The organism is Uliginosibacterium sp. H1, assembly GCF_036017065.1.
In the GTDB taxonomy this organism is placed as follows: domain Bacteria; phylum Pseudomonadota; class Gammaproteobacteria; order Burkholderiales; family Rhodocyclaceae; genus Uliginosibacterium.
Map to the genome: position 1 here is coordinate 784,341 of NZ_JAYXHR010000002.1, position 57,671 is coordinate 842,011.

At 66.3% G+C, this 57,671-nt stretch carries 44 protein-coding genes (1 of these 44 only partly in view); 28 read left to right on the plus strand and 16 right to left on the minus strand.

Features of this window, described 5'->3' with window-relative positions; translation table 11 throughout:
• Together VVD47_RS13245 and VVD47_RS13250 are read right to left on the minus strand one after the other, a co-directional pair.
• Positions 1–502 carry the 5' portion of an energy transducer TonB family protein gene (locus tag VVD47_RS13245; RefSeq protein WP_327603947.1) on the minus strand. The gene continues 419 nt to the left of window position 1, outside the view, so the window shows 502 of its 921 coding nt (coding positions 1–502); the start codon lies at positions 500–502; its stop codon lies beyond the left edge, outside the window.
• Positions 503–555: 53 nt separating this feature from the next.
• The gene (locus VVD47_RS13250) at positions 556–2,586 is read right to left on the minus strand and encodes a ribonuclease catalytic domain-containing protein (protein WP_327603948.1); all 2,031 of its coding nucleotides are present in this window, start codon (positions 2,584–2,586) and stop codon (positions 556–558) included.
• A gap of 155 nt (positions 2,587–2,741) precedes the next feature.
• Between VVD47_RS13250 and trxC the strand changes: the two genes are divergently transcribed.
• Positions 2,742–3,164: a thioredoxin TrxC gene (gene trxC, locus VVD47_RS13255; RefSeq protein ID WP_327603949.1), complete on the plus strand. Its 423-nt coding sequence runs from the start codon at positions 2,742–2,744 to the stop codon at positions 3,162–3,164.
• Between the two features lie 52 nt (positions 3,165–3,216).
• Here the strand turns inward: trxC and VVD47_RS13260 are convergent, their stop codons facing one another.
• Complete coding sequence (locus VVD47_RS13260; RefSeq protein WP_327603950.1) at positions 3,217–4,224, minus strand: LacI family DNA-binding transcriptional regulator; 1,008 nt, start codon at positions 4,222–4,224, stop codon at positions 3,217–3,219.
• 485 nt (positions 4,225–4,709) lie between these two features.
• Here VVD47_RS13260 and VVD47_RS13265 point away from each other — a divergent pair, with 485 nt between their 5' ends.
• The 13 genes from VVD47_RS13265 (at position 4,710) to VVD47_RS13325 (ending at position 26,248) form a co-directional block, all read left to right on the plus strand.
• Positions 4,710–5,681, plus strand: coding sequence for a TRAP transporter substrate-binding protein (locus VVD47_RS13265; RefSeq protein ID WP_327603951.1), 972 nt, complete (start codon positions 4,710–4,712; stop codon positions 5,679–5,681).
• An 88-nt stretch (positions 5,682–5,769) separates the two neighbouring features.
• A complete protein-coding gene (locus VVD47_RS13270; protein WP_327603952.1) occupies positions 5,770–6,264 on the plus strand; it encodes a TRAP transporter small permease in 495 nt (164 codons plus the stop codon).
• Positions 6,255–7,607: a TRAP transporter large permease gene (locus VVD47_RS13275; protein WP_327603953.1), complete on the plus strand. Its 1,353-nt coding sequence runs from the start codon at positions 6,255–6,257 to the stop codon at positions 7,605–7,607. The genes VVD47_RS13270 and VVD47_RS13275 overlap by 10 nt, the downstream gene beginning before the upstream one ends.
• A gap of 81 nt (positions 7,608–7,688) precedes the next feature.
• Positions 7,689–8,921, plus strand: a complete 1,233-nt coding sequence (locus tag VVD47_RS13280; protein ID WP_327603954.1) for an oligogalacturonate lyase family protein — start codon at positions 7,689–7,691, stop codon at positions 8,919–8,921.
• 70 nt (positions 8,922–8,991) lie between these two features.
• On the plus strand, positions 8,992–10,473 hold the full coding sequence (locus tag VVD47_RS13285; protein WP_327603955.1) for a mannitol dehydrogenase family protein: 1,482 nt from the start codon (positions 8,992–8,994) through the stop codon (positions 10,471–10,473).
• A 57-nt stretch (positions 10,474–10,530) separates the two neighbouring features.
• Positions 10,531–11,745 carry a D-mannonate dehydratase ManD gene (gene manD / locus VVD47_RS13290; RefSeq protein ID WP_327603956.1) on the plus strand — a complete coding sequence of 405 codons (1,215 nt, stop codon included), beginning with the start codon at positions 10,531–10,533 and terminating at the stop codon, positions 11,743–11,745.
• Between the two features lie 389 nt (positions 11,746–12,134).
• Complete coding sequence (locus VVD47_RS13295; protein ID WP_327603957.1) at positions 12,135–14,066, plus strand: pectate lyase family protein; 1,932 nt, start codon at positions 12,135–12,137, stop codon at positions 14,064–14,066.
• 278 nt (positions 14,067–14,344) lie between these two features.
• Positions 14,345–14,857 (plus strand): PEP-CTERM sorting domain-containing protein, encoded by a 513-nt coding sequence (locus tag VVD47_RS13300; RefSeq protein ID WP_327603958.1) that lies wholly within the window; start codon positions 14,345–14,347, stop codon positions 14,855–14,857.
• 78 nt (positions 14,858–14,935) lie between these two features.
• A complete protein-coding gene (locus VVD47_RS13305) occupies positions 14,936–18,931 on the plus strand; it encodes a pectate lyase family protein (protein WP_327603959.1) in 3,996 nt (1,331 codons plus the stop codon).
• A gap of 263 nt (positions 18,932–19,194) precedes the next feature.
• Positions 19,195–19,707 (plus strand): PEP-CTERM sorting domain-containing protein, encoded by a 513-nt coding sequence (locus VVD47_RS13310; RefSeq protein ID WP_327603960.1) that lies wholly within the window; start codon positions 19,195–19,197, stop codon positions 19,705–19,707.
• 78 nt (positions 19,708–19,785) lie between these two features.
• Positions 19,786–22,815: a pectinesterase family protein gene (locus VVD47_RS13315; protein WP_327603961.1), complete on the plus strand. Its 3,030-nt coding sequence runs from the start codon at positions 19,786–19,788 to the stop codon at positions 22,813–22,815.
• 237 nt (positions 22,816–23,052) lie between these two features.
• A complete protein-coding gene (locus tag VVD47_RS13320) occupies positions 23,053–24,684 on the plus strand; it encodes a methyl-accepting chemotaxis protein (protein ID WP_327603962.1) in 1,632 nt (543 codons plus the stop codon).
• A gap of 400 nt (positions 24,685–25,084) precedes the next feature.
• The gene (locus tag VVD47_RS13325; protein ID WP_327603963.1) at positions 25,085–26,248 is read left to right on the plus strand and encodes a PQQ-dependent sugar dehydrogenase; all 1,164 of its coding nucleotides are present in this window, start codon (positions 25,085–25,087) and stop codon (positions 26,246–26,248) included.
• 134 nt (positions 26,249–26,382) lie between these two features.
• Here the strand turns inward: VVD47_RS13325 and VVD47_RS13330 are convergent, their stop codons facing one another.
• Entirely contained in the window at positions 26,383–27,306 is a 924-nt protein-coding gene (locus VVD47_RS13330) for a LysR family transcriptional regulator (RefSeq protein WP_327603964.1), read from the minus strand.
• 194 nt (positions 27,307–27,500) lie between these two features.
• Between VVD47_RS13330 and VVD47_RS13335 the strand changes: the two genes are divergently transcribed.
• The 9 genes from VVD47_RS13335 to VVD47_RS13375 all read left to right on the plus strand — a co-directional run bounded on the left by VVD47_RS13335 (position 27,501) and on the right by VVD47_RS13375 (position 36,927).
• Positions 27,501–28,547 carry an ABC transporter substrate-binding protein gene (locus VVD47_RS13335; RefSeq protein WP_327603965.1) on the plus strand — a complete coding sequence of 349 codons (1,047 nt, stop codon included), beginning with the start codon at positions 27,501–27,503 and terminating at the stop codon, positions 28,545–28,547.
• A 101-nt stretch (positions 28,548–28,648) separates the two neighbouring features.
• A complete protein-coding gene (locus VVD47_RS13340; RefSeq protein WP_327603966.1) occupies positions 28,649–29,125 on the plus strand; it encodes a nucleoside deaminase in 477 nt (158 codons plus the stop codon).
• A gap of 36 nt (positions 29,126–29,161) precedes the next feature.
• The gene (locus VVD47_RS13345) at positions 29,162–29,662 is read left to right on the plus strand and encodes a thiamine pyrophosphate-binding protein (RefSeq protein WP_327603967.1); all 501 of its coding nucleotides are present in this window, start codon (positions 29,162–29,164) and stop codon (positions 29,660–29,662) included.
• Complete coding sequence (locus tag VVD47_RS13350; protein ID WP_327603968.1) at positions 29,659–30,267, plus strand: thiamine pyrophosphate-dependent enzyme; 609 nt, start codon at positions 29,659–29,661, stop codon at positions 30,265–30,267. The genes VVD47_RS13345 and VVD47_RS13350 overlap by 4 nt, the downstream gene beginning before the upstream one ends.
• A gap of 136 nt (positions 30,268–30,403) precedes the next feature.
• Positions 30,404–31,123: a hypothetical protein gene (locus VVD47_RS13355; protein ID WP_327603969.1), complete on the plus strand. Its 720-nt coding sequence runs from the start codon at positions 30,404–30,406 to the stop codon at positions 31,121–31,123.
• 87 nt (positions 31,124–31,210) lie between these two features.
• Positions 31,211–33,187: a DUF4914 family protein gene (locus VVD47_RS13360; RefSeq protein WP_327603970.1), complete on the plus strand. Its 1,977-nt coding sequence runs from the start codon at positions 31,211–31,213 to the stop codon at positions 33,185–33,187.
• Between the two features lie 232 nt (positions 33,188–33,419).
• Entirely contained in the window at positions 33,420–35,132 is a 1,713-nt protein-coding gene (locus tag VVD47_RS13365) for a diphosphate--fructose-6-phosphate 1-phosphotransferase (protein ID WP_327603971.1), read from the plus strand.
• A 106-nt stretch (positions 35,133–35,238) separates the two neighbouring features.
• On the plus strand, positions 35,239–35,895 hold the full coding sequence (locus VVD47_RS13370) for an FKBP-type peptidyl-prolyl cis-trans isomerase (RefSeq protein ID WP_327603972.1): 657 nt from the start codon (positions 35,239–35,241) through the stop codon (positions 35,893–35,895).
• A gap of 201 nt (positions 35,896–36,096) precedes the next feature.
• A complete protein-coding gene (locus tag VVD47_RS13375) occupies positions 36,097–36,927 on the plus strand; it encodes a hypothetical protein (protein WP_327603973.1) in 831 nt (276 codons plus the stop codon).
• Between the two features lie 82 nt (positions 36,928–37,009).
• Here VVD47_RS13375 and VVD47_RS13380 read toward each other — a convergent pair whose 3' ends face one another.
• The 8 genes from VVD47_RS13380 to VVD47_RS13415 all read right to left on the minus strand — a co-directional run bounded on the left by VVD47_RS13380 (position 37,010) and on the right by VVD47_RS13415 (position 44,960).
• Positions 37,010–37,300, minus strand: coding sequence for a DUF971 domain-containing protein (locus VVD47_RS13380; protein ID WP_327603974.1), 291 nt, complete (start codon positions 37,298–37,300; stop codon positions 37,010–37,012).
• 22 nt (positions 37,301–37,322) lie between these two features.
• A complete protein-coding gene (locus tag VVD47_RS13385; protein WP_327603975.1) occupies positions 37,323–38,195 on the minus strand; it encodes an ABC transporter ATP-binding protein in 873 nt (290 codons plus the stop codon).
• The gene (locus tag VVD47_RS13390; protein ID WP_327603976.1) at positions 38,192–39,178 is read right to left on the minus strand and encodes an ABC transporter permease; all 987 of its coding nucleotides are present in this window, start codon (positions 39,176–39,178) and stop codon (positions 38,192–38,194) included. Before VVD47_RS13390 ends, VVD47_RS13385 begins: the two co-directional genes overlap by 4 nt.
• Positions 39,179–39,192: 14 nt before the next feature.
• Complete coding sequence (locus VVD47_RS13395; protein ID WP_327603977.1) at positions 39,193–40,638, minus strand: ABC transporter substrate-binding protein; 1,446 nt, start codon at positions 40,636–40,638, stop codon at positions 39,193–39,195.
• 285 nt (positions 40,639–40,923) lie between these two features.
• Positions 40,924–41,871: a HEAT repeat domain-containing protein gene (locus VVD47_RS13400; protein WP_327603978.1), complete on the minus strand. Its 948-nt coding sequence runs from the start codon at positions 41,869–41,871 to the stop codon at positions 40,924–40,926.
• Between the two features lie 301 nt (positions 41,872–42,172).
• Positions 42,173–42,406, minus strand: coding sequence for a 4Fe-4S dicluster domain-containing protein (locus VVD47_RS13405; protein ID WP_327603979.1), 234 nt, complete (start codon positions 42,404–42,406; stop codon positions 42,173–42,175).
• 27 nt (positions 42,407–42,433) lie between these two features.
• Positions 42,434–44,155 (minus strand): fumarate reductase/succinate dehydrogenase flavoprotein subunit, encoded by a 1,722-nt coding sequence (locus tag VVD47_RS13410; RefSeq protein ID WP_327603980.1) that lies wholly within the window; start codon positions 44,153–44,155, stop codon positions 42,434–42,436.
• A gap of 43 nt (positions 44,156–44,198) precedes the next feature.
• Positions 44,199–44,960: a GntR family transcriptional regulator gene (locus VVD47_RS13415; RefSeq protein ID WP_327603981.1), complete on the minus strand. Its 762-nt coding sequence runs from the start codon at positions 44,958–44,960 to the stop codon at positions 44,199–44,201.
• Positions 44,961–45,340: 380 nt separating this feature from the next.
• On the opposite strand from VVD47_RS13415, the gene VVD47_RS13420 reads away from it, so the two are divergent.
• Positions 45,341–46,219 (plus strand): LysR substrate-binding domain-containing protein, encoded by an 879-nt coding sequence (locus VVD47_RS13420; RefSeq protein ID WP_327603982.1) that lies wholly within the window; start codon positions 45,341–45,343, stop codon positions 46,217–46,219.
• A gap of 131 nt (positions 46,220–46,350) precedes the next feature.
• The gene (locus VVD47_RS13425; RefSeq protein ID WP_327603983.1) at positions 46,351–46,944 is read left to right on the plus strand and encodes an NPCBM/NEW2 domain-containing protein; all 594 of its coding nucleotides are present in this window, start codon (positions 46,351–46,353) and stop codon (positions 46,942–46,944) included.
• Between the two features lie 36 nt (positions 46,945–46,980).
• Here VVD47_RS13425 and VVD47_RS13430 read toward each other — a convergent pair whose 3' ends face one another.
• The 4 genes from VVD47_RS13430 to VVD47_RS13445 form a co-directional block, all read right to left on the minus strand.
• Complete coding sequence (locus tag VVD47_RS13430; protein WP_327603984.1) at positions 46,981–49,179, minus strand: diguanylate cyclase domain-containing protein; 2,199 nt, start codon at positions 49,177–49,179, stop codon at positions 46,981–46,983.
• 30 nt (positions 49,180–49,209) lie between these two features.
• Positions 49,210–51,009 carry a GGDEF domain-containing protein gene (locus VVD47_RS13435; RefSeq protein ID WP_327603985.1) on the minus strand — a complete coding sequence of 600 codons (1,800 nt, stop codon included), beginning with the start codon at positions 51,007–51,009 and terminating at the stop codon, positions 49,210–49,212.
• Between the two features lie 247 nt (positions 51,010–51,256).
• Positions 51,257–53,071, minus strand: coding sequence for a PHA/PHB synthase family protein (locus VVD47_RS13440; RefSeq protein ID WP_327603986.1), 1,815 nt, complete (start codon positions 53,069–53,071; stop codon positions 51,257–51,259).
• Between the two features lie 88 nt (positions 53,072–53,159).
• On the minus strand, positions 53,160–54,200 hold the full coding sequence (locus VVD47_RS13445) for an MBL fold metallo-hydrolase (protein WP_327603987.1): 1,041 nt from the start codon (positions 54,198–54,200) through the stop codon (positions 53,160–53,162).
• A 207-nt stretch (positions 54,201–54,407) separates the two neighbouring features.
• On the opposite strand from VVD47_RS13445, the gene ugpB reads away from it, so the two are divergent.
• From ugpB to ugpE, 3 genes are all read left to right on the plus strand, one after another.
• Positions 54,408–55,730 (plus strand): sn-glycerol-3-phosphate ABC transporter substrate-binding protein UgpB, encoded by a 1,323-nt coding sequence (gene ugpB / locus VVD47_RS13450; protein ID WP_327603988.1) that lies wholly within the window; start codon positions 54,408–54,410, stop codon positions 55,728–55,730.
• A 169-nt stretch (positions 55,731–55,899) separates the two neighbouring features.
• Complete coding sequence (ugpA, locus tag VVD47_RS13455) at positions 55,900–56,781, plus strand: sn-glycerol-3-phosphate ABC transporter permease UgpA (RefSeq protein ID WP_327603989.1); 882 nt, start codon at positions 55,900–55,902, stop codon at positions 56,779–56,781.
• Positions 56,782–56,791: 10 nt separating this feature from the next.
• Entirely contained in the window at positions 56,792–57,640 is an 849-nt protein-coding gene (ugpE, locus tag VVD47_RS13460) for a sn-glycerol-3-phosphate ABC transporter permease UgpE (protein WP_327603990.1), read from the plus strand.
• Positions 57,641–57,671: the final 31 nt, after the last annotated feature.

Genomic DNA, 57,671 nt, shown 5'->3' on the forward strand with positions numbered 1-57,671 from the left:
CGCGCAGGTCCAGCGCGCTGGGCGCGGGCGTCTCGGCCGGTGGCGTTTCGGCCGGCGTGTTGCGGTCGACATTCACCTTGGCGCTGGCGAGCGCCTTGGTCATCAGCTCGCGTTGCGCGCGTTCCAGTTGCTGGACGCGGCGCTGGGTCTCGACCAGCGAGTCGCCTTCGCGGTTGGCGTTCTCCGGCGGCAGGGGCGAGGTGGGCATCGCCTTCTGGTCGACATTGCCGCCGCCATCGAGGTTGGCCTGGGCCAGCGCCTGGGCGTTCTTCGGCTTCTGGGCGTGCTTGGCGTTCACCAGCACGATTTCCAGCCCGCGGTCCTGCTGCTTCGAGAGCTTCAGCTCCGGCACCGTGAAGTTCAGGGCGCTGAGCACGGCGTGCACCGCCACCGAGCTGCAGATGCCGATGACCAGCGCGTTGACCAGCATCCACGGGCGCGCGGCGCGCGGTACGTGGTACTTGCGCCGCGCCTGCCTGTCAGGGGCGGGCGCAGCGGGCACCTTGGCTTTTGGGGGCTTTGCGGATGGCTGCCGGGGAGACATGCGGCGGAATTCTACGCGGGCGAGGCGGCGCCTTCCTGGCCGCCCGTCTCCTCGGCGGCGGGGGCGGCCCCGGCAGTTGCGGCGTTGTCCACGGGCGCATCGACGACGTCGCCGATGGCGTCCAGCTCGGCCTCGTCGACCGTCTCCGGCTCGGCGCTGCCATCCGGACCACCCAATGGAGGCAGGCTGGCGAGGTACTTGGCGCGCAGGTCGATGTCGAGCAGGTCGAAGCCGTCCAGCGACACCTGCACGCGGGTGCCGGGATGCACGTTGCCGGGCACGCCGCCCAGCTTGAACACGAAGGGCACTTCCTCCAGCCGCACGATGTTCTCGCGCAGCACGCGGGCGCTGGTCTCGCTGAGGCCGTGCTGGCGCAGCCAGCGCAGACACCAGTAGCGCTCCATGCCGCGCTGGAAGTCGTTGTAGGCGTTGTAGGTGGTGTCGAAGTCGTTCATCGCCGCCGCGAGCTGGGCCGAGCCAGGGGGGAAATGAGGCGTCTGACCGCGCAGGTGGGCGATGAGTTGCCACTGGTTGCAGAGGTCGACGTAGCGGCGCAGCGGGCTGGTGGACCAGGCGTAGCAACTGACGCCCAGGCCTTCGTGCGGCGCGGCGGCGGTGGTCATGCGCACGCGGCCCTGGCTCTGCGCGCGATAGATGGCGGGAATGCCGACGTCGGCCAGCACTTTGCCCCAGGTGGAGTTGGCCAGGATCATCAGCTCGGCCACCAGCTTGTCCAGCGGCGAGCCGCGCTTGCGGCGCTCGATGCTGACGGCGCCGGGGCCGTCTTGCGTCTGCGCGTCCCAGTCGACGTTGTAGTTGTAGTCGAGCAGGTTCTGGTTGGCGCTGGGCTTGCCGCGGCCGGCTTCCAGCACGGTGGCGAATTCCCACAGCACGGTCAGCTCGCGCTTGTACGGGAAGTCCGGGCCGCCGTCGGCCAGCGTCTCTTCGTTGAACACCGGCTCGATGTCGTGGTGCCGCAGGTTGGCGGCCACCGGCACGCGCTCGATGGTGGAGCGGTGGCCGAGGATGCGGTAATCGCTCGCCACGTCCACGTACAGCGACACGGCGGCGCGGGCCTGCCCTGCGCCCAGCGTGTAGTGGCCTACCGCGTCGTCCGGCAGCATGGTGATCTTGTTGCCCGGCATGTAGACCGTGGACAGGCGGTCGCGGGCGATGGCGTCCACCGCGTCGCCCGGCGCGATGCCCAGGCCCGGCGCGGCGATGTGGATGCCCACCACCCAGCCGCCGCCTTCGCGCGGCGTCAGCGACAGGGCGTCGTCGATCTCGGTGGTGCTGGCGTCGTCGATGGAGAAGGCCTGCACCTCGGCCAGCGGCAGCTCCGGCGGCGCGGCCAGCGGTGGCAGGGCCGGGAAGTCGGTGCCCTGCGGAAAGTGCTCGAACAGGAAGCGGCCGTAGTGGAAGTCGTAGGTCGAGGCCAGCGCGCCGACCTTCAACATCAGGCGGGCGGGCGACAGGCCGGTGTCCGCGCAGGCGGCTTCCAGCGCCTTGGTTTCCAGGCGGTTGCGGTCCGGCTTGTAGAGCAGTTGCGCGAGCAGCGGCTTCAGTTCGGCGGGCAGCGTGCCGGCCACCAGCTCGGCACCCATGCGCTCCACCTGTTCCTGCTGCAGGCGCTTCTTCTCCAGGCCGGCCAGGGCGGCCTGCAGGATCTCGGCCGGCGCCTTGCGGAAGCGGCCGCGGCCCTTGCGGTGGAAATACACCGGCGCCGAGAACAGCTTCACCAGCACGGCGCTGGACTCGACGGCGCTGGGCGTGTGGCCGAAATAGTCGGCGGCGAACTCGCTGAAGCCGAACTCTTCGTCGCCGCACATCTCCCACAGGAACTCGGTATCCATGCCCGCCGCCTCGGCCTCGGCACGCGCCAGCAATTCGCTGGCGGCGGGCTGGGTGTAGCGCAGCAGCACATTGGCGGATTTCAGTTTGACGCGCTTGCCGTGCGGGGTTTCAACCTGCAGGGACGTGTCGTTGTCGGTGAGGACCGTACCGGTGCGGAAGGCACCGTCCTCTTCAAACAGGACGTTCATGGAAATCCGGGGGGAAGGAACAGGGGACGCGGCGGGCCGCAGAACAGAGGCGCGATTATACCGGCGCCCCTTGTTTGTCCGACATTGCGCCCGCACATCGGGGGAATGCCTTCCGGCGCCCCACCTGCCCACCTTTTGCGACGAGGAGCTTCGCTATGCTGATTCCCTGCCCCCACTGCAGCACCCGCAACAACGTGCCGGACGAGCGCCTGGGCGACGGCCCGACCTGCGGACAGTGCAAGCAGGCCCTGCTGCCGGCCGAGCCGGTGACGCTGACCGACGCCAGTTTCGATGCCGTCGCGGGCCGCCATCCGCTGACGGTGGTGGTGGACTTCTGGGCCGACTGGTGCGGCCCCTGCAAGATGATGGCGCCGCATTTCGCGCAGGCTGCCGGCCAGCGCACCGGCAAGGTGTTGTTCGCCAAGCTGGACACCGAGGCGGCGCCGGCGATCGCCGGCCGCTACCAGATCCGCAGCATTCCCTGCCTGGTGGCGTTCCGCGATGGCCAGGAGATCGGCCGGCTGACCGGGGCGCGGCCGGCCGGGGAGATCCTGCGCTGGGTGGATGGTCTGCGCTGAGTGGTCTGGGCTGAGCGGGTCGGCCCCGAGCCCTGACCGGGCCTGCGGGGCGTCAGCGCTTCTTCGGCTGGGTGGAGCTGCGCACCAGCAGGCGCGGCTCCAGCAGTTCCACCGTGGGGCTGTGGTCACCACTCTGGATGGCGCGGTGCAGGCGCTCCATCGAGCAACCGCCAAGGTCTTCGCTGCGCATGTCCACCGTGGTCAGTGATGGCGTGACGTAGCGCGATACCGGGATGTTGTCGAAGCCGGCCAGCACCATGTCGTCCGGCACCCGCACGCCGAGCGCGCACAAGCCGTGCAGCAGGCCGATGGCGATCATGTCGTTGTAGCAGACGATGGCGTCGGTCTTGTAGTCGCCATAGACGAGGCTTGCGGCGATGGCTTCGCCGGCTTCCATGGTCTGCGTGTCGACCACCACCTCGCGCAGCTCTGCCCCGTCGGCGATGGAGCGCAGCGCGTTGATGCGATCGGCGTTCCATATGGATTTCGAGTAGCCCACGTAGGTGAGCCGGCGCCGCCCTGCGTCCAGGATGTGGCGACCGAGCAGCAGCGCCGCTTCCCAGCCGCGGATCTGGATCGACGGCGAGGGCGGTGGCGCTTTCGGTTCATGCAGCGTCTGGCCGAACAGCACTGCCGGCTTGCCCAGTTGCAGCGGCAGGTCGCGCGCGTCTTCGGGCAGGCGCAGGCTGAGGATCAGGCCGTCGACCCGGCGCGCCAGGTCGTCGATGGTCTGCCGGGCGTGCGACACGTCCTCCTTCAGGTCCACCACGATCAGGTTGTAGCCGTGTTCCTGCGCCTTGATGCTGGCGCCGTGGACGATGTTGGTGAAGTGGGGGTTGCGGATGTCCAGCACCACCAGCCCGATCGAACCGAACAGGCCGGTGGCCATGCTGCGCGCCCCCGGGTTCTGGCGGTAGTTCAGCGACAGGATGGCCTCGCGCACGCGCGCCTCCAGCTCCGGTTTGAACTGGTAGCGGCGGTTGAGGATCATCGACACCGTCGCGGTGGAGACGCCGGCGGCGGCGGCGACATCTTTCAGGGTTGCGGGTCGTTTCGACATGGGCGGATCCGGCTGGGCGGGCGGCGGGTTTCCGGATACCTGGCCGACCTGCCCCGTTCGTCATCAGTGTGCAATCGCACTTTTCCTGCAGTGTCGCATGGCGGGCTTGCCAGCCCGCGGGGTGATTGCGGCAGGCTGCGACCAGCTTCCGGCCGCACCGAAAACTTCCAAAAATTGATGCCTTTAAATTTCAAGGCAGTCTTTCCGCTCGCCGCAGGTTCGTGCGTCCTGCTTGGGGCGACAAGCCCTCGGCGTTGCTGCAAGGCAATGATTATATGTGATTTATACGCACGATCGAGGGTTGCATCTTGTATGGCAGGCAGGGGCCTCGTTGTGCTGCGCGCCAATTGATGCGCATCAAAATCACGATCTTCATACGGTAAACCCTAGGTCACGGACAAAAATTTAAGCGCTTTAATTGCGTCCGCGGTCGGCCTGGCGCGCATCGCCATCCAGGGGCGGGCCATTACCAAAGGAGAGCCAAGATGAGGGTGAAACAACTGTCCATCGTTGCCGCGCTATGCGCGACGATCTTCGCTGGCGCCGTTCAGGCGCGCGACTTCCGTTCGGCCGACGTGCACCCGCGCGACTACCCGACCGTCCAGGCGGTCGAGTACATGGGCAAGCTCATCAGCGAGAAGACCAAGGGCAAGTACGGCGTCAAGGTGTTCGTGAACAGCACGCTCGGTTCGGAGAAGGACGTCATCGAGCAGGTGAAGATCGGCACGTTGGACATGTCGCGCTTCAGCATCAGTTCCTTCCACGGCATCGTCCCGGAAACGCAGGTGCCGTCCTTCCCGTTCATCTTCCGCGACAACGCGCACTTCCAGAAGGTCATCCGCGGGCCGGTCGGCGAGGAGATCCTGGCCAGCTTCGAGAAGGCCGGTTTCGTCGGCCTGGCGCTGTACGACGCGGGGGCCCGCTCGGTCTACGCCAAGAAGCCGGTGCGGCAGCCTGCCGACATGAAGGGCCTGAAGATCCGGGTGATCTCCTCCGATCTGTTCGTCGGCATGATCCAGGCCCTGGGCGGCTCGCCGATCCCCATCCCGACTGCCGAGGTCTACACCGCCCTGCGCACCGGCCTGGTGGAAGCCGCGGAGAACAACTACCCGACCTTCGAGACCGCGCGTCACTACGAAGTCGCCACCTACTTCAGCGAGACGCAGCACACCCGCATCCCGGAAGTGGTGGTGTTCTCCAAGAAGGTGTGGGACACGCTGTCCGCCGAGGAGCAGAAGATCATCCGTGAAGCGGCGCGGGCCTCGGTGGATTACTACCAGAAGCTGTGGGACGCCAAGATGCTCGCGTCCAAGAAGATCCTCAGCGACGCCAAGGTCACCTTCGTCGAAGACGTGGATCACGACGCCTTCGTGGCGCTCGAAAAGCCCGTGTGGGACAAGTTCTCCACCACGCCCCAGGCCAGGGAACTCGTGAAGAAGATCACCGAGGTCAAGTAAGGCTTGTGACAGGACCTTCGTGGTCCGCATGACACGGGCGGCGGGTGGTGCGCAGCGATGCGCCGGCCCGTCGCCCGGGGAGAGGTAGATGAACTGGTTGACCCGCTTGAACGCCAGGCTGTCGCGAATGGCGATGTACATCGCCGTGGCAGCCTTGCTCGGCATCACCGCACTCGTCCTGTGGGGCGTGGTGATGCGATACGTGTTTCATGATGCACCCCCCTACGTGGAGCAGCTCGCGCTGATCCTCGTCATCTCCGTGGCGATGTTCGCCGCTGCCGCCGGCGTGCGCGAAGCCGGCCACATCGGCATGGATTCGCTGGTGGTGATCCTGCCGAAGAAGGCGCAATTCGCCATCGGCGTCATCGTCGGCCTGCTCAGCGTCCTGTTCGGGATCGTGCTGTTCGCCGGCAGCCTCCAGATGGCCATCGCCGTCTATCGCAACATGATTCCTACGTTGGACATCTCGGAGGCCGTGCGTTACACGCCCTGCGTCATCGCCGGCGTGCTCATCGTGCTGTTCTCGATCGAACATCTCATTGCCATGTTCACCGGCAAGGAAGTGGAGCCGTCATGGTACTAGCCGTCCTTTCGCTGAGCTTCCTGCTCTTCCTGCTGCTCGGCCTGCCGGTCGCCTTCGCGATCGCCCTGAGCTGCATCCTGGCCTTCATCGTCGAAGGCCTGCCACTGGCCACCGCCTTCCAGTCCATGGTGTCGGGCATGAACGTGTTCTCGTTCCTGGCCATTCCGTTCTTCATCTTCTCGGGTGAAATCATGCTTCACGGCGGCATCGCCGAGAAGATCGTGAACTTCGCCCGCAACATGGTCGGCCACTGGCGTGGCGGCCTGGGCATGGCCAACGTCATGGCGTGCACGCTGTTCGGCGGCGTCTCCGGCTCGCCGGGCGCCGACGTGTCGGCGATGGGCGGGGTGATGATCCCGATGATGAAGAAGGAAGGCTACAGCGCCGACTACGCCGTCAACGTGACGACGCACGCGGCACTGTGCGGCGCGCTGATGCCGACCTCGCACAACCTGATCATCTATGCCTTCGCCGCCCAGGGCGCGAGCGGCATGGTCAATGGCCAGATGGTGCGCGGCGTGTCCATCGGCGACCTCATGTTCGCCGGCCTGCTGCCGGTCATCTGCCTCATGGTGTGCATGCTGTTCGCCGCCTACTGGGTCGCCGTCAGAAACGGCTTCCCGAAGCAGGCCGACGGCACCACGGTGCTCAGCCGCTTCCCCGGCTGGGGTGCGGTGCTGATGTCCTTCGTCGCGGCGCTGCCCGGCCTGTTCGTGGTGGCCATCATCCTCGGCTGCATCATCGGCGGGGTGACCACCGCCACCGAGGCGGCCGGCATCGCGGTGTGCTACTCGCTGGCGCTGACCTTCATCGTCTACCGCACGATGAACTGGAAGAAGCTGATGATGGCTTCGGCCAAGGCCGCCAAAACCACCGGCATCGTGCTGCTGCTGATCGGGGTGTCCAACATCCTGCAATGGCAGATGGCCTATCTGGAGCTGCCCGACCTCACCGCCAAGCTGTTGCTGAGCGCGACCGACAACCCGCTCGTCATGTTCGCGCTGATCAACATCATCCTGTTCGCGCTCGGCACCTTCATGGACATGGCCGCGACCATCCTGATCTGCACGCCGCTGTTCCTGCCGCTGGCGATGCAGATGGGCATGGGCCCGGTGCAGTTCGGCATGGTGCTGCTGCTCAACTGCGCGCTGGGTCTGAACACCCCGCCAGTGGGCACGGTGCAGTTCATCGGTTGCGCCATCGGTGGCGTATCGGTGGGCCAGGTGATGCGCACCATCCTGCCCTTCTACATGGCGCTGTTCGTGGCCATGGCGGTGGTGACCTACGTCCCCGCCTTCTCCACCTGGCTGCCCAGCCTGATCACCGGCCACCAGGTGCTGTGACGCACGCCGGCCCGCGCGACGTCGCCGCGGGCCGGTCGTCCGGCATACCCGCAAGGAGTTCGTAGTCATGAGCAAACATTCATGAGCAGTCCCGACCCCGTCACGCCCGTACTCGTCACCTGCGGTGCCGAGTCCAACGACCAATTGCTGTACTTCACCAGCTCCAGCCTGTCGGCCGACGACACCTGCCTGGTGTTCATCAGTGACCGCAGCGGCCACCCCAACCTGTACCTCAAACGTTTGCCGGACGGCGAGGAGATCCAGCTCAGCGCCAACACCGAGGGCACGCTGAAGTCCTACGTCTACTTCAACGGCAATACCCGCCGCGGCTTCGGCAAGGCCAGCGTCAGCTTCGACGCGGCGAACCGCAAGCTGTACTACCTGCAGGGCGACGACATCGTCTGTTGCGACCTGGAAACCCGGCGTCGCGTGCTGGGCCGGATTCCCGCCGACCAGGTGACCGCCTTCACCCACGTCAGCGCGGACGGCAAGCGACTGTGCATTCCGACCACCGACGCACGCGCACTGGAGGCCGAGGTCTTCATCAACGACGCGCCCGGCTACAGCGTGGGCGACGGCGAGAAGAAGAACGAGGTGATCGCCGACAAGCCGGACTACGACATCGACGCCCGCGTGCAGGCCGAGAACCTCGCCTCCTACCTCAACGTGTACGACACGCAGAGCGGCGAACTGCTGAAGCGCGAACGTGTCCCGCGCGCATGGATCACCCACGTGCAGTTCAGCCCGGTCGACCCGGAGGTGATCCTCTACAACCACGAATGGCCCGGTGATTGCGGCATCCGCCGCATGTGGATCTGGAACGGGCGCGAGCACATCCGCTTGCGCAACGAGGGTGGCGACCGCTCCCGTGCCGACTGGACCTGCCACGAGATGTGGGAGGCGGATGGCAGCCACATCATCTACCACGGCAAGTACCAGGACGGCCTGGCCTACGTCGGCCGCGTCGATGCGCAGGGCCGCAATCCGGTGGAGATCGCCCTGCCGGCCGACTACCACCGCTATGGCCATTTCACCGCCGGCAACCGTCATGGCAACTGGCTGGTGTCCGACGGCTACTTCCATCCCGACGGCGTGCCGGAGAACGAGAACTGGGGCGGCGAGTGGATCTGCGTGCAGAAGGTGGACTGGGCGCGCGGCCACATCGAGTGGCTGCCGTTGTGCCAGCACAAGTCCATCTGGGACTGTCAGGACAGCCACCCGCACCCGGTCTTCAGCCACGGCGATGACGCCGTCTTCTTCACCTCGAATGCCAGCGGCCGCCGCGCCGTCTACCGCGTCCAGGTGCCCGCCTGAACACGACCGACACAACTCCCGCGCAGTCCGAAACGCAGTACGAAACGCAGTACGAAAGAGAGTCCGCATCATGAAGCGCATTACGCAGTCCGACGCCCTGCCTGCCGACGTCGTCCAGCCCCGCTACGATCGCAGCGCCCTGAAGCCGCGCATCGCACACATCGGATTCGGCGCCTTCCACCGCGCCCACCAGGCCGTGTATGCCGACGTGCTGGCGCAGGACCATGGCAGCGACTGGGGCTACTGCGAGATCAACCTCATCGGCGGTGAGCGGCAGATCGCCGACATCCGCGAGCAGGACCACCTGTTCACGGTGGCCGAGATGGCCCCCGGCCACTGGAACTGCCGTGTCGTCGGCGTGGTGCGCCAGGCCCTGCATGCGGCCGTCGATGGCATGGAAGCGGTGCTGGATGCCCTGTGCGGCCCGGACATCGCCATCGTGTCGATCACGGTGACGGAGAAGGGTTACTGCCATCAGCCGGCCAGCGGCCAGCTCGACCGCGAGCACCCGCTGATCCAGCACGACCTGGCGCATCCCGGTGTGCCGCAATCGACGCCCGGCGTCATCGTCGAGGCGCTGCGCCGACGGCGTGCGCGCGGACTGGCGCCGTTCAGCGTCATGTCCTGCGACAACATGCCGGAGAACGGCCACGTCACGCGTAACGTCGTGCTCGGCCTGGCGCGCGCGCAGGACCCGCAGCTCGCCGACTGGATCGAGGCGAAGGTGAGCTTCCCGTCCACGATGGTCGACCGCATCGTGCCGGCGGTCACGCCGGAGACGCTGGCGAAAGTGTGCGAGCTGCTCGGTGGCATCGACGATCCGGCTGCAGTGGCTGGCGAGCCTTTCCGCCAATGGGTCATCGAGGACAACTTCGTCGCTGGCCGGCCCGCCTGGGAGAAGGCCGGCGCCGAACTGGTGGCGGACGTGCTGCCCTACGAGGAGATGAAGCTGCGCATGCTCAACGGCAGCCACAGCTTCCTCGCCTACCTCGGTTACCTGGGCGGCTACGCGCACATCTGCGACTGCATGGAAGACGCCGACTACGCCACCGCCGCGCGGGCGCTGATGGTGAAGGAACAGGCCCCCACCTTGCGCGTGAGTGGCGTGGACCTGGAGACCTACGCCGACCTGTTGACCGAGCGTTACCGCAACAACGCGCTGAAGCACCGCACCTGGCAGATCGCCATGGACGGCAGCCAGAAACTGCCGCAGCGCCTGCTCGACCCGATCCGCTGGCACCTCGCGCACGGCAGCCGCTTCGACCACCTCGCGCTGGGCGTGGCGGCGTGGATGCGCTACGTGGGTGGCGTGGACGAGAAGGGTCAGACCATCGAGATCAGCGACCCGCTGCGTGACGTGATCGCGGCGCGCGTGGCGGCCAGCGCCGAGGGTGGCGAACGGGTGCATGCGCTGCTGTCGCTGGAGGCGATCTTCGGCCGCGACCTGCCGGACAACGAGCCCTTCGTGCAGGCCGTGAGCAACGCCTACAACGCCCTGCTGTCATGCGGTGCGCGCGAGGCCGTGCGCCGTCTCAACCTTCGTCACGCCTAGGGCGCGCTGCCTGCACACGCGTCATCCAGAACCCCTGCTCCGAGAGATGGAACGATCATGAAGATCAAGAAAGCCGAAGTATTCGTCAGTTGCCCGGGCCGCAATTTCGTGACCCTGAAGATCACCACCGAGAGCGGCCTCACCGGTGTGGGTGATGCCACGCTCAATGGCCGCGAACTGCCGGTGGCGTCCTACCTGCGCGACCACCTGTGTCCGCAACTGGTCGGCCGCGACGCGCACCAGATCGAGGACATCTGGCAATTCTTCTACAAGGGTGCGTACTGGCGGCGTGGCCCGGTCACCATGTCGGCGATCTCGGCCATCGACATGGCGCTGTGGGACATCAAGGGCAAGGCCGCCAACATGCCGGTCTACCAGTTGCTGGGTGGCGCATCACGCACCGGCGTCATGGTGTACTGCCACACCACCGGCCACACCATCGACGAGGTGCTGGACGACTACGCGAAGCACAAGGAGCAGGGCTTCAAGGCCATCCGCGTGCAATGCGGCGTGCCCGGCATGAAGACCACCTACGGCATGGCCAAGGGCAAGGGCCTGGCCTACGAGCCGGCCACCAAGGGTGACTGGCCCGAGGAGCAGTTCTGGTCCACCGAGAAGTACCTGGATTTCACGCCGAAGCTCTTCGACGCCGTGCGCTCGCGTTTCGGTTTCGACGAGCACCTGCTGCACGACATGCATCACCGCTGCACGCCGATCGAGGCCGCGCGCTTCGGCAAGGCGGTGGAGGACTACCGCCTGTTCTGGCTGGAGGACCCGACGCCGGCCGAGAACCAGGAGTGCTTCCGCCTGATCCGCCAGCACACGGTGACGCCGATCGCGGTGGGCGAGGTGTTCAACAGCATCTGGGACTGCAAGCAGTTGATCGAGGAGCAGCTCATCGACTACATCCGCACCACCATCACCCATGCCGGCGGCATCAGCGGCATGCGCCGCATCGCGGACTTCGCGTCGCTGTACCAGGTGCGCACCGGCTCGCACGGTCCCTCCGACCTATCGCCGGTGTGCATGGCCGCCGCGCTGCACTTCGACCTGTGGGTGCCGAACTTCGGCGTGCAGGAGTACATGGGCTACTCCGAACAGATGCTGGAAGTCTTCCCGCACAACTGGAGCTTCGACGACGGCTACATGCACCCGAGCGACAAGCCGGGCCTGGGCATCGACTTCGACGAGAAGCTGGCGGCGAAGTACCCGTACGAGCCCGCCTACCTGCCGGTCGCGCGCCTGGAGGACGGCACGCTCTGGAACTGGTGAGCGCGGCCCGTGTGGCTGCGTGCGCCCCATAGCGAGCCGGGGTTGGGCACGTCTGCTCTTGCCGGGTAGGTGCTTTCCCTATCACGAGGGTGGCGGCAGTGAAGTTGGTCACAGCGCGCAGCAGGCAGGGCCGGTAAGCCGACCCCCCGGCTTGCTGCAACCGCACGAACAGCGCCAGCCAGCATCGGCAGCGATGCTGCTCTCTGTCGGCTATATGGCTTGAAAAATGGTCGATCCAGCGGACTGTCCTACGACTAAAGGCATACGCTGCCCCGCAACAACATTGTTAGTTCGTTCGGCGTACGATCCAGCTCGCCCGACGCCGAGGTCGCCACACCGGATGCAACGAAGGCTGCTCTCCGCCGGGACATAAAAACCAGGAGACCACCATGATTCGTTACATCCTCGCGGGAGCGGTCGCGGCCGCCTTCTCGCTCGGCGCCCAGGCGGCTGCCGATTACCCGACCGGCTATACCAAGTGCGCGCAGAACACCGGCGCGACCTGCTCGTTCAGCGGCACCCGCCAGGTGGCGCTCGGCAAGTCCGGCAGCTTCGTCTACGGCACCTTCACCAACAGCGTGGCCTGTAGCGGCAGCAACTTCCCGAGCAACAGCTTCACCACCTCGGCCTGGTGCTCGTACGCCGGCACGACCAGCAGCAGCTCCAGCTCGTCCTCGTCGTCTTCCTCCAGTTCTTCGTCGAGCAGCTCGTCGTCCAGCAGCAGCTCCTCATCCAGCAGTTCGTCGTCGAGTTCGTCTTCGTCGTCCTCTTCTTCGTCCTCCTCGTCGAGCAGCTCCAGTTCCAGTTCATCGAGCAGCAGTTCGTCGAGCTCCAGTTCGTCGTCCGGTACCGGCAGCTCTTCCAGCTCGTCCGGCGGCGTGAGCAGCAGCTCCAGCTCTTCCTCCGGCGGCGGCATCGACGCCAAGACCCTGACTGGCGCCAGCACCCCGCTGCAGACCGCCCTGTACGGCGTGCGCAACTACTCCGCGCCGGTGACCGTCGACGGCCTGCACAACCCGAGCAACTACAAGGCCGCGCCCAAGCTGCCGACCTGGCAGTTCGCCACCGTCGACCCGACGGGGGGCGTGCTCACCTTCGAACGCGAGACCGCACCGGCCAACGGCTGGCACAGCTACTCGCGCAAGGGTCGCGTGGTGGTGAGCGGCGGTTCGTCCGCGACCGTCAGCCGCGTCTACACCGTGTTCAACGGCCAGCAGCTCATCTCCGCGATCAACGCCGCCGGCAACGACCCGAAGATCATCCGCATCGTCGGCCACATCGACCTGCGCTGGAGCAGCAACAACACGGTGTTCCGCGAATACACCAGCTACAGCGACCAGAAGTACGGTGGCTCCATCATGGTTCCGTCCAACACCACGCTGGTCGGCATCAACGACGCGCAAGGCCGCCCGGCCCGCATCACCGGCACCACGCTGCTGATCGGTGGCGAACTGGCGCTGGCCGCGGGTGGTGATCCGCAAGCCGACTACAAGGCCTGGGAAGCGGCCGGCAAGGATGGCGACGAGTACCCGACCTGGACCAAGAACGTGATCATCCGCAACCTGCAGATCGACACGCCCTGGGACGTGAATCCGGAAGACAGCGCCAACGCCTATGCCGACGGCGTGACCGTGTCGCGCGCGCAGAACGTGTGGTTCGACCGCATCACCATGAGCGACGGCGACACGCCGGACTCGCTGGCCAGCGACACCCGGCATGACGGTGCGCTGGACGTGGTGCGCGGCTCCGACTACGTGACCATCAGCAACAGCGTGTTCACCAAGCACCACAAGACCACGCTGATCGGCAACGGTGACAGTGGTCGCGCCTGGAGCGATGCCGGCCGCCTGCACGTCACCCTGCATGGCAACTGGTGGAACCACGCCGGTACGCGTCTGCCGCTGAACCGCTTCGGTCAGGTGCACATCTTCAACAACCTGGTGACCGGCAGCACCAACACCTCGGACAACGACCTGAAGTTCGAGGCCGGCTCCGACGCGCGCTACCAGTCCAACCAGCTCATCCAGAACAACTTCTACGGTTTCACCGGCATGAAGTTCTCGGAAGCCTGCGGCAAGGTCATCAAGGGCAAGGACTACCTGGGCTTCCGCTCCTCCGGCCACCAGTTCGTCAGCTACGACAAGGCCGACTCGTCGGCAGGCATTCCCGCCGGCACCGTCACCAACTGGGACGGCCAGTGCGGCATGTCGGCACCTACCGGTGCCAACCTCTGGACGCCGCCGTACAGCCACACGTTGCAGGCCGCCTCCGCAGTCGAGGCCTCGGTGAAGGCCAACGCCGGCGCGGGCAAGCTGCGCTGAGCGATCGCCAGCCACCTCCGGGTGGCTGCAGCAGTACTTCCTCAAAAGGCGGGCCTCCGGGCCCGCCTTTTTCATGTCATCAGGGTTTTCCCTTGTTCTCGTTCAGGCTTTGCTCAAAGGTTTGTCGGGAAACCTTACAAACTAAAAATCCCTATTTTTCATGGTCTTGTAGAAACAGGGATTTAGTTCGCCGGCAGGAAAATTGCTAGTGGACGCGCGTGGATGCCGCAGCGATCGGCATCACAGTGAAGCCACGAACAGACACAAAGGAGTGAGACATGAAACTAAGGGGCTATCTGTGCGCGCTGTGCTGCGCACTGGGATTGAGCGTTGCACAGGCGGGACCGCTGAGTGGCGCGACGGTGAGCGGGACATACTCGGACGGCGCGCTGATCCTTGCACCGAGCTCGCCGGTGGTGTGGGACGCAGAGTTCTACAGCGAGAACGGCGCCGGCGAGTTGTGGTTCGGCATCGACTTCCACGAAGACGGCACGGTTGATTTCTCCAGCCTGATGCCCGGCGTGAGCCCGGCCAACCAGATCTTCACCTTCGACTTCACCGGCATCAGCCAGGTGCTCGCAGGCGTTGCCATCGACTTCGGCACCATCACCCTGATCGACGCCGACAGCTTCTCGGTCGACCTCTCCGGGCTGCAGATGACCGATGACTTCGGCGTGTTCGCCACCGCCCAGCTGAGCTTCCGTGACCCGGCAGCGCAGGTCCCGCTGCCCGGCACCCTGCTGCTGGTGGGCGCCGGCCTCGGCCTGCTCGGCCTGCGTCGCCGCAGCTGAGCCCCCTCCCTGATTCATGACCCGTGCGCGCAGCCTGCGGCTGCCGCGCACGCCTGCCATCCTTCACCAGGACGCACCATGACCAAGATAGCCCTCAAGGGGATGCTGCTCGCAGCCCCCATGCTGTTTGCCGTGACGATCGCCCAGACCGTCACCCCCGACCCCGCCACGCAAAGCGCCCCCGCCGACGGCTGGGCCGGCCAGGACGGCGGCACCCAGGGCGGAGCCGCCGCCGCCGCCAACCGCATCTACGTCGTCAAGAGCCGCGCCCAGCTGCTCGCCGCGATTGCCGAAGGCAAGACCGACGCCAAGATCATCCGCGTACAAGGCCTCATCGACATGAGCGAAGGCACCGCCTTCGCCAACATGGACGACCAGAAACTGCGCGCCAAGATCGACCTCCCCTCCAACACCACGCTGATCGGCGAAGGCACCACCGCCGGCATCATCAACGGCTACATCAACGTCAGCAACAAGAGCCAGGTCATCGTCCGCAACCTCAAGATCGTCAATCCCTGCGACGTGAGTCCGGTGTTCGACCCCAACGACGGCCCCACCGGCAACTGGAACTCCGAGCTCGACGGCCTCACCGTGCAGAGCAACTCCCACCACGTGTGGATCGACCACGTCAGCTTCACCGACTCCCCGACCACCGACGATCTCGCGCCCATCGAGAACGGCATGCGCAAGCAATGCCACGACGGCGCGCTCGACATCAAGGGCGGCTCCAACTACGTCACCGTCTCCTACAGCGTGTTCGAGCTGCACAGCAAGAACAACCTGATCGGCTCCTCCGACAGTGCCACCAGCGACGAAGGCAAGCTCAAGGTCACCTTCAGCAACAACCTGTGGCGCGACATCGGCGAGCGCGCCCCGCGCGTACGCTTCGGCCAGGTGCACCTGTTCAACAACCTGTTCATCGGCAGCAAGAGCCACCCGGTGTACGCCCACAACTACAGCGTGGGCGCGGGCAAGGAAGCCAAGATCCTGTCCAACGCCAACGTGTTCGAAGTCGCCGGTGCAGCCAGCTGCGACGACGTGGTGAAGAACCCCGCGATCAACGGCGCGGCGGTGGGCAACTTCAAGGACAGTGGCTCGGTCCTCAACGGCAAGGCATTGGGCGCCTGCGCCGTGCCCAACGTCGTCACCTGGACCCCGCCCTACGCCTTCACGGCACGTCCGGCCAGCCTGGTGAAGATCAACGTGCTGGCCAACGCGGGTACCGGGAAACTCAAGGTCTCCACTACGCCGGAAGGCTCTTCTTCCTCGTCGTCATCCAGCTCCTCTGGTGCCGGTGCAAGCTCCAGTTCCAGCTCGTCTTCCTCGTCCTCGTCCGGTGGCAGCAACAGCGCCAACCTGTCGATCAGCGGACCGGGCGCCGGCGCCGATGGTTCGTCGAAGGGTTCCACCAGTTTCGGCAATCTGCGTGACGGCAACCTGGCCACCTTCTGGACGCCGGACGAAGGCGATACCGAGAAGCGTGCCTGCGTGAAGTGGAGCACTGCGCAGACCATCTCGCGCGTCGTGCTGCGTGAAGACGGCAGCGCCATCGGCCAGTGGATGATCTGGGACTACAACAACAGCTCCGCTCCCGTGCTGCTGATCTCCGGCAACGGAGGCGTGGGTGCCGAGCGCGTCATCGACCTGGACCCGGTGGTGAGCAGCAAGAAGCTGTGCGTGAGCATCCCGGGCTCCAGCGGCGCGAAGCTGACCGAACTGGAAACCTATGGCCTGGGCGGCAGCGCCTCGAGCTCTTCCAGTTCCTCCACCAGCTCGTCCTCGTCAGGTGGTGATACCGGCAGCAGTTCATCGACGTCTTCGGGCGGTGTGGGCAGCTCCTCCTCCTCCAGCTCCTCGGGTGGTATCAGCAGCTCGTCGAGCTCCGGTGGCGTCTCGTCCTCGTCCAGCAGTTCGGGCGGCACGAGTTCGTCCAGCTCCTCGTCGGGCAGCGGTACCGTTGTCGATGCGCAGACCCTGACCGGTGCCAGCACCCCCTTCCAGAGCGCGCTGTACGGCATCCGCAACTTCTCGGCGCCGGTGGCCATCGACGGCAAGCACTCGCCGGCCAACTACGCTGCTGCACCGGCATTGCCGGCCTGGCAGTTCGCCACGGTGGACCCCACCGGCGGCGTGCTGAGCTTCGAGCGTGAAGTGGCGCCGGCGACCGGCTGGCACGCCTTCTCGCGCAAGGGCCCGGTGGTGGTGACGGGTGGTGCCAATGCGGCAGCCAACCGCGTCTACACGGTGTTCAACGGCCAGCAACTGGTGGCCGCGATCAACCAGGCGGGCAACGAGCCGAAGATCATCCGCGTGGTGGGCCACATCGACCTGCGCTGGAACAACAACAACACGCTGTTCCAGGAATACACCAGCTACCTCGACCAGAAGTACGGTGGCTCGATCATGCTGCCGTCCAACACCACGCTGGTCGGCATCAACGACGCGCAAGGCCGTCCGGCCCGCATCACCGGCACCACGATCCTGATCGGCAGCGAGCTGGCCCTGGCCAGCGGCGGTGACCCGGAAGCGGACTTCAAGAACTGGATCGCCGCCGGCAAGGACGGTGACGACTACCCGACCTGGACGCGCAACATCATCGTGCGCAATCTGGCGATCGACACGCCCTGGGACGTGAACCCGGAGGACTCGTCGAACGCCTATGCGGACGGCATTACCGTGTCGCGCAGCCAGAACATCTGGTTCGACCGCGTCACCGTCAGCGACGGCGACACGCCGGACAGCCTGGCCGCCGGTCTCAACGGCAAGACCCGCCACGACGGTGCGCTGGACGTGGTGCGTGGTTCCGACTACGTCACCATCTCCAACAGCATCTTCCACAAGCACGGCAAGACCACGCTGGTGGGCAACGGTGATTCCGGCCGTGCCTGGAGCGATGCCGGCCGCCTGCACGTGACCATCCACGGCGTGCTGTGGAGCGGGGTGGCGTCGCGCCTGCCGCTGGTCCGCTTCGGTCAGCTGCACCTCTACAACAACATGATCGACGGCAGCACCACGACCAGCAATTCCGACCTGAAGTTCGAGGGCGGCCTGGACGTGCGTTACCAGTCGGACGTCATTTCGCAGAACAACTACTACCAATTCACCGGCCTCAAGCCGAAGGAGATCTGCGGCAAGCTGGCAGGTGGCAAGGACGCGATCAGCTTCCGCACCAGCGGCCACCGCTTCATCAGCGACAAGACCGATGACGGCAAGCCCTGGGTGGGCGCTGCCATCGACGCCGAGCTGACCGGCTGCGAAGGCCTCGCCAACACCGGCACCTGGCTGCCGCCGTATGGCTACGCGCTGAAGACCGCGGAAGAAGCGCGTGACTTCATCGCCGCCAACGCCGGTGCCGGTCGCCTCAGCCCGGTGCCATGCACCAACTGCGGCGTGCCGGGTAGCTCGTCGTCCTCGTCGTCTTCCTCCTCGTCGAGCAGCTCCTCCAGCTCGTCGTCGAGCTCGGGCGGCACGAGTTCGTCCAGCAGCTCGTCGGGTGGCGCTTCGTCCTCCAGCTCGAGCTCCAGTGGTGGTGGCTCCAGCAGTTCCTCCTCCAGCGGTGGTGGCGTGGTGCAGCACTCCGAGAACTTCGACAGTGCCACCACCACCAGCGTGTTCACCGCTGCCTATGCGGCGCTGCCGGACAACGCCGCGGTGCCGATGTACGTGAAGGCCGGCGGCTCGCCGGCCATCAACGCCGGTGTCATCACCCTGGCGGGTGCGCGCTTCACCATCGGTGCCCGTGCAACGACCACCACTACGGCCAGCAGCACGCCGGGTGGCATCTTCGACATGGTCGGCAAGAGCTGCACGCTGAGCATCACTTTTGCCGCAGCGGGGAGTGGTGCCGGCCTGTTCCAGGTGCAGGTGGACAACAACACCACCAGTGGCTCGGCCTCGCCGCACGGCAGTGCCTCGCGGGTGGTGAACGTCAGTGCTGCCGGCATTGCCGCGGGGACGGTGAACTACCCGATCAACCTGACGACGGCCGGCTTCAGCAGCGGCTCCTTCCTGATGCTGCGCACGGAGTCGTCGGCCACGGTGTCCATCGACGCGATGAGCCTGAGCTGTAGCTAAAACCGGCTGGGTCGATGCAAAGGGCGGTGGCCGCGAGGCTGCCGCCCTTTTTCTTTTACTGATGCCGTGGTCGCCCCACGGACCGGTTGGTATTGAAGGCGTCTTTTGATTTGTCGACAATCCTTACAAAATAAAAATATATATTTTTCAATGCCTTAATAAACATCCGCTTAGGCATTCGGCAAACAACTTGCTTCTGTGGCGGGGCGCCTTTCGCAGCGATCGAAGGGCCACGTTTATGCAATATCGATGAGGAGTGAGACATGAGCTGGAAGAAGTGGAGTGCGGCACTGTGCTGCGCATTGGGATTGAGCGTTGCGCAGGCGGGACCGCTGAGTGGTGCGACGGTGAGCGGGACATACTCGGACGGCGCGCTGATCCTTGCACCGAGCTCGCCGGTGGTGTGGGACGCAGAGTTCTACAGCGAGAACGGCGCCGGCGAGTTGTGGTTCGGCATCGACTTCCACGAAGACGGCACGGTTGATTTCTCCAGCCTGATGCCCGGCGTGAGCCCGGCCAACCAGATCTTCACCTTCGACTTCACCGGCATCAGCCAGGTGCTCGCAGGCGTTGCCATCGACTTCGGCACCATCACCCTGATCGACGCCGACAGCTTCTCGGTCGACCTCTCCGGGCTGCAGATGACCGATGACTTCGGCGTGTTCGCCACCGCCCAGCTGAGCTTCCGTGACCCGGCAGCGCAGGTCCCGCTGCCCGGCACCCTGCTGCTGGTGGGCGCCGGCCTCGGCCTGCTCGGCCTGCGTCGCCGCAGCTGAGCCCCCTCCCTGATTCATGACCCGTGCGCGCAGCCTGCGGCTGCCGCGCACGCCTGCCATCCTTCACCAGGACGCACCATGACCAAGATAGCCCTCAAGGGGATGCTGCTCGCAGCCCCCATGCTGTTTGCCGTGACGATCGCCCAGACCGTCACCCCCGACCCCGCCACGCAAAGCGCCCCCGCCGACGGCTGGGCCGGCCAGGACGGCGGCACCCAGGGCGGAGCCGCCGCCGCCGCCAACCGCATCTACGTCGTCAAGAGCCGCGCCCAGCTGCTCGCCGCGATTGCCGAAGGCAAGACCGACGCCAAGATCATCCGCGTACAAGGCCTCATCGACATGAGCGAAGGCACCGCCTTCGCCAACATGGACGACCAGAAACTGCGCGCCAAGATCGACCTCCCCTCCAACACCACGCTGATCGGCGAAGGCACCACCGCCGGCATCATCAACGGCTACATCAACGTCAGCAACAAGAGCCAGGTCATCGTCCGCAACCTCAAGATCGTCAATCCCTGCGACGTGAGTCCGGTGTTCGACCCCAACGACGGCCCCACCGGCAACTGGAACTCCGAGCTCGACGGCCTCACCGTGCAGAGCAACTCCCACCACGTGTGGATCGACCACGTCAGCTTCACCGACTCCCCGACCACCGACGATCTCGCGCCCATCGAGAACGGCATGCGCAAGCAATGCCACGACGGCGCGCTCGACATCAAGGGCGGCTCCAACTACGTCACCGTCTCCTACAGCGTGTTCGAGCTGCACAGCAAGAACAACCTGATCGGCTCCTCCGACAGTGCCACCAGCGACGAAGGCAAGCTCAAGGTCACCTTCAGCAACAACCTGTGGCGCGACATCGGCGAGCGCGCCCCGCGCGTACGCTTCGGCCAGGTGCACCTGTTCAACAACCTGTTCATCGGCAGCAAGAGCCACCCGGTGTACGCCCACAACTACAGCGTGGGCGCGGGCAAGGAAGCCAAGATCCTGTCCAACGCCAACGTGTTCGAAGTCGCCGGTGCAGCCAGCTGCGACGACGTGGTGAAGAACCCCGCGATCAACGGCGCGGCGGTGGGCAACTTCAAGGACAGTGGCTCGGTCCTCAACGGCAAGGCATTGGGCGCCTGCGCCGTGCCCAACGTCGTCACCTGGACCCCGCCCTACGCCTTCACGGCACGTCCGGCCAGCCTGGTGAAGATCAACGTGCTGGCTAACGCGGGCACCGGGAAACTCAAGGTCTCCACGACTCCTGAAGGGTCCAGCTCTTCCTCTTCCAGCTCCTCCGGTGCGGGCTCGACCTCGTCCAGTTCCTCCTCGGGTGCCGGCTCGACGTCGAGTTCCTCTTCCTCCGGCGGCAGCCTCAACCTTTCCGTGACCGGCCCCGGTGCGGGGGCGGATGGCTCCAGCAAGGGCACGACCAGCTTCGGCAACATCAAGGACGCGAAGATCGCCACCTTCTGGACGCCGGACGACGGTGACACCGAGAAGCGCGCCTGCGTGAAGTGGAGCACCGCGCAGACCATCGACCGCATCATCCTGCGCGAAGAGGGCACGGCCGTCGGCGAATGGCGCATCTGGGACTACAACAACACCGCTGCCCCGGCACTGCTGATCTCGGGTAACGGTGGCATCGGTGCGGAACGCATCATCGATGTCGTGCCGGCCGTCGTCAGCAAGAAGCTGTGCCTGGCGATCCCGGGCTCGCTCGGCGCGAAGATCACCGAACTGGAAACCTACGGCCCGGCGGGCAGCGGTTCGTCCAGCTCGTCGTCTTCGTCGTCGGGTGGCACCACCAGCAGTTCGTCCTCTTCGTCCGGCGCGGGCTCCTCGGGCACGGGCAGCACTTCGTCCAGCTCCTCCTCCAGCTCCAGTGGCGGCCCGGTGGCTTGCGTACCGACGCCGCTGAACATCCAGCCGATCGCCGGTGCGGCGGTCGCGGGCACGGTGAATCGTCCGCAGCTGACCGATGCCGAAGCCAGCAACGCCACCATCCTGGCGACGCTGGCCAAGGCCGGCCAGGTCGAGGCGCAGGTCACCGACAACTGGGATCCGGTCAGCAACGGCATCGGTGACGTGTGCGGCTTCACGCCGACCTACACCATCGCCGCCGATGGCTCCGGCACCCACACCACGGTGCAGGGCGCCATCGATGCCGCCACGGCGGCAGGCGGCACGGCACGCGTGTACATCAACGTGAAGCCGGGCACCTACCGCGAGCAGGTCTGCGTCAAGAACGCCCCGCCGATCACGCTGTACGGCACCAGCGCCGACGCCAGCCAGGTGGTCATCGTCAACAACAAATCCAACGGCACGCCGAAGGATGCCGCCCTGGTGCTGAACGCCTGCGAAGGCCGCGGCGGCCAGGCCACCTACGGCACCAGCGGCAGCACCACCTTCCTCGCCTACGCCGCCGGCTTCCAGGCGAAGAACATCACCATCGCCAACGACTTCGACGAGTCGACGTCCAGCAGCGGCCTGCAGGCCGTGGCGCTGACCACCTCGGCCGACAAGGTCATCCTGGAGAACGTGCGCCTGCTCGGCCACCAGGACACCTTCCAGCCGAAGTCGGGCAATACCGGTACGGTGGCACGCGTGTATGTCGCCGGCAGCTACATCGAAGGCGACGTGGACTTCGTGTTCGGCCGCGCGGTGACGGTGTTCAACGGCGTGACCTTCAAGCAGCTGGTCAACCGCCTCAACGCCAACGGCAACTACCAGAAGACCGGTTATGTCTTTGCGCCGGCCCACCCGCAGAACTACACGGCGGGCTTCCTGGTGACCAACAGCGTGTTCACAGCCGAGACCACCGCGCCCGACGGCACCGCCACCGAGAACACCCTGCAACTGGGCCGTGCCTGGGATGACAGCAGTGGCGCCTACACGGCCACCGATGCCACCTTCAACGTGCCCAACGGCCTGGCCGTGATCCGCAATTCGCTGATCGGCGTGCAGGTGCAGAAGGCCACCCCCTGGGGCCCGGCGGCCTCCACCAACCGTGCGTACAGCTCCACCACGCCGCAGACCATCACCTTCGGTGGCGTGTCGCGTACCTTCCCGGTGAACCGCCTGTACGAGTACTTCAACAGCGGCGCGGGCGCGACGCCCTGATGCTTTGAAGCGTATGGCGCCCCGGCGCCATACGCCGTGGTATGCGACCCCCGTCTCCTTGCAGAGCGGGGGTTTTTCTTTGGGCGCAACAGCGCCCCCAGCACTTTCGTTCGTAAATATTTGATTCCTGAGCCATCTGTCCGGACGGACGGCTTCAAGGCAACCCGGCGAGACCCGTTAGTGCGGCGATAGAGCGCAAAAAGCGCCGACCAACAACCCACTTGGATGACCGCCGACATGAATTTCCTGGAACACCTGCGGGTGAGCACCCGCCTGACCGTACTCGTCGTTGCCGTACTGATCGGCTTCGTCCTGATGACTGCCACGGTCGCCTTCAAGACCCGCGACGACGCCCTCACGGCGCACCGCGAGCGCCTGCACCACCTCGTCGATATCTCGGTGGGGGTCATCAACTACTACCAGGTCCTGGAAGCGGCCGGCAAGCTGCCGCGCGCCGATGCCCAGGCGCAGGCGCGCGAGACACTGCGCAAGCTGCGCTACGGCCACAACGACTACTACTACATCATCGATTTCGACGGCCGCATGGTGTTGCAGGACCCGGTCCCCGCCAACGAGGGCAAGGTCATGCTGGGCACCGCCGACGCGTCCGGCTTCCGCCTCTACGACGCCATCCTGGCGGCCGGCAAGCGCGGCGAAGGCTACGTGGACTATGTGTTCCAGCGCCCCGGCGGCACCGAACCGTCCCCCAAGCTGGCCTACATCAAGGGCATTCCGGCCTGGGGCTGGGCCGTCGGCACCGGGGTGTATGTGGACGACGTGTCGGCCGCCGTGCGCCACAGCGTGCTGATCATCTCGATCGTCTCGCTGGCGACGCTGGCCGTCGTCGTGCTGATCGGCGTCCTGATTTCCGGCAGCATCGTGCGCCAGCTCGGCGGCGAGCCGGCTGCCGTCATGCAGTACATGCGCCGGGCCGCTGCAGGAGACCTGCGCGTGCAGTTCGACGCACCCACCGGGCGCGACAGCATCCTGGGTGCGCTGCGCGACATGCTGGGCAGCCTGTCGGGCCTGGTCGGCGAGGTCAAGCGCAGTGCCCAGACGCTGACCGGCAATGCCGGCGAGCTCGCCGACAGCGCGCGGCAGATCTCCAGCGCGGCCAGCCACCAGTCGGATGCCACCTCTTCGATGGCGGCCGCCGTCGAGGAGATGACGGTGGCCATCAACCACATTGCCGACAACGCGCGCCAGACCGAAGAGCAGTCGGACGCCGCGGCGCAGATGGCGGGAGAAGGCGAGGCCCGCGCCAACGACGCGGTGGCGCAGATCGACGCCATCTCGGCGACGGTGGGCGAAGCCAGTGTCAGCGTCGGTGCCCTGGGGCAGCGCGTCGACGAGATCGGCGGGATTGCGGCGGTCATCAAGGAAATCGCCAACCAGACCAACCTGCTGGCATTGAATGCCGCCATCGAAGCCGCGCGTGCCGGCGAGCAGGGCCGTGGCTTCGCGGTGGTCGCGGACGAAGTGCGCGGCCTCGCGGAACGTACCGCCACGGCCACCGTACGCATCGAGCAGATGATCCAGACCGTGCAGCACGATACGCGGCAGGTCGTGGCGGTGATGGAAGCCGCGGTGCCGCAGGCGCAGACCGGCGTGAAGCAGGCCCGCGAGGCGGCGGCTTCGCTGGGCAGCATGCGCGAAGGCGCGCAGACCTCACGCATGCTGGTGCGCGAGGTGGCCGAGTCCACCCGCGAGCAGGGCCTGGCCAGCACCAGCATTGCGCAGCAGGTGGAGAAGGTCGCCAACATGGTGGAGGAAATGAGCGCCAGTGCCAGTAACACCAGTGGCACGGCCGACCACGTGGAGCAGGTCGCCCGCGACCTGCAGGGCATGGTGGAGAAGTTCCAGCTCTAGTCCTGCCGCAGCGTCGTGATGCAGGGGATGGTGCCGATGGAAAACGCCGGAGCGGTTACCCGGTCCGGCGTTGGCGCATCGGCGTAGCGATGCGATACGGGCCGCTCTTGCGCGGCCACTGTTGGCCCTGCATCAGGACTTCGTCACCTCCGTGTCACCCTCCAACACCTCCTGCAAGTGTCTTCGATGATTCAAGGTAGGCGCCCCGACGCGGGCGCGCCTTGAGCTGCGTCAAGTAGATCGGCGCGGTGGCCGCGTCCCCGGCCATGACCATGTGCTCGCGTGCCGGGATGGCGATTGGCGTCCGTAGCCCGCCACTGCCCGTGATGTCCCGGCTGCGCAGCGGGAACGGATGCCGCATCAGGCGCGTCTGACGCAGACGCAACCTCCGGAAGGCATCATGAACCCACGCTACCTGTCCCGGCGCCGCCTGCTCGCGGCCGCTAGCCTGCTCGTCCCCGCATTGCTCGCCTCACCGTCCGGCCACGCGCAGACCGAGCGCAAGCAACTCGCCAGCGAGCAGTTGCGCCTGCAGGTCGACACCGTCGCCAAAGGCCTGGAGAACCCCTGGGCGATAGCCTTCCTGCCGGATGGCCGCATGCTGGTGACCGAGCGCCCCGGCCGTCTGCGCGTGGTGGCCGCGGACGGCAAACTGTCGGCGCCGGTGGCCAATGTGCCGGCGGTGTCGGCGCGCGGGCAGGGTGGCTTGCTGGACGTGATCCTCGATCCCGACTTCGCCAGCAACCGCACGATCTTCCTGTCGTACTCCGAGCCGCGCGACGGTGGCAACGGCACCGCCATCGCACGGGGGCGGCTGAACGACGCAGCCACCGCGCTGGAGAACGTACAGGTCATCTTCCGCCAGCAGCCGACTTACGACGGCACCCATCACTTCGGCTCGCGCCTCGTCGTGGCGCGCGACGGCAAGCTGTTCGTCACCCTGGGGGAACGCAACAACCTGCGCGACAAGGCGCAGGAGCTCGACAACCATCTCGGCAAGGTGGTGCGCATCGAGCGCGACGGCAGCGTGCCCAGGGACAACCCCTTCGTCGGCCGTGCGGGTGCGAAGCCGGAGATCTGGAGCTACGGCCACCGCAACCCGCAGTCGGCGGCGCTGCACCCGGACACTGGCGTGTTGTGGACCGTGGAGCACGGCGCGCGCGGTGGCGACGAGATCAACATCCCGCAGGCCGGCAAGAACTACGGCTGGCCGGTGATCAGCTACGGTCGCCACTACAGCATGCTGCCGATCGGCGAGGGCACAACCAAGCCCGGCATGGAACAGCCACTGCACTACTGGGACCCGTCCATCGCGCCCTCCGGCATGGCCTTTGTGACCAGTCCGCTGTTCCCGCAATGGAAGGGCAACATGCTGGTCGGCGCGCTGGCCGGCCAGCACCTCATGCGCGTGACGCTGGACGGCAACAAGGTGACGGGGCAGGAGAAGCTGCTGGCCGATCTGGACGCGCGCATCCGCGATGTGCGGCAGGGGCCGGATGGTGCCGTGTGGGTGTTGACCGACGCCAGCGATGGCAAGCTGATCCGCATCACGCCGGCTAAGTGAAGCCCTGACAGAATGATTCTGGCGTTGTTGTGCCGCCTTGCCGTACCAAGTTGTACTGTCTGCGGCGGCACGCCTAGCCACTCATTTGCAACGTCGGCTTCGCTTCATCCTGTCAGGGATTCCAGGTCGGTTGCTCAGCCCTCGTGCAGCGCCTCCACGCTGTCGCTGAGCATCGCCGCGAGCGCGGCCGGTGCTTCCGGTTGGCGGCCCTGACCGGCCGCGGCGAGGATCAGGCGGCGCGGCTTCAGGCGGCTGTCCTGCAGCGGCACGAACACCAGCTCGCCGCGGCGTAGCTCCGGCGTCACGCCCAGCCGCGTCTGGAAGCTGATGCCGTGGCCGCGCACCGCGAAGGCCACCAGCTCGTCGATGGAGTTGGTGCGCGCCCGCACCTGGAAGCCGATGCCCTCGTCGGCGGCCAGTTCGTCGATGAGACGCCCCAGCGTGAGTTGTACGTCGGCCAGCAACACATGCTGGTTGGTGAAGTCGCGCAGGCGTACCGAGGCTTCCCCGGCCCTGGGGTGATCCGGCCGCAGCAGGGCGCCGACATGCGTCGTGGCGGCGGCCAGCCGGCGCGCGTTGCGCGGCACCCGTACGTCGAAGGCAATGGCGAGATCGCAGTCGCCAGCGGCCACCGCTTCCAGCGCCTCGCGTGAGCCGGCGGTACGCAGGCTCACGCTGACATTCGGGTGGCGTTCCCAGAAGGCCGACAGCACGTCCGGCAACAGGCCGCGCATCGCACTCTCCACCGCCACCACGCTGACACGGCCGCGCCGCAGGCCCTGCAGGTCGTCGATGAAGGCGCAGGCCTGGTTCAGCGCGCGGCTGCTGGCCTGGGCGTGGTACGCCAGCGTCTCGCCGGCGCTGGTCATGTGCAGGCGCTGGCGCACGCGCTCGAACAGCGGCGCGCCGAGGTCCTCCTCCAGTTGTCGCAGGCTGCGGCTGATGACCGACGGCGCGACGTTGAGGAACTGTGCCGCGCGGCGGATCGAGCCGTGCGTGACCACGGCCTGGAAGTACTCCAGCCGCGTCGAGACCAGGCCCAGGCGATACAGATCCATGTGCGTGTTCCTTCAGACGACATGTTGCTCGATGGGCAACAAGCTGTTCGATTTTATCCGTCTATCGCGAATGGAAAGCCGGCTCCTAGAATGCGGCTCATACACGGCAATGACGCCGGTCCCCGATGGAAACGTGTATGGCACCGCCGCCCTGCGACGCCCGGAGGTCCCTCTCTTTCCCCGAAGGACCCGTCATGAAACCGTTCCAACGCCTGCGCGCAGCCTTCCTCGGCGCGGCGCTCGTCCTGTCCTCCGCCTTCACCGCTGCCGTCGCGGCCGATCCGGTCAACGTGCGCTTCATCCTCGACTGGAAGGCGCAGGGGCCGCATTCCTGGTTCTACTACGCCCGCGACGCCGGCTACTTCAAGGAAGAGGGCCTCAACGTGGTGATCGACCAGGGCGATGGCTCCGCCGCAGCGGTGACCCGCATCATGACCGGCACCTACGACGCCGGCTTCGGCGACATCAACGCCAGCATCCAGATGGCCGCGCAGCAGCCCGGCAAGGCGCCGGTGATGGTGTCGCTGCTGTACAACCGCGCGCCCTTCGCGATCATCGCGCGCCGCGACACCGGCATCACCACGCTGAAGGCACTGGAGGGCCGCACCATCCTGACCCCGGCCGGCTCGGCCACCTTCAAGCTGTTCCCGGCGCTGGCGCAGAAGAATGGCGTGGATGCCGCCAAGGTGAAGGTGAACAACGCCGCGCCCAACCTCATCGAGCAACTGCTGGTGCGCAAGGAGTCCGACGCGGTCGCGCAGTTCGGCGCCACCAGCTACATGAACTTCATCGCGATGGGGCTGGACCCGGAGAAGGACTTCAACTGGTTCTTCTACAGCGACCACGGCCTCGATGTGTATTCGAACGGCATCCTCGTGTCGCCGCAGCTGCTGCGCGAGAAGCCGGAGGCGGTGCGCGGCCTGCTGCGCGCCATCCACCGCGCCATCCGCGACATCGCCGTCGCGCCGGACAAGGGCATCGCCTCCCTGAAGACGGTGGAGCCGCTGACCGATGCGAAGCTGGAGCGGCAACGCATGCTCTACATGCTGAAGCACCAGATGTACACGCCGGAGACCGCCGAGCTGGGCCTGGGCGATCTGAAGGACAGCCGCCTCGCGGCTTCCATCGACACCATCGCCGCGGCCTACGAACTGAAGCAGAAGCCCGCCGTCGGCGAGATCTTCAACCGCAGCTTCCTGCCGCCGAAAGCGGAGCGGGTGCTGCCGCCCCTCGCCAACTGAAGTTTCTTTCCCGATGGCGCCGGCCAGGGCCGGCCGGTGCCGTCATCACACCGCATACCGATTGAACCGTTTGCCGACGACGGCAAGGAGCACAGCAGAGCATGCAGAACGAACACGAGAAATTCATGGCGATGGCGATCGCCGAGGCCAAGGCCGGCGCCGCCATGGGCGAGCAACCCTTCGGCGCCGCGGTGGTGCTCAACGGCGAGGTGGTGGTGTTGAGCCGCTCGCTGAAGGTGTCGACCTCCGACACCACGGCACACTCCGAAACGCTGGCCATCAAGATGGCCACGCAGAAGCTGGGCCAGCGCCGCATTCCCGGCGCGGTCTTCTACTCCACCTGCGAGCCCTGCCCGATGTGTCTGGGCGCGGTGCTCAACGCCGGCATCCAGACCCTGGTGCTCGGCGCGCGCAACGAGGACATCAAGCAGCTCGCCACCCTGGCCTTCAACTTCAAGGACTACTCGGTGGAGCGCTTCGCCGACATGGTGGGCTGGAACCTGAACCTGGTCACCGACGTGCTGCACGAGGAGTGCGTGGACCTCTACCGCACGGCCAAGGTCGAGCTGTCGCGCTGAGCGGCCCTCCCTGCTACCCACACAAGGTGAAATGACATGAAGCAATCCGCTGTCGACGCGGTGCTGCGCGGCCTCAAGGCCGCTGGCGTCAGCGTCGTCTGCTACCTGCCGGACTCGCTGTTCAAGGAGCTGTACCCGGCGCTGGATGCCGACCCGGACATCCGCACCATCCGCGTCACCAACGAAGGTGAGGGCGCGGCCATCTGCGGCGGCCTGTTCCTGTCCGGCAAGCGGGGCGCGCTGGTGATGGAGAACTCCGGCCTGCGCGCCTCCATCGAGCCACTGGCGCGCATGGGCATGGGCGCCGGCATCCCGGTGGTGATGCTGATGAGCTATCGCGGCGAACTCGGCGAGAACAACTGGTGGGCCATCCCGCACGGCATGACCATGGAGCCGCTGCTCAATGCCATGCGCATTCCCTACAAGGTGGTGTCGGACGAGGAAGACATCGAGCGCGCCATCGCGCATGCCTTCGACTGGTCCTACGCCGCCTACTACCACTCGGCCATCGTCCTGGGCGGGAGCATCGTGCGATGAAACGTTATGACTGCATGAAGGCCCTCGCGGCCCGTCTGAAGGACGAGCTGGTGATCCTGTCGCTGGGCGCCAGCGTGGACGAGTGGTACAACGCCGCGCCGCACATGCGCGAGGCCAGCCTGTTCCAGCAGCAGCTGGGCTGCGTGACGCCACAGGCTTTCGGCCTCGCCGTCGGCCTGCCGCATCGTCGCATCGTGTCGCTGGATACCGATGGCGGCATGATGTTCAACCTCGGCATCCTTGCGACGCTGGGCAACGAGAAACCGGCCAACCTCTTCGTGGTGGTGTGGGACAACGAGTGCTACCAGTCCATCGGCGGCCCACCGACGCACACCGCCTTCGGCAACGTCGACATCGCGGCCATCGCGCGCGGCGCCGGCATCGCCAACGCGCACACCGCGCGCACGGTGGAGGAGTTCGACGCCCACTGCGCCGCTGGCCTCGCCGCGCAGGAACCCTACGTGGTGGTCGCCAAGGTTGCCGGCACCGTGCAGCCGGACATCCGCCGCAAACACAGCGACGGACGCGAGGACAAGTACATCTTCGTGCGCCACGTGGAGAAGACCGAGGGCATCGTCATCATGGGGCCGAGCGAGCACAACTAGCGGAGCAGGGCGTGCGCAATTCCCGGCCCGCCGGGCATTGCAGCACCCGGCCCGTGTGCGTCCTGATAGGCTTCGCGCCCGCAGTTCATGCCATGCGCAAACTGCGAGATGACGAACTCTGTTTTGGACAATCAAAATGAAGAATAGCTTTGGGGGAATTGCCCGACTGGCCTTGCTGGCCACGGGTCTGCAATTGCTGTCGCTGCCCGCGCAGGCGCTGACGGTGGAGGTACAGGGAGATGTGGCGGTGCTCGGAGGGTCGATGGATTACCCCGACGGGCGTCGTCTGAAGGCGGCGTATGAGCAGGGTGTGCGTACGTTCGTGCTGCGTCGAGTCGCGGGTGGTGATATGAACGCGATCTACGCAACGGCGGACGTCCTGGGTGACCTGAAAGTGCGTGTCGTACTCGATGGTGTGTGCTCCGGCGGTTGCGAGCAACTGCTGGCGGCTGGAGTGGAGCGTCGGTTCATGCCGCCGACGAAAGACGGCATCACCGCGGTACTGATCCGCGGCGCGATGTACTACGGCGACTCAACTGGGCCATCGAACATGCCGCAGTCGTATGCGCTCGCGCGCAGCATTCTCGCCCCGGCCATTCCCAGCGAGCTGATCCGCAAGCACACCAACGGTTCCCGGATTGACGGCGCACTGGTGATCATTCCCGATGGTTCCGATGCGGGAGTCCTCGACTGCGACAGCCTGAAAGGAGCTCCTGCCTCGTGCCGGCAGGTTCAGGGACTTGATGGTTCAAGCAGCGGGCTGTTCACGAACCTCGAACCGTGGGTACCGGCACTGAAGACCAGGGAGCCCGATGCCCGCTCTACCGACGCGAGCGGTGCCGGCTCGCGTCCTTAAGCCCCACGAAGCTTAAGCACGATCAAGTTTTCTTCGGACGGCCAGCGTTAGCCTAGGGCAAACCCTAGCAAACCAAGGCCGCCCACCATGGACCACGTCGCCGACCCGAGCGCGCACAGCGCTTCCGCTACCCTGGACTTCGCCCGCGACTGGGCCGAGCTGGGCCTGCCGCCGCATGTCATCGAAGTGCTGGGTGCGGCGCCGAAACTCTTCGTGCCGACCTGCCGCGAAGACCTGCTCGACTGGGCGCTGGGCCGCGAGGCCGGCAGCACCGACTGGAGCGCCGGCAACCGCGACGACAAGGCGGAGTACCGCGCGGTCTTCGACGTGGCCGGTCTCGGCGAGGTGACGGAGGCGGTGGTCACCAAGGCGCGCAACGGCCTGGCGATCAACTTCACCGATCCCAAGCTGCGCCGCCGCGACCCGGACGCGATGGTCATCGGCGACGACCTGCCGACCGACAAGCCGACCTACCAGACCCGCTTCGGCGAGCGCTTCGACCGCACCCGCCAGCAGACCCTGGACTGGCTGAAGGGTCGCGACCTGATCGTGGTGCCCTTCAACGCCGGCCCGCCGCAACTCGGCTACGGCGCGCTGCTGATCTGCCCGAAGGAAGCAGGCTTCTTCGCCGCCGCGATGGCCGATCTGCAGGGCATGATTCCCGGCAACGCGGTGCCGGCCAGCTTCCGCCTGAATGCCGGCGTGCTGTTCGTGGCACCGCCGTTCCGCCATACCCACTTCGACGGTCGCCAAGTGGTAGTGCACGCGCGCTGCGAGACGCACCAGGAGATCTTCGCCTACAACCTGTACCCCGGCCCCAGCGCCAAGAAGGGCGTGTACTCCCTGCTGCTGGACATCGGCGAGCGCGAGGGCTGGACCACCAACCACTGCGCCGCGGTGCGCGTGGTGACGCCCTACGACAACAGCCTCGTCATCATGCACGAGGGTGCCTCGGGCGGCGGCAAGAGCGAGATGACCGAGCACATCCACCGCATGGATGACGGCCGCCTGCTGCTGGGCCGCAATGTCATCACCGGCGAGGAACGCACGCTGGTGCTGCCGGAGGCCTGCCACCTGGAACCGCTGGCCGACGACATGGCGGTGGCGCATCCGCTGCTCAACAACGGCCAGCGCAAGCTGCGCATCCTGGACGCGGAGCACGGCTGGTTCGTGCGGGTGGACCACATCACCCGCTACGGCACCGCGCCGCAGCTGGAGCGCCTGTGCATCCACCCCGAGCGCCCGCTGATCTTCCTGAACCACTACGCGGTGCCCGGTGGCCAGTGCCTGATCTGGGAACACGTCGAGGACGCGCCCGGCAAGCCCTGCCCGAACCCGCGCGTGGTGATCCCGCGCGACATGGTGGAAGACATCGGCCAGGGCCCGGTTGCGGTGAACGTGCGCAGCTTCGGCGTGCGCTGTCCGCCCACGCACAAGGACAGCCCGCAGTACGGCATTGTCGGCATGCTGCACGTCCTCAACCCGGCGCTGGCCTGGTTGTGGCGTCTGGTCGCGCCGCGCGGCCACGCCAATCCCAGCATCCAGGATTCCAAGGGCATGCAGAGCGAGGGCGTGGGTTCGTACTGGGCCTTCTGCACCGGTCGCCGCGTGGACCAGGCCAACCTGCTGCTGCGCCAGATCGTCGACCACCCGGACACCCGCTACGTGCTGATCCCCAACCAGTACGTCGGCGCCTGGAAGGTCGGCTTCATGGCCGAGTGGGTGGCGCGCGAATACCTGGCGCGCCGTGGCGGCGCACGCTTCCGTCGCGAGCAGTTGTCCGACGCCGCGCTGCCGCTGCTGGGCCATGTGCCGAAGCAGATGCAGATCGAAGGCACGATGATCCCGCGCATGTTCCTCGACATCACCCGCCAGAGCGATTGCGGCGCGGAGGTGTACGAAGAAGGTGCCCGCCAGTGGCGCGAGTTCTTCGCCCGCGAGCTGAAGCCCTTCCTGGTGCCGGAGCTGGACCCGCTGGGCCGCCGCATCATCGAGGCAGCGATCGCCGGTGCCAGCCAGGACGAGCTGTGGAAGCTCATTCCGCACGCCATGTTCGAAGACTGAGCGGCAACGAGTAACCGGGAGTGGGGCCGATCGCCCCGGCTCCCCTGCGGCCTGCCTGCGATCCGGGCAGGCCGCTTTCTTTTGGTCCGGCCCTCGCCAGATCGCGCCCGGTGGCTGCTTGCGGCCGGCCGGAACGGCATACGGGCGGGCAGAACGGGACCACGCCTACTGACAAATCCACCTCATCGTGCTCAAAATGCGGGTCTACCCCATCAACGAGAAGACAGACATCGTGGCTGCCCTGACTGACCTGCTGACCGCCATGGAGGAGCGCCGCTCCCCCTTCGAGAACGCCGTTCGTGAATTGCCGCTGCCGATCTCCGGCGCTTTCGGCGATCCTGCCGCCCCCCGTGTGCCGAATTTCTGGCCGGGCGATGACAGCCTGCCCGGCGGCGACGCCCTGGTGCAGGGTGAATACCCCCGCTGCACCACCCGCAACGGCACCCGTGTGCTGGAGGCCAGCGGCGTGCTGGGCGCCGTGCCGAAGGGCCTGCGCGTCGCGGCGCTGTTCTCCGGCGGCCCGGCGGCTGGCGGCCACAACGTGCTGGTGGGCCTGCACCGGCTGCTGGCCCCGGCCTGCACCCTGCTGGGCGTGCGCGGTGGCCCCGGCGGCCTGCTCAAGGGCAAGCTGTTCGAGATCAGCGACGCGGACATCGCCCGCATCACCAACACCGGCGGTTTCGACTTCCTGGGTACCGACCGCACCAAGATCCGCAGCGCGGAACAGATCGAGGCCGTGCGCCAGGTCTGTGCCGACCAGTCGATCAACGCCATCGTCATCATCGGTGGCGACGACTCCAACACCAATGCCGCACTGCTGGCCGAGGCCCTGTTCGCCAACGTGCATGCGGATGGCCGTGGCGTGCAGGTCATCGGCGTGCCCAAGACCATCGACGGCGACCTGCAGTACGGCGACCTGCTGCCGATCTCCTTCGGCTTCGACACCGCCACGCGCATCTATGGCGAACTGGTGGGCAACATCGCCAGCGATACGCTGTCCTCGCGCAAGTACTGGCACTTCGTGAAGCTGATGGGCCGCGCGGCGTCGCACGTCACGCTGGAAGTGGCCCTGCAGACGCGCCCGGCGCTCACCCTGATCTCCGAAGAGGCGGCGCGCGAAGGCTGGTCGCTGGCCGCCATCGTGCAGCGCGTGGCCGACACCATCCTGGCGCGCGCAGACGCCGGCATCCATCACGGCATCGTGCTCATCCCGGAAGGCCTGATCGACTTCGTGCCCGAGATGCACGATCTCATCGAGGCACTCAACGACGCACTGGCCCACGCCACCGATCTCGCGGGCCTGTCTGCCGAGCAACGTCACGGCCGCATCGTCGGCACCCTGACGCCGGCGCACGCCAGGCTGCTCGCCAGCCTGCCCGGCTACCTGCAGAACGAGCTGCTGGCCGACCGCGACTCGCACGGCAACCTGCAGCTCTCGCTGATCGCCACCGAGCAACTGTTGATCGACATGGTGAGCGCCAAGCTGGCCGCCGAGGCGCCGGACGTGCCCTTCGCCGCGCAGGCCCACTTCTTCGGTTACGAGGGCCGCTGCGGCGCGCCCACGCTGTTCGACGCCGCCTACTGCTACAACCTCGGCCTCACCGCCGCGTCGCTGATCCTGGGCGGCCACACCGGCTACATGGCCACCATCGGCCACCTGGCCCGCGGCGGCCAGCCGCTGGCGCTGCCGCTCACCGGCATGCTGACGGTGGAGAAGCGCCACGGCCAGAATGCCTTCGTCATCGAGAAGGCACTGGTCAAGGTAGACGGCGCGGCGATGCGCTACTTCGTCAGCCGCCGTGACGACTGGGCGGCTCGCGACTGCTTCGCCTCGCCGGGCCCGCGCCAGTTGTGGGGCCCCACTTCCAGCCAGATTCCCGCCACCGTCGCGCTCGACCGGAGCCTGGCCTCGCTCGACATCCGCTTCGGCCGCAAGGAGGGCTGAACGCGCGATCCGATCACGCCCGGCAGCTTCGGGTATGCTGCCGGGCGCTACAAGAACAAGACCCGACAACTGCGCCACTGATGCGCTACCTGATCAAGGACACACCATGAAACGTATCGCTGTCACGGCCGCCCTGGCGGTCATCTCGTTCTCCGCGCTGGCCGCGGAGATGACCGAAGACCAGAAGACCCTGTACGCGCTGGGCCAGGCCCTCGCCCGCCCCGCCGGCCAGTTCACGCTGAGCCCGGCCGAGCAGGAAGTGGTCAAGCAAGGCATGGCCGACGGCCTGTCCGGCAAGAAGCCCGCCGTCGACATGGAGGTCTACCTGCCCAAGGTGCAGGCGCTGGCCATGAGCCGTCGTTCCGTCATCGCCGACAAGGCCGCCGCCGAGGGCAAGGCCTTCGCCGACAAGGCCGCCAAGGAAAAGGGCGCCCAGAAGACCGCCTCCGGCCTGGTGTACATCCCGATCAAGGCCGGCACCGGCGCCACGCCGAAGGCCGAGGACAAGGTGAAGGTGCACTACACCGGCACGCTGACCAATGGCGAAGTCTTCGACAGCTCCGTCAAGCGCGGCACCCCGGCGGAATTCCCGCTCAATGGCGTCATCAAGTGCTGGACCGAAGGCGTGCAGAAGATGAAGGTCGGCGGCAAGGCCCGCCTGGTCTGCCCTGCCGACATCGCCTACGGCGAAAACGGCCAGGGCCCGATCCCGCCCAAGGCCACGCTGAACTTCGAGGTCGAGCTGATCGAGATCGTGAAGTAAAGCGGTTCTGCTGTAGGGTGCATAACGGCCATCTGAGGGTGGCCGTTCGCATTTTAGATGCGAGCGTTTTGATGATGCCTTGGCTGAGCCCTTCGAATCCGGGAATGCCCGTGCGAGCACGTAGGTAGCCGGCGCACAACCCTTCGGCTATTGCGCTGTACACCACTGGGCGCTCAGATTCGAGCAAAACCCTACACACCGGTGTCGCTGAAAGTAGCAGTAAATTCGCTCCCACCGAAAACCGTAAATGGCAGAAAAGTGATGCCAAACGCTTGGGCCATCGGCCTTTACAGCTACTCAGCCTCTCATCCAGGGGCTGAGGGCTTCAACAGATTCTACGACTCTGTTCTTGCCGTCTTTCAGGCGGCTGGAATCACGCCAACATACTTTGCTGCTGAAGGCGCTGGCTATAGAGGCAATCTCACAAAGTATGGCGGACGTACTCACGCCAAAGCCCTGAGGACGGGCTTTTCTGACCTTCACGTGATGTCGTTGGTAGCCAATCCAGCGGAGAGCGATGAGCCTGCTTACGATAGTTTCGCTTCCGCTTCGTTAGCGTACGTGAAAGACACAGGTGAGACGTTGCTTTGCTTGGCACTGGAAGAGCGTCTCTTGGAATTCGGAGGTAGTGCTTTCGAGAATGTTCTTCAGTCTCTTGTCTGCTTGAACTCATGGGACTTTGGTTACGCACTCTCTCAGCCCGCTGAGAAGAAACCGGAGTTCCATGTTCTAGGGTTGGATGGTGGTGTTGTCAGCCAAGAAGACAGTCGGCGGCTAAATGCGTGGTACGCGGCCCCGCCGAAAGAGAGGCTGCGCAAGCTTAGAGATATCTATCCGTACCTTGTGCTTAATGCCGCACAGTTGGCCGCGCCGGTCTCCGGGGATCATGTACTAGAGAACGTTGCCCGATCAGAATCACTATCAACGCTGAACAGCCTTGACGGCACATCTCTTTGGCTTTGGAAAATTCCACCAGAAGCAGTAACCAACCTCAGAGCCAAGTTGGTTGGTTCTGGAGTCTTGATTACGTAGAACAAAGCCCCATCCACCCGCAGCTCGGGTTGTTGGATCGCGTACGGCGCATTAAGCGTAGCGCAATGCGCCGGATGTCTTCTTACAGCATGCGCACGTAGTCCCAGGGGTAAATGCCACGCTCATGTCCGTCGCTGAACACCGGGTTCATAGCCTTGTCGGCGACGAGGCGGATTTCGCGGATACGCAAGCCGTCCGCCACCACGGGCTCGCGCCCTTCGCGTCGGTCCTTCTCGCAGAAGGCGCAGCGGCAGGCGCGGCGCAGGGTGGCGACGCTGAGGCTGGTTTCGCTGCCGTCCTGCCAGCGGATGCGCAGTGTGTCGTCGTGGACGGCGATGTCCGTCGGGGTCATGTCGAGAGTCGTGGCCTGCATGTCGGTGTTCAGAGGGCGCGATTCATAGCACGGCCTGCATGCCTTCGCCGGCCAGCGTATTGTCGAAGCCTTCCAGTCCGCGCGAGCCCAGCTCGCCACCCATCGCGGCGAGGCTCTCTTCGCGGATGAGGGACTTGAGCTGGCGCACCAGCGCGAGGAAGGTGGGGGACGAGGTCATGTCCGGCGTGCGGGGGCGCGGTAGCGGGATGGGAATCTCGGCCTTGATGCGGCCGGGTCTGGCGGTCATCACGTAGACGCGGTCGGACAGGAAAACGGCTTCCTCGATGTCGTGGGTGATGAACATCACCGACAGGCGCAGTTGCTGCCACATGTTGGTGAGGATTTCCTGCATCACCACGCGGGTCTGCGAGTCGAGGGCGCCGAAGGGTTCGTCCATCAGCATAACCTGCGGGCTGGTGGCGAGTGCGCGCACGATGCCGACGCGCTGCTTCATGCCGCCGGAGAGCTGGTCGGGGTAGTGGTTCTCGAAGGCCAGCAGGCCGGCCAGCCCCAGCAGCGTGCGTGCGGCGGCGGTGCGCCCGTTGGCGGACACGCCCTGCATCTTCAGGCCGAACTCCACGTTCTTGCGCACGCTCATCCACGGAAACAGCGAGTACTGCTGGAACACCACGCCGCGGTCGGCGCCCGGCCCCTTGATCGGCGCGCCGTCCAGCAGCACCTGTCCATCGCTGGGCTTGAGGAAGCCGGCGACGATGTTTAGCAGGGTGGACTTGCCGCAGCCGGATGGTCCGATGACGGAGACGAACTCGCCGGGCTGCACGTCCAGCGATACGTTGCTGACGGCGTCGATGCTGCTGCCGCGCTGGGCGTAGCGCACGGTGAGATCGCGGATGGCGATGTGGCCGCGCGTGGCGGTGGAAGTTGTAGCACTCATCGCTCGCCTCCTTGCGTGCAAAACGCCAGCCAGGGCATCGCGGCCTTGCCGACCACGCGGATCAGCCCGCTGCACAGCAGGCCCAGCAGGCCGATGGTGATCATGCCGAGCACGATCTCGGAGTAGGTGATCAGCGAGTAGGCTTCCCAGGTGTAGTAGCCGATGCCGAACTGGCCGGAGATCATTTCGGCGGCGATCAGCGATACCCAGGCCACGCCCATGCCGACGGCCAGGCCTGTGAAGATCTGCGGCGCGGCGCCGGGCAGGATGACGTGCCACATCAGCGCGCCTTCCTTCGCCCCGAGGCAGCGACCGGCGCGCAGCAGCACGCCGTCCACCGCCTGCACGCCGCTCACGGTGTTGAGCAGGATGGGGAAGAAGGCGCCGATGAAGGTGATGAAGACGATGCTCACCTCGTTGTCCGGCCACAGCATGATGCTGATGGGCACCCAGGCGATGGCGGGGATGGGGCGCAGCGCTTCCAGTGCCGGAAAGAACAGGCTGCGCATCAGCTTGTAGCGGCCGATCAGCAGGCCCAGGGCTATGCCGACCACGCCGGCCAGCGCGAAGCCCAGGAAGATGCGGCGCAGGCTCAGCACCACGTGGGTGCCGAAGCGCTTGCTCTGCGTCACCTGTGCCACCTTGTCCATCACCTCGCCGGGCGTGGGGATGTTGGTGAAGCGGATGTAGAAGTCCAGCTTGTACTTCGTCGCCAGATGCCATATGAGTACCAGGCCGACCAGTGAGCAGGCGCCCAGAACGTAGCCCAGGAGGTGGTGGCGCGCCCAGGCAAGCAAACGGAAATACGGTGGAGAGGGCGGAGGCGGCAAGGCCGCGCTCGGTGGCCGCGGGGCGGCCCGCAGTACGTCCTCGGTGCGTGCCAGCGTGGGCGGGTTGGGGTGGTGCTCCCGTCCCGCCGGGGACGCCACGAAGTCGCTGCCGGACCGTTCTTCCTCGACGATGCGCAGATTGCTCGCTTGCATGCCTCCGCCCTCCCTTACTTGAGCGCCGCCAGCGCGGCGACGGCCTCGCTGTAGGTGGCCAGCTTGCCGCCGATGGCGGCGGCGCGTGCCTCGGCATCCTTCTTCAGCAGGAAGGGCAGCACCACCGGCCTCTTGGCATCGCTGACATTCACCGCGTAGAAGGCCTTGTCGGCGAACACCTTGATGTCCAGCACGTCGTCATATACATAGGCGGCACTCACCTTCTTGCCGCCACTCTCGGCCGACCTGATGGCCGACAGCGTGCACACCGGCGAGGCGTGCGCGGTGACGCCGCCGCCTTCCACCCACACTTCACCCGCATCGCGCGGCTTGGCGATGGGCAGCTTGCACAGCGGGTCGGTGCCGGACAGCTCGTAGTTGGCGTAGCTGGTCTTCGCCTTGTCGTAGTCCTGACCCAGCTCCTTGTAGGCCTGCCGCAGGTAGCTCTCGTTCACCCAGGCGTTGATGTTGAAGTCGCCGACGCGGTTGAGCTTCTTCAGCACACCGTGGGCGACGCCGATGGTCTCCAGCCACTTGGGCTTGATACTGGGGTCCAGCGTGTGGATGCCGCCGGGGCCGAGGTAGATGTAGGCCACTTCCTTTTCGATCTTCGTCCATTCCTCGATCTTCGTGGCGGCCTGCACCGGGTTCTTGCGCACCCAGTCGTTGGCTTCCATCAGGGCCTTGATGTAGGCGACCACCACTTCCGGATACTCGGTGGCGAAGTCCTTGCGGGCGACGACACCGTGGAAGGTCGGCACCTTGGTCTCGGCGCCGTCGAAGATCTTGCGGGCGAAGCCGCGGTAGGGCAGCAGCTCGGCGAAGGGCACGAAGTCACCGTGACCGTCGATTTTCTTCTCCTGCAGGTTGGTGGTGCCGACTTCCGGCGACTGGCTGACCAGGTCCCAGTAGGTGTCCGGCCAGCCGCGCGTCTGCATGGCCTGCAGCATCATGCCGTGCGCCGCGGAGCCGAAAGGCACCGACACCAGCTTCCCCTTGAGATCGGAGAGCTGGTAATAGGGTGAATCTTTATGCACCACCACGCCGTTGCCGGAGCCCAGCGCGTTGTAGGCGATGATGGCGATGAGCTGCGTCTCGTTGCCGGTCTGCTGCTGGCCGGTGGCGCCATTCACCAGCAAGGGGTAGTCCCCCATCATGCCGATGTGCAGCTTCTTGGCCATCATGCCGTTGGTGACCGGCGGGCCGGAGGTGAAGTTCTGCCAGTCGAGCTTGAAGTCGATGTCCGCGTACTTGCCGGTCTTCGGCAAGTGCTTCTCCAGCAGCTTCATCTCCTTGATGACGATGCCGCCGGTGACGGTATTGGTGGTGGTGTTCTGCGTGCCGATGCCGATGATGACTTCGGTGCGGGCCTGCGCGCCGGTGGCGAACAACAGGCCCGCGCAGGCAGGAAGCAGGGCGAGGGTGAAGCGGCGTACAGCGTGGCGAAGGGCGGGTGTCATGTGACTCTCCAGTAAGGGATGAGCGGGACACGTCTTTATGTCCTGCATTTAGCAAGTCAGATGCCACCTTCGGCGTCCCCGCATGCGCTGCGCTGTGCAGGCGGGCCGGTGCTGCGTAATGCGTTGTTCAAGTGCGCTTGCGGGCTACATGTATGAATCGGAGCGTAGGTTGGACTGAGCGGCGCGAAGCCCAACATTGATTCGTTGCGCACTGAGTTGGGCTTGCTTCGACTTGGCTCAGCACAAGTCGTTGTCGCTCAGCCCAACCTACCCGTCGTTGGTTCTTCACCCCTTCCGTTGAGCGATGTCTATCGCCGTGAGCGCCAGGCGCGCCAGCTTGCGCACGTCCGGGTCCGGGTCGTTGGCGGCAATCTCCAGGGGCGCAATCGCACGCGGGTCGCCGATCTCGCCGAGCGCGATCGCCGCTTCCTTGCGCAGGTTGGACAGATCGTGCGACAGCGCCTCCACCAGCACCGGCAGGCCGGCCTCGGCCTTCAGCCAGCCGAGGCTGCGCGCGGCCTTCACGCGTACCTGCCAGTAGTCGTCCTGCATCGCGCGAACCAGTTCCGGCACGGCGGGGCCGAGGCGCAGCTTGCCGATGGTCTGTGCCGCTTCCTCGCGCACCATCCAGGCGCTGTCACCCAGCGCGCGGGTGAGTGCGGGCAGCACGCTGACCTCGCTGGCGTAAGCCAGCGCGCCCACCGCGATGCGCCGCACTTCGACTTCCGGGTCGTGGGCGGCGACTTCAGCCAACTCGCCAAGTGCTTCCGGCTTCTTCAGGTAGCCGAGCACGCCCACGGCCTCGCGGCGCACGCCGGCGTCCGGGTCGCGCAGCGAGTTCATTGCTGGGGTGAAGGACTCGGCGACGCGCAGCGCGCGCAGGGCGCGGAAGGCAAGTGTGCGGACCTCTGCGTCCGGGTTCGATAGCACGGCCAGCAGTGGCGGGGCGGCGGAGGCCTGCTTCAGTTCGGCGAGCACCACGCCGGCGGCGGCACGGACTTCCGGCACCGGGTCATGCAGCAGCGGTGCGAGGGCGGATACCACTTCGATTTCTTCGTAGCCTTCCAGCGCCTTTGCGGCTTCGGCGCGCACGCCGGGGTCGGTGTCGGTCACGCGCGGCAGCAACAGCGGGACGATGTCGTCCTCGTCGCTGTAGGGCAGCTCCATGACGGCGAGGCGGCGCACTTCGGCGTCTTCATGTTGCAGGCGGTCCTGCAGGTTCAGGTCCAGCATTCAATTCTCCTTGGCAGTTGTTCGCGGTCTGCCGACCTGCGCTCAACCAGTGCTCTTTTCTATGGTCAATTCCCTGGAAACCCGTCATTCCCGCGGAAGCGGGAATCCAGCGTCGTTGTCGGCCGTTGAACGGCACTGGGTTCCCGCTTTCGCGGGAACGACGAGGTTCTGGAATCTGGTCCGCTCGAGATGCTCCGTGCGGTCCTGCGCACCGACAGCGCAAAGCCGCCGGGTACCTGCCCGGGCGTAGCCGGTTCGCCTTGGGCACGTAGAAGGGCAGGAACGACGGACATGTATGTGCTCAACGAAGCAGGTACGGAATGTCTACGTGCACCGCACCGGTCGGGCAGTCCGTCTCGCAGGGCAGGCAGTACCAGCATTCGTCGAACTGCATGAAGGCTTTCTTCTTCACGAGGTCGATGGCGAGCACGTCCAGCGGGCAGACGTCGACGCAGACGGTGCAGCCCTTCTCGGCGATGCACTTCTCTTCATCCACCTTGACGGGAACCTGGGTGAGCGTGATGGCGATAGTCATTTCTGTTCCTCTCGTTCTGTCGACGTGTCAGGCGGCACGCGGAATGCGCATGCGGTTGTAGGCGTCGCGTTCCTCGTCTTCCACCGGCACGATGTAGGGCTCGATGTCCTTCTTGCGCATGGCATAGCCGCCGTTGGCGCCGCGCGACAGCAGGCTGTGGCAGAACCAGTTGGCGTCGTCGCGCTGCGGGTGGTCGACGTTCAGGTGGTACAGGCCCCAGCGGCTCTCCGTGCGGAACAGCGAGGCGTGGGCGGCCATCTCGGCGCAGTCGAGGATGGAGTGCGCTTCCATCGCGCGCATCAGTTCATGCGGGTTGGCGGCGCGCATGCTCTGGATGTCCTCGCGCACTTCTTCCAGGCGCTTGAGGCCGATGTGGTACTTGCGGGTGATCTTCGGCGGCTGGAGGTAGTCGTTCACCAGGCGGCGCGTCTTGTATTCGATCTGGAACGGTGTCGGGCCGTCGGCGCGTTGCAGGGGCGCGAGGATGCGCTGCGTTTCGGCAGCGACGGCGGCCTCGTCCAGCGCTGCACGTTCCACGCTGCCGCAGTACTCGGCACCGTTGTCACCGCAGTGCTTGCCGTACACGAAGGCGCCCAGCATGTAGTTGTGCGGCACGCTGGCGCAGTCGCCGGCGGCGTAGAGGCCGCGTACGGAAGTCTCACCGCGCGAGTTCGTATGGATGCCGGACGCGCTGTGGCCGCTGCAGAAACCGATCTCCGAGATGTGCATCTCGATCATCTCGCTGCGGTAGTCGTTGCCGCGCTTCTCGTGGAAGCGGCCGCGGCTGGGGCGCTCGTTGGTGTGCAGGATGGTCTCGATGTTCTGGATGGTCTCCTCCGCGAGGTGGTCGAGCTTGAGGAACACCGGGCCGTTGCCGCTCTGCAGTTCGCTGTAGAACTCCAGCATCATCTGGCCGCTCCAGTAGTCGCACTCGATGAAGCGCTCGCCTTTCGAGTTCGCCGTGTAGCCGCCGAAGGGGCCGGTGACGTAGGCGCAGGCGGGGCCGTTGTAGTCCTTGATCAGCGGGTTGATCTGGAAGCATTCCAGGTTGGCGAGATCCGCACCGGCGTGGAGGGCCATGGCATGGCCGTCGCCGCAGTTGGTGGGATTCTCGTAGGTGCCCATCAGGTAGCCGGAGGCGGGCAGGCCCAGGCGGCCGGCGGCGCCGGTGCACAGCACGGCGGCCTTGCAGCGGATGACGTAGATGTCGGCGGTGCGGCAGTCGAAGCCCATCACCGCGGCGATCTCACCATTCGGCCCGGTGATCAGGCGCGTGACGACGACGCGGTTGGTGATCTCCACGCGCGCCTTCTTCAGCTGGCGGTAGAGGATCTTCTTCATGTGGTGGCCTTCCGGCATCGGCAGCACGTAGCTGCCGAGGTGGTGCACCTTGCGGACGGCATAATCGCCGGTCTCGTCCTTCTCGAACTTCACGCCCCAGCGGTCCAGCTCCTCGATCATCGCGAAGCTGTTGGCGGCGTAGGCCATCACCGCTTCCTGGTCGACGATGCCGTCGTTGGCGACGGTGATTTCCTTGACGTACTGCTCCGGCGTGGCGTGGCCGGGAATCACCGCGTTGTTCAGCCCGTCCATGCCCATCGAGATGGCGCCGCTGCGCTTCACGTTGGCCTTGTCGATCAGCAGCACGCGCAGGGACGGGTCGCGTTCCTTGGCCTTCACCGCGGCCATCGGGCCACCGGTGCCGCCGCCGATGACGACGAAGTCGAATTCCAGGTCGATGCGTTTCATGTGGGTTCTCCGTTGCGACGGGTGCGTGCGGGTGGCGTGAGGGTCAGGTGCGATCGATGCGAAGCCGGTACTGGAAGGCATCGCCGCGGTAGTAGAGGTATTCGAAGTCGATCGGCTGCTCGCGGTAGCCGTCGTGGGCGTACGTGAGGCGCTCGATGCGCAGCAGCGGCGAGCCTTCGGTGATGCGCAGCTGGCGGGCCAGCAGCTCGTCGGCGAGGATCGCCTCGATCTGCACGTCGGCATGCGTCAGCGGGTGGCCGAAGTCGTTTTCCAGGATCACGAAGATGTCGCGCCGCGCGAGGTCTTCCTTCGCCAGGCGCTCGCCCAGCGATTGCGGGAAGTAGCTGACGTCCACCGAGATCGGCTCGCGGTTCAGGTAGCGCAGGCGCTGGATCTCGAAGACCTCTTCGCCGGGCGTGCAGCGCAGGTGGCCGGCCACCGTGTCGCTGGCGGCGACCGTGCGGGCCGACAGCAGCTGCGAGAAGGTCTCGTAGCCGGCCGGTGCCATCGCCTCGCCGAAGCCCTGCAGGCGCGACAGGTTCTGGAAGGCCTTGGGCTTTGCGACGAAGCTGCCCTTGCCCACCACCTTGAAGATCAGGCCTTCCTTCTGCAGGTCGCCCAGCGCCTGGCGAATGGTGATGCGGCTGACCCCGAAGCTCGCCATCATCTGGCTCTCCGAGGGCATCTGCGAATGCGGCGCGTAGCTGCCGTCGAGGATGCGCGCGCGCAGGATCTCGCGGATCTGGCTGTGCAGCGGCACCGGCGACATCGCGACCAGGGTTTCGCCTGCGCCGGGGAGGATCACTGAAGCGGGGGTGTCCGCCTGCGCGTCCCCCGCTGCATCCGTTCCCGCATTGGCCCTGCTTCTGCCGGTCTTGCTGGTCACCATGTCGATTGCTCCGCATCCAACCTGTTATGACAGGTTCTATTAAGCAACCATGATGCCACGCGATCCGCTAGACCCTTCTACGAATAAATGATTGATTTATATCAATCTCCGTATTTGCGGGAATAAGCCTGCGGTGCCGCGATGCACCGGGCGGGGGTGCGGAAGTGGTGCAATGGGGCGGTGACGAACGCCGCTTGGCACCCCGGAGCGACTTGGCTATCGTATGAGCAGAGGGAATCGAATCCCCATTCCGATAAGCAAGGGTTATTTACAGGCATTTTCACTCAAGGCCACCCATGAACCTGCATCTGCTTCGCGTCTTCGTCACCGTCGTCGAACAACAAGGCTTTTCCCGCGCTGCCGAGGTGCTGGACATCAGCCAGCCCGCCGTCTCCAAGGCGGTGCGCGAGCTGGAGTCCCAGCTCGACACCGTGTTGCTGGAGCGCGGCGGCAAGCAGCTGCGCCCCAGCGATCCCGGTCGCGTGCTGTACGACTACGGCCGCGCGATCTTCGCGCTGGAACGTGAAGCCGCCGAGGCGGTGCGCGCCTACTACGCGCTGGAACGCGGGCGACTGACCATCGGTGCCTCGACGACCATCGGCACCTACTGGCTGCCGCCGCTGGTGGCGACCTTCCACCGCGAGCATCCGCAGGTGCAGATCACCCTGCGCACCGGCAACACCCAGCACGTCGCGCAGTGGCTGCTCGACTGCGAGGTGGACGTGGCGCTGGTGGAAGGCCCGGTGGACGACGATCGGCTGGAGTCGCGCACCTGGCGCAGCGAGGAGATGGTGGTCGTGGCGCCGAAGCAGTCGGCGTGGAGCCGTGCCAAACAGGTGGAGCCGGCGCAGCTGAAGAACCAGGTGTGGGTCATGCGCGAACCCGGCTCCGGCAGCCGCGAGGTGGCCGAGCGCGTGTTGGCGGAGCTCGGCATCGACCACGGCCAGACGGTGGAGGTCGGCAGCAACGAGGCCATCGTGCAGACCGTCGCCGCCGGTGCCGGGCTGGGTCTCGTCCCCCGCGTGTGCGCCGAGGGCCAGCTCGCGATGGGCCTGGTGATGTGCCTGCCGCTGGTGGGCGAGGCGATCACCCGTCCGCTGTTCCGCCTGCGCCTGCCGCGCCGCCCGGTCAGCCAGGTGGCGCTGGCCTTCGAGGCGATGCTGGGGGCGGTGTGAGGCTTTCCCGGGGAGGTGCGCCCCAAGCCTGTCCCTGCCGTCGCCCGGCCGTTTGCCGCGCCGCAACCTCCACCGCGCGCGGCAGGCGCTAGCATGCGGCCTTTCCCAGTTCTACCACCGGAGTAACGCCGATGTCCGCCCCGATGTTCTCCCCCTTGCAAGACCGCCTCATCGCTCCGCTGCGCCGCATGCCCGCGCAGGACATCGGCTACTGGCTGATGACCGTCGTGCTGGTGCTGTTCGCCCTGTGGGGTATGCACACCCTGAAGAGCCAGGCCGAGCGGCGGGTGATGGATGGCGAGTGGATCGATCTCAACCGTCTCAGCGGCGTGAAGATCAGCCAGGGCTACGGCAATCCGCGCATGGATCGCTCTACCGACGACAACAACCTGCTGGTGGCGGGCCGTGCCTACGAGCGTGGTGTCGGCACCCATGCTCCCTCGACCATCACCCTGCCGGTCCCGGCAAGGGCGCAGAGCTTCACCGCCTATGTCGGGCTGGACGACGAGGCGCCCGGCGGCGAGGTGGCCTTCGAGGTGCGTGGTGATGGCCACACCCTGTGGCGCAGTGGCGTGGTGAAGAGCGGCCAGCAGGCGGTGCCGGTCAACGTGCCGGTGCAGGGCGTGAAGGAACTGGAGCTGGTGGTCGACTCGCTGACCGACCAGGACTTCGACCATGCCGACTGGCTCAATCCCGGTTTCCGCCTCGGCGCACCGGGCTCCTGAGCGCGGCGCCGCTCGCCGCGGCTGAGGGCGCGCGACTCAGCCGATCTGGCCCAGCCCCAGGCCCAGTTCGCCGGACAGCACGCGGCGGTTCTTGCCCCCCTGCTTGGCGGCGTACATGGCCTGGTCGGCGAAGTGCATCAGGTTGACCGGTGAGGTCTCCTCGCCGGGCGCATGCAGCGAGATGCCGATGCTGGTGGACAGCGTGGCGTGGATGCCGTCGCCCAGATCGAAAGGCTGCTCCATGGCGGCGATCACCTTGTCGGCGATCGTGCAGGCGTCGATGGCGCCGGACTGCAAGTTCTCCAGCAGCAGCACGAACTCGTCGCCCGCCAGGCGTACCACCATGTCGCTGCGACGTACCGAGTCGGTCAGGCGCTCGCCGAACTGGCGCAGCACCGCGTCGCCGGCCGGGTGACCGTAGAGGTCGTTGACGTTCTTGAAGCCGTCGAGGTCGAGGAACAGCACTGCCAGCGGCTTGCCGTTGCGCTGGGCGCGGGCCATGGCCATCGGCAGCTGGGCTTCCAGCATGCGGCGGTTGGGCAGCCCGGTCAGCGTGTCGGACAGGGCCTGCTCGGAGAGGACCTGTTCGCGCAGCTTGCTGTCGGTGACGTCATGCGCCATGGCGAAGAGCCCCAGCAGCCGGCCGTCTTCCATGTGCGGGATGAAGCTCAGGGCCAGGTGCCGGTTCTCGCCGCGCAACACGACATCGAGATCGAAATCCACCCGCCGGCCCTTCAGTGCCTCGGTGGCATGGGCGTACAGGGTGGTGTCGAACAGGCCGCCCGACATGTGGCCCAGCGGCTGGCCGACATTGGTGTCGGGGTCGACGTCGAACCACACGCGGAAGGTCTCGTTCATGAAGGTGTAGCGCAGCCCGGTGTCGAGATGGCCGACCATCACCGGCAGGTTGTCGGCGATGGTCCGCAGTTCGTCCTGGCTGCGGCGCAGCAGGGCTTCGCGCTCGCGTAGCTGCAGGCTGACCTCGGCCTCCTTCTCCATCGCCGCGCGCAGGGCATCGTTGGCCTCTTCCAGCGCTACGGTGCGGTTGGCGACGCGTGCCTCCATTTCCTCGCCGAAGGACTTCAGCGCCCGCGACAGGCGCTGTGCCTCGCGGTAGTCGTCCATCAGCGGCATGTCGCGGCGGCTGCCTTCGCGCAGCGCGTCGGCGGCCTGGCCCAGCCGGTGCAACGGGCCGGCGAGGTGGCGCGACAGGAGGGCGGACAGCAGCATCGCCAGCAGGAACACCAGCGCGCCCACCGCTGCGACCTGGCGCTGCAGGTCGGCGACCGTCTCGAAGGCGTTGCCGATGTCCTGCCGCAGCAGGATCACCCAGCCCAGGCCGGGGCTGGCGGCGCTGGTGCTGCCGGCGGCCTGGGCCATCAGGTACTCGCGGCCATCGTTGCCGGCGACCACGGCGTAGTCGCGTCCGCGCGACAGGGCGATCTGGTTGAGCTCCTCGCGCATCGACCTGCCCAGCGTCTCCGGCGGCCCGAGCAGCACTTCGCCGCTGGCGTTGAGCACCATCATCTCCAGGCCGGCGCGTTCGCGCGCCGGTTCCAGTGCCCGGTCGCGCAGCGCCTGTGCCCACTCCCAGCTGAAGTGCGCGCCCACCACGCCGACGAGCTGCCATTGCTCGTCGTGGATCGGCATGGCGACGTCCAGCAGGCGCAGGGGGCTGCCATCGGCCGGGCCCGGCACCAGCTTGGCGAGCAGCTTGGCCTCGTGCACATCCACCATGGCCGGCCCCTTGAGGCCGCGCTGGAACCAGTCGCGGGCCGACACGTCGGCGCCCTCCAGCAGGCCACCGGTGGCCGCCATGACCTTGCCGCTGGCGTCGGTCGCGCCGATCCACACGTAGGCCGGGAAGCTTGCCTGCAAGGCCTCCAGCGCCTGCCGCTGCTCCTTGCGGTCGGGCTTGCTGGTGTGGAACAGCGAATGCGCCGACACCTGCAGCACGTCGCGGTAGCGCTCCAGCAACGCGGCGGAGAACTGCTGCTCCATCTGTCGCGCCGTGGTGGCCATGCCGTGGCCGATCTCCTCGCGCAGCACGCGGCTCTCGGTGCGGCCGACCAGGAAGGTCAGGATCAGCGTCAGGCCGAGGGTCAGGCCGGCGAAGGCGAGCAACAGCATGAGGCGCAGCGACCACACGCGGGGTACGGCAGTGGTTCCGGATGCGGCGGTGGCGTAAGCGGCAGGGGTGGCAGCGGTGACGAGGGCAGGGGCGGTCGGTTCCATGCCCTTATATCGGCGCCACGGGCGCCAACTTCATGCTGTCCGGCCGGCTTCCTTGCGGGTGCGTCCGTTGCGACGCTCGACGAAATAGTTGCTGCCCTCTCGGGTCTTGGCGATCTTCTTGGCCTCGGCGGCACTGCGCGCCACCATGCGATGGCTGTCGAAGTCGCGCGGGCGCACGCGCGCCACGCCGGCGGCGATGCTCACCAGCGCGTGGAACATCTCCTGCCCCTGCCGGTTCTGGGTGACATAGCCGCCCACGGCCAGGTGCTCGTCGCTGAAGTAGGCCCGCACGCCGCTGTCGAAGCTGGCGATGGCGCGCTGGATACGCGCCTCCCAGTCCTGCGAGGTCAGCACCATGACGAAGTCGTCGCCGCCCACGTGGCCGAGGAAGTCGCGGTCCGGGTCGGCCGCCTGCGCCAGCACGCGGGCGCTGAACAGGATGATCTCGTCGCCGGCGCGGTAGCCATAGAGGTCGTTGTAGGCCTTGAAGCTGCCCAGGTCCCAGTGCACCACCACGAACTCCGCCTGCTGGCGCAGCAGGCTGTCGATGTGCTCGTCGATCGGCACGTTGCCGGGCAGCAGCGTGAGCGGGTTGGCGTAGCGCGCCGAGAAGAGCTGCAGGTCGGACACTGCCTTGATCAGGTCGCTGATCCGCCCCGAGCCAAAATAGCCGCCATCCTGGGTGACGATGAAGCCGTCCACCAGGAAGCGCTCGTCGATGTTGGCCACCAAGTCGGACATGGTGCGCAGGGAGGCGCTGGCGTCGAACACCAGCGGGCTGCGGTCCATGATCTCGGTGCAGGAGCGCTTGCCGAAGAGGTCCAGGAAGAAGCGGTCGGCCGCGCGGCTCATCGTGTCCAGGCTGCGCAGGATGCCGATCGGCCGCTCCTCGTCGTCCAGCACCGGCAGCGAGGACAGTCGCGGATCGGCGCGGAACATCTGCAGCACGCGGGCGCAGCTGAAGTCTGCCCGCACGGTGTGGCTGCGCTTGGCGAGCTGGCTGGCGGTGGTGGTCTTGAGGCCGCTGATGCTGTAGAGGCGGGTGCTGTCCTGGTACCCGCCCAGCAGGACGTCGATCTCCGGCTTCAGCGTCGTGCGCGGCGCCGGCTGCGGCTTGGAGAACAGGTAGCCCTGGCCGTTGGGCATGCCCAGCTGGCGCAGCACGCGCAGGTCGGCTTCCTCTTCGAGCCCCTCCGCGATGACGTTGCAGCCGCTGCTGGTGGCGATGTCGAGGATGGACTTGATGAACTGCTGCTTCATCGGGTCGCGCGACAGGCCATCGATGAAGTGGCGGTCGATCTTCACGAAGTCCGGTCGCAGTTCGGACCAGCGGCGCAGGCTGGCGAAGCCCTCGCCGAGATCGTCCAGCGCGATCACGAAGCCCATCTTGCGCAGGCCGTCGATGGCCTGGCGCAGCGCCACCTGGTCCAGCACGGCGCGGCTCTCGGTCAGCTCGATGACGATGCGCGACGGCGGCAGGTCCAGCCGCGCGAACTCGCGCCGCAGGACTTCCTCGCGATGCAGGCTGGCCACCAGGGTGTCCACCGACACGTTGAGGAAGAGCTGGCCCGGCAGGGCCAGTTCGACGAAGCGGCGCACGATCACGCGCAGCGCGCAGGTTTCCAGCTCCACCAGCTGGCCGCACTGCGCGGCGGCTTCGAAGAGGATCAGCGGCGAGTGTAGCCAGGAGTCGGACGGGCCGCGTGACAGCCCCTCGTAGCCAAGGATGCCGGCCCGCTCCAGGTCCACGATGGGCTGGAACAGCGGAGTGATGGCTTCGGTGTCGATGACGCGCGCGATGTCGCGGCGTTGCGCGTGCGGATTGGGCAAGCGGTCCACGTCGCTGATGGCTGGGGAAAACACGCCGCCAATATAGAGACGGACTGGGGCGGTTTTATTTCAGTTCGGCGACGGCGTGTGAAATGCCGGCACAGGAGCACGGATTCTTGATCGGCCGCAAATCCGGCCGAACGTGAAGAGGGGCGCCGTGGCGCCCCTCGTGATTCATCGTGACCGACCCTTCGCCTGCCGCGCTGCGTACGTAGCAACGCGGCGGCGCCGGTGCGGCCGCTGACGCCTACTTCGCGCCGAGCCTGAACTTCACGAAGCTGCCCGGCGCGTCTTCCAGCACCGGCAGCTTGCCGTCCTCCGGCTTGCGGGCGGCGACCTGTGCATCGTCCTGGCTGGTCAGCCAGGCCTGCCAGTCGGTCCACCAGGAGCCGGTGTGCTGCTCGGCACCGGCCAGCCAGTCCTCGCTGCTGTCCGGCAGGGCGTCGTCGGTGCGCGTCCAGAAGCCGTACTTGTTGGCCGCCGGCGGATTGACGATGCCGGCGATGTGGCCGGAGCCGCCCAGCACGAAGCGCACCGGGCCGCCCACCACCTGGGCGCCGAGGTAGGTGGTCTTCCACGGCGCGATGTGGTCTTCCACGGTGCTGATGAAGTAGGCCGGCACCTTCACCTTCGACAGGTCGATCGGCACGCCGGCGATCTCCACGCCGCCCGGTTCGCGCAGCGCGTTGGCCATGTACATGTTGCGCAGGTAGAAGCTGTGCATCTTGGCCGGCATGCGCGTGGAGTCGCTGTTCCAGTACAGCAGGTCGAAGGGGAACGGGTCCTTGCCCAGCAGGTAGTTGTTCACCACGAACGACCAGATGAGGTCGTTGGAGCGCAGCATGTTGAAGGTGTTGGCCATCTCGCTGCCTTCGAGGTAGCCGCGCTCGGCCATCTTCTTCTCCAGGTTGGTGACCTGGGCTTCGTCGATGAAGACGCCCAGTTCGCCCGGCTGCGAGAAGTCGATCAGCGTGGTGAAGAAGGTGGCGCTGGCGATGCGCTTGTCCTTCTTCGCCGTCATGTAGCCCAGCGTGGTGGCAAGCAGGGTGCCGCCCAGGCAGTAGCCGGCGGCGTTGATCTCCTTCACGCCGGTCTGCTCGGTGATGGCGTCCACCGCGCCGAGGATGCCCTCGGTCACGTAGTCGTCGAAGCCCTTTTTCGCCAGCTTGGCGTCCGGGTTCACCCAGCTGATGACGAACACCGTGTGGCCCTGGTCCACCGCCCACTTGATGAGCGAGTTCTTCTCGCGCAGGTCCAGCACGTAGTACTTGTTGATCCACGGCGGCACGATCAGCAACGGGCGCTTGGCCACCTTGGCGGTGCTCGGCGTGTATTGCAGCAACTGGATCAGGTCGTTCTGGAACACCACCTTGCCCGGCGTCGTGGCGACGTTCTTGCCCAGCTCGAAGGCGGTGGTGTCGGTCATGCGGATCTTGAGCTGACCGTCGCCTTCCTCGATGTCGCGCAGCAGGTTGTTGAAACCCTTCACCAGGTTCTGGCCGTGGCTCTTCACCGTCTCGCGGAAGACCTCCGGGTTGGTCAGCGCGAAGTTGGACGGCGACAGCGCGTCCACGTACTGGCGGGTGAAGAAGCTCACCTTGGTCTTGGTGGCCGGGTCCAGGCCGTCCACGCCGCCCACCACGTCATGGATGTGGCGCGCGGTGATCAGGTAGCTCTGCTTGATGAAGTCGAACAGGAAGTGGTCCTGCCAGCCTTCGTCCTTGAAGCGCTTGTCGTCCTTGGCCGGCGTGGCGATGGGGGTCGGCGTCAGGCCCATGAAGCGCTGCATGCTGTTCTGCCACAGCGAGAAGTAGTCCCACACCAGGTTCATCTGCGCCTGGGCGAGGCGGTAGGGGTTGGTCAGCAGCTTGGACATCATGTCCATGAACGCCTGCGCCACGCCCAGCTCGTCGGTGGGCGGCTTGAGGCCCTTCTGCACCTGGCGCTGCATGTGCTCGGCGATCAGCTTGGAGGCGCGCTGGGCAACCTCGGCGTAAGTCCTGGCGACTTCCTGCGGGTCGGGCAACTCGGGCTTTTGCTGCTCATTGGTGGGGGCAGGCATTGAAGGCTCCTTGAGTTTTCGTTGCTGAGGGGTAGATGGGTAGGGGGATGGGTGAAATGGTCAGGTGAGGCGCGGGGATTCTTCGGATTCAGTGCTGGACGGCCTGGAAGCAGATGACGCCCCTTGCGTCATGCAAGCGACGTGCCCGTCCGGTAGCGACCAGGTGGTTCAGGTGCGCAATGGCCTCGGCCAGCGCGAACATCAACTGATGTCGGTCCAGCGGACGGGAAAACAATACCGGCAGCAATTCCGATGCGGTATGGGGTACTTCCAGAACATCCAGCAACTGCGCGTCCCGTTCGGCGTGGTGGGCCTCCAGTTGCGCCACCCGCGCGGCGATGCCGCGGAAGGGCAGGCCGTGCGAGGGCAGCACCAGGGTATCGGCAGGCAGGCTGCAGAACTTGCGGATGGAAGTGAGGAAGCGGCCCACCGAGTCTTCCTCCGGCGTGCTGGCCGGGGCGTTCACGTTGGTGGAGATGCGCGGCAACAGCATGTCGCCGGAGATCAGCAGGCCCTGCGCGGGGCAGGCGAGGGCGGCATGTTCCGGCGAATGGCCGGTGCCGGTGATGACCTGCCAGTCGTGGCCGCCGATGCGCAGCACCTCGCCTTCCACGATGCGCCGGTACTGCGACGGCAGCTCCGGCACCCCGCGTGCGTAGATGTTGCCGCGGGCACCCTGTGCCTCTACCCGTTCGTCATCCAGCCCGTGCTCGCGGAAGTGCGCCTGCATGGTCGGCGTGTCGAAGCCCGCCAGCTGCGCGTGCACCACGTGGGCGAGCAGGAATTCGCCCATGGTCATCACCACCGGGGCCTGGCAGCGTGTGGCCAGCCAGGCGGCGTTGCCGATGTGGTCAGGGTGGAAGTGGGTGACGACGATGCGGGTGACCGGCTTCGGCCACCGCGCCAGCAAGGCGTCCCACAGTGCGCGCGTGGCCTCGTCGCCGAGGCCGGTATCGATCAGCGTGCAGCCTTCGCCGTCGTCCAGCAGGTACAGGTTGATGTGGTTCAACGCCCAGGGCAGCGTGAAGCGCAGCCAGTGCACGCCGGCAGCCACCTCCTGCGTCGCGGGGGCGGCAAGGGCGTCGGCGAGGGGATAAGAGAGCGCGAAGGACGGGTCGGGCGAATTCATGAAGCGAAGCGCATGGGGCGGAGCGGGCTTTGCCGGGCGGCGGCAGGTGCCGCCCGGCGGGGCGATGTGGCCGGGGGCACCAATGTTCCACGCATCCTGCGCCCTTTTTTGGTGCGTTGCAACAATCGGGCCGGCCTCGCCGGGACTGTCACGGATTGGCAACACGGGCGCGTCAGTCTGTCGGACTTTGCAACGGAGACACCCGACATGATCCCGGCTTCTTCCTTCTCCTTCTCCCGCCTCGCACTGACCGTGGCCGCCACCCTGGCCCCCTTCGCTGCCAGCGCCCAGACCGAAATCCAGTGGTGGCACGCGATGACCGGCGCCAATAACGAGGTCGTCGAGACGCTGGCCAAGGAGTTCAACGCCAGCCAGAAGGACTACAAGGTGGTGCCGGTCTTCAAGGGCACCTATCCGGAGACGCTGAACGCCGGCATCGCCGCCTTCCGCGCCAAGCAGGCGCCGCACATCATCCAGGTGTTCGACGTCGGCACCGGCGTGATGATGGGCGCGCGCGGCGCCATCAAGCCAGTGGCGCAGGTGATGAAGGAGGGCGGCGAGAAGTTCGAGATCAAGGACTACCTGCCGGGCATCGTCGGCTACTACTCCACCAGCCAGGGCGAGCTGCTGTCCTTTCCCTTCAACAGCTCCTCGCCGATCGCCTACTACAACAAGAAGGCCTTCGAGAAAGCCGGCCTGTCCACCACCAAGCTGCCGCAGACCTGGACCGAGGTTTTCGACGCCGCCCGCAAGATCAAGGCTGCCGGCTGGCCCTGCGGCGTGACGACGACCTGGCCGACCTGGATCGGCCTGGAGAACTTCGCCGCCTGGAACAACCTGCAGTACGCCACCGATGCCAATGGCCTGAACAGCCTGACGCCGAAGCTGAAGATCGACGGCCCGGTGTTCGTGAAGTTCTGGCAATCGCTCGCCGACCTGCAGAAGGAAGGCGTGTTCCAGTACGGCGGTCGTACCTCGGAAGCCAAGACCAAGTTCCTGTCCGGCGAGTGCGCCATCATGACCGAGTCCTCAGGCGGCCTCGGCGACGTGGTGAAGAGCGGCATCGACTACGCCACCGGCCCGCTGCCCTACCACCCGGACGCCGCCGGCGCACCGCAGAACACCACGCCGGGCGGTGCCTCGCTGTGGGTCTTCGGCGGCAAGCCGGCCAACGACTACAAGGGCGTGGCGAAGTTCTTCGCCTTCCTGTCGCAGACCCCGATCCAGGCGCGCCTGCACCAGGTGTCCGGCTACCTGCCGGTGACTTTCGCCGCCTACGAGCAGACGAAGAAGGACGGCTTCTACGACAAAAACCCCGGCCGCGACCAGCCGATCAAGCAGATGACCGGCAAGGCCCCGACCGACAACTCGCGTGGCGTGCGCCTGGTGAACCTGCCGGCCGTGCGTGACATCCAGAACGAGGAAATCGAAGCGCTGCTCGCTGGCAAGCAGGACGCGAAGACCGCGCTGAGCCGCGCGGCCGAGCGTTCCAACGCGGCGGTGGAGCAGGCGGCTAAGGTGCTGCAGTAAAAGCTATCGCGTAACTCACTTATCCGTCATTCCTGCCCCTCGACGAGCTCGGGGACCGAGCAGGAATCCAGTGTCGTTGATCGTCCTCGGCTGATCTGCCGGGTAACGTCACTAGGCTCCTGCCTTCGCAGGAGCGACGGGGCGGTGGCGACCTTCATCCATTCGCAACATGCGTCGCACCACCTTCCCGAACAAGGTTCTTCCCTACCTGCTGCTCGCGCCGCAGATCGCCATCACGCTCGTCTTCTTCTTCTGGCCCGCGGGTCAGGCGCTGTGGCAGTCGCTGTACCGGGAGGACCCCTGGGGACTGTCGTCCGTCTTCGTCGGCCTGGACAACTTCACGCGGGTGCTGGGCGACCCCAACTACCTGCATTCGCTGCAGGTGACGGCCACCTTCAGTGCGGCCACTGCGGTGCTCGCGCTGGCGGCGGGTCTGTTGTTCGCCGTCATGGTGGATGGCATCGCGCGCGGCAAGCGCATCTACCAGACGCTGCTGATCTGGCCCTACGCGGTGGCACCGGCGGTGGCCGGCATGCTGTGGCTGTTCCTGTTCTCGCCGGCGATGGGCACCTTCGGCATCCTGCTGCGCCGTGCCGGCGTGGCCTGGGACCCGCTGCTCGACGGCACACAGGCCTTCCTGCTGGTGACGGTGGCCGCGGCCTGGAAGCAGGTCAGCTACAACTTCATCTTCTTCCTGGCCGGGCTGCAGGCGATCCCGAAGTCGCTGCACGAGGCCGCTGCCATCGACGGCGCCGGCCCGCTGCGACGTTTCTGGACCATCGCCTTCCCGCTGCTGTCGCCGGTCAGTTTCTACCTACTGGTGGTGAACATCGTCTACGCCTTCTTCGACACCTTCGGCGTCATCCACGCGGTGACCGGCGGCGGGCCGGCCAAGGCCACCGAGACCCTGGTCTACAAGGTGTTCAACGACGGCTACGTGGGCCTGGACCTCGGCGCGTCCTCTGCGCAGTCGGTGATCCTGATGGCCATCGTCATCGCGCTGACGGCGGTGCAGTTCCGCTACGTCGAGAAGAAGGTGCACTACGCATGAGGCGCCAGCCATGATCGAACGCCGCCCGGTCGCCAACCTCGTCTCGCACTTCGTCCTCATCATCGGCGTGCTGGTGGTGGCCTTTCCCATCTACTACAGTTTCGTGGCCTCCACGCGCACCGTCGCGGAGATCCTCACGCCGCCGCTGCCGCTGTGGCCCGGCGCGCACTTCGTCGACAACTACGTGCAGGCCTTCACCGGCAGCCTGCACCGCATCGGTGGCGTGAACCTGGGGACGCTGCTGTTCAACACCACGGTGGTGGCACTGGCCATCGCGGTGGGCAAGATCATCATCTCGCTGCTGTCCGCCTACGCGGTGGTGTTCTTCCGCTTCCCCGGCCGCATGGTGTTCTTCTGGATGATCTTCATCACCCTGATGCTGCCGGTGGAGGTGCGCATCATGCCGACCTACCAGGTGATGGTGGACCTCGGCCTCATCGACACCTACACCGGCCTCACCCTGCCGCTGATGGCCTCGGCCACCGCGACCTTCCTGTTCCGCCAGTTCTTCCTGACCATCCCCGACGAACTGGTGGAAGCTGCCCGCATCGACGGTGCCGGGCCGCTGCGTTTCTTCCGCGACGTGCTGCTGCCGCTGTCGAAGACCAACATCGCCGCGCTGTTCGTCATCCTCTTCATCTACGGCTGGACGCAGTACCTGTGGCCGCTGCTGATGACCAACCGCAACGACATGAACACCATCCTCATCGCCCTGCGGAAAATGGTGTCCTTCGCCGACGCCGACACACAATGGCACATGGTGATGGTGACCACCATCCTCGCGCTGCTGCCACCGGTGCTGGTGGTGGTGCTGATGCAGCGCTGGTTCGTGAAGGGCTTGGTGGAGAGCGAGAAGTGATGTCCATAGCACTTCCGTTCTCGTCGTTCCC

Excerpts from the sequence above, each read along its gene's own strand:
- ugpB (WP_327603988.1), top strand. The coding sequence starts at position 54,408 with ATGATCCCGGCTTCTTCCTTCTCCTTCTCCCGCCTCGCACTGACCGTG.
- VVD47_RS13325 (WP_327603963.1), top strand. The coding sequence starts at position 25,085 with ATGAACCCACGCTACCTGTCCCGGCGCCGCCTGCTCGCGGCCGCTAGC.
- VVD47_RS13340 (WP_327603966.1), top strand. The coding sequence starts at position 28,649 with ATGCAGAACGAACACGAGAAATTCATGGCGATGGCGATCGCCGAGGCC.
- VVD47_RS13320 (WP_327603962.1), top strand. The coding sequence starts at position 23,053 with ATGAATTTCCTGGAACACCTGCGGGTGAGCACCCGCCTGACCGTACTC.
- VVD47_RS13280 (WP_327603954.1), top strand. The coding sequence starts at position 7,689 with ATGAGCAGTCCCGACCCCGTCACGCCCGTACTCGTCACCTGCGGTGCC.
- ugpA (WP_327603989.1), top strand. The coding sequence starts at position 55,900 with ATGCGTCGCACCACCTTCCCGAACAAGGTTCTTCCCTACCTGCTGCTC.
- VVD47_RS13355 (WP_327603969.1), top strand. The coding sequence starts at position 30,404 with ATGAAGAATAGCTTTGGGGGAATTGCCCGACTGGCCTTGCTGGCCACG.
- VVD47_RS13380 (WP_327603974.1), bottom strand. The coding sequence starts at position 37,300 with ATGCAGGCCACGACTCTCGACATGACCCCGACGGACATCGCCGTCCAC.
- VVD47_RS13270 (WP_327603952.1), top strand. The coding sequence starts at position 5,770 with ATGAACTGGTTGACCCGCTTGAACGCCAGGCTGTCGCGAATGGCGATG.
- VVD47_RS13370 (WP_327603972.1), top strand. The coding sequence starts at position 35,239 with ATGAAACGTATCGCTGTCACGGCCGCCCTGGCGGTCATCTCGTTCTCC.
- VVD47_RS13395 (WP_327603977.1), bottom strand. The coding sequence starts at position 40,638 with ATGACACCCGCCCTTCGCCACGCTGTACGCCGCTTCACCCTCGCCCTG.
- VVD47_RS13335 (WP_327603965.1), top strand. The coding sequence starts at position 27,501 with ATGAAACCGTTCCAACGCCTGCGCGCAGCCTTCCTCGGCGCGGCGCTC.
- VVD47_RS13315 (WP_327603961.1), top strand. The coding sequence starts at position 19,786 with ATGACCAAGATAGCCCTCAAGGGGATGCTGCTCGCAGCCCCCATGCTG.
- VVD47_RS13350 (WP_327603968.1), top strand. The coding sequence starts at position 29,659 with ATGAAACGTTATGACTGCATGAAGGCCCTCGCGGCCCGTCTGAAGGAC.
- VVD47_RS13445 (WP_327603987.1), bottom strand. The coding sequence starts at position 54,200 with ATGAATTCGCCCGACCCGTCCTTCGCGCTCTCTTATCCCCTCGCCGAC.
- VVD47_RS13345 (WP_327603967.1), top strand. The coding sequence starts at position 29,162 with ATGAAGCAATCCGCTGTCGACGCGGTGCTGCGCGGCCTCAAGGCCGCT.
- manD (WP_327603956.1), top strand. The coding sequence starts at position 10,531 with ATGAAGATCAAGAAAGCCGAAGTATTCGTCAGTTGCCCGGGCCGCAAT.
- VVD47_RS13300 (WP_327603958.1), top strand. The coding sequence starts at position 14,345 with ATGAAACTAAGGGGCTATCTGTGCGCGCTGTGCTGCGCACTGGGATTG.
- VVD47_RS13305 (WP_327603959.1), top strand. The coding sequence starts at position 14,936 with ATGACCAAGATAGCCCTCAAGGGGATGCTGCTCGCAGCCCCCATGCTG.
- VVD47_RS13360 (WP_327603970.1), top strand. The coding sequence starts at position 31,211 with ATGGACCACGTCGCCGACCCGAGCGCGCACAGCGCTTCCGCTACCCTG.
- VVD47_RS13390 (WP_327603976.1), bottom strand. The coding sequence starts at position 39,178 with ATGCAAGCGAGCAATCTGCGCATCGTCGAGGAAGAACGGTCCGGCAGC.
- VVD47_RS13440 (WP_327603986.1), bottom strand. The coding sequence starts at position 53,071 with ATGCCTGCCCCCACCAATGAGCAGCAAAAGCCCGAGTTGCCCGACCCG.
- VVD47_RS13430 (WP_327603984.1), bottom strand. The coding sequence starts at position 49,179 with ATGGAACCGACCGCCCCTGCCCTCGTCACCGCTGCCACCCCTGCCGCT.
- VVD47_RS13275 (WP_327603953.1), top strand. The coding sequence starts at position 6,255 with ATGGTACTAGCCGTCCTTTCGCTGAGCTTCCTGCTCTTCCTGCTGCTC.
- VVD47_RS13420 (WP_327603982.1), top strand. The coding sequence starts at position 45,341 with ATGAACCTGCATCTGCTTCGCGTCTTCGTCACCGTCGTCGAACAACAA.
- VVD47_RS13285 (WP_327603955.1), top strand. The coding sequence starts at position 8,992 with ATGAAGCGCATTACGCAGTCCGACGCCCTGCCTGCCGACGTCGTCCAG.
- VVD47_RS13265 (WP_327603951.1), top strand. The coding sequence starts at position 4,710 with ATGAGGGTGAAACAACTGTCCATCGTTGCCGCGCTATGCGCGACGATC.
- trxC (WP_327603949.1), top strand. The coding sequence starts at position 2,742 with ATGCTGATTCCCTGCCCCCACTGCAGCACCCGCAACAACGTGCCGGAC.
- VVD47_RS13330 (WP_327603964.1), bottom strand. The coding sequence starts at position 27,306 with ATGGATCTGTATCGCCTGGGCCTGGTCTCGACGCGGCTGGAGTACTTC.
- VVD47_RS13260 (WP_327603950.1), bottom strand. The coding sequence starts at position 4,224 with ATGTCGAAACGACCCGCAACCCTGAAAGATGTCGCCGCCGCCGCCGGC.
- VVD47_RS13310 (WP_327603960.1), top strand. The coding sequence starts at position 19,195 with ATGAGCTGGAAGAAGTGGAGTGCGGCACTGTGCTGCGCATTGGGATTG.
- VVD47_RS13400 (WP_327603978.1), bottom strand. The coding sequence starts at position 41,871 with ATGCTGGACCTGAACCTGCAGGACCGCCTGCAACATGAAGACGCCGAA.
- VVD47_RS13405 (WP_327603979.1), bottom strand. The coding sequence starts at position 42,406 with ATGACTATCGCCATCACGCTCACCCAGGTTCCCGTCAAGGTGGATGAA.
- VVD47_RS13410 (WP_327603980.1), bottom strand. The coding sequence starts at position 44,155 with ATGAAACGCATCGACCTGGAATTCGACTTCGTCGTCATCGGCGGCGGC.
- VVD47_RS13250 (WP_327603948.1), bottom strand. The coding sequence starts at position 2,586 with ATGAACGTCCTGTTTGAAGAGGACGGTGCCTTCCGCACCGGTACGGTC.
- VVD47_RS13425 (WP_327603983.1), top strand. The coding sequence starts at position 46,351 with ATGTCCGCCCCGATGTTCTCCCCCTTGCAAGACCGCCTCATCGCTCCG.
- VVD47_RS13295 (WP_327603957.1), top strand. The coding sequence starts at position 12,135 with ATGATTCGTTACATCCTCGCGGGAGCGGTCGCGGCCGCCTTCTCGCTC.
- VVD47_RS13385 (WP_327603975.1), bottom strand. The coding sequence starts at position 38,195 with ATGAGTGCTACAACTTCCACCGCCACGCGCGGCCACATCGCCATCCGC.
- ugpE (WP_327603990.1), top strand. The coding sequence starts at position 56,792 with ATGATCGAACGCCGCCCGGTCGCCAACCTCGTCTCGCACTTCGTCCTC.